This is a genomic window from Brevibacillus panacihumi W25 (genome assembly GCF_000503775.1).
Lineage (GTDB): Bacteria > Bacillota > Bacilli > Brevibacillales > Brevibacillaceae > Brevibacillus > Brevibacillus panacihumi_A.
On record NZ_KI629785.1, the window covers coordinates 343,915 to 401,585 of the forward strand.

The window sequence follows — 57,671 nt, forward strand, 5'->3', positions numbered from 1 at the left end:
TCGCTTCCGGCAGTTCCTTTATGAATGGGCCGAACAGCGTTGTGAAAAAATTGAATTTGTAAGTAGAGAAAACCCGTCAATTTTGATTCATTGACGGGTTTTTTTATGCTATGAAAACTTCTGATGAAATCGCCACACCAGCCATAGAAACAAGCTGTACCCGAAGAATGAATAAATATGCCGCCATTCACTGCTGTGGACAAACCACCCCAAGCTTTCCGAAACTTGTTCGGTGTAAGCGGCAATGATTCCAAGGATGGCAAGCCACCTCTGCCATGTATGCAAGCGCTGGAACAAGGAGAGACAGATTGCAGTGAGAAACGGCAGGACAAGCAATGTGAAGAGGATATGAATGTCAAAAACACCGGGGAAAAGCCGTACAGGAAACGAGTACAGCTGCTTTTTTACCAGAATGAGATCCAGATAGGTTCCCAGCCAGGATGCGAAAATCATCGACGGCAGATATGATTTCCGTCTAGTCTTGCCGGATCGCGCTTTGTGCCATGACCGCAAGTTCGATTTTCTCCAGTGTTTTACAGTAATCATCCATGATCTCCCCGTCTATGTTTTCTTCAACATGGAAGAAGTACGTGATGGCTTTCCAATCCTCACACCAATCCCCGGCTTCTGCCTCAGGATGATCCACATCCTTCCATGCATGCTGCAGGGGTGGGCTGAAAAGGCGGCTTGTTCCCGGCTTCAACCGACCGTTTACTGTTCGCTTTCTGTATAAGACACCGGGCATAGTCTCCTTTACGTCGTTGAACAAATGTGGCCAGTAATCTTTGCGGGAGCCGGTATGCGGATGCTCCGCCGCCCATTTCACTGCTTCTCTCAGAATGGCGGTTCGGTCAAAAAGCAGTGTGTATAGCTGCTTTCCCAATCGGATTCGTTCATATAGCGAAGCAAAATGCTGTATTGTGTGCCCGACCAGAGTAAGCTCCCTATCCCCTCTCGATAACAAGGAAAGAGAATCTGATTTAAGCGCAATACGTCCTGTAGTTTGAACTCAAGCGTTTGCAGGACTGTTTTTTGATAATACGGATTCTTGATGATCCTTTCTTCCAAATAGCTTTGCTCGTTAATGATAAGTCCCATCGCTAAAAGATAGCGGTCACCAGTCAACCAGAAGTGATTCCAGATGACCTCCATAAAGACGGATACATGAAAGAAAGGCAGTAGATGAAACAGGTTCATCTCCCTTTTCAGACTTTCCTCGTACAGCAAAAATTGCGGGTAGACGTCTTGAAAAATAAGCCAATTGCCGCGTTCCAAAAACTGAAAAAAATCGTTCTGTTCCGTGTTGGAGAGCAGCCGGGAAAGAAGCTCTCCTTTTAGGTCGGTCATATTCCAGCCGCCGTTTCTCGATACCATGTGTCCCAAAAAGGCCCAATGGATCTCCGGATGGCTTCGATAATATTCGTAGTACGCCGTTGTTCGCGTCACATTGTTTTTGTTGCGTTGCCGCGTACATTCCTTGATTTGTTGAATAAGTTGTTGATCACTTTGTGGCAATTCTGATTGATCTACAGCTCGTTTCGCTCGAAGTCTCACCTTTTTATTTAATTCTCTGCCAATCTTGAATTGCACGCCCAACTGTTTGAGCGGGTTACCCATGCCTACCCTCTCCTATCCAGAACCGTTTGTGCGCATATGCATAACGTGGATATAGGCAGATATCCTGGGATGAAGAAAGGTATGGCGAAACATGAAAGAAAGAGTGGAATCGGAAATAAACCGGATCGTTCATCTTTTGCAAGGCAACCAATCGCCAGACGGAGCTTGGCGTTTTTGTCTAGAGAGCGGGCCGCTGACTGATGCGTATATGATTATTCTATTGCGAAGCTTGCATATCGATGACGAGGAGTTTATCAGCGGTTTGGCGCAACGAATCGCCGCGCTGCAGATGGAGAACGGAATGTGGAAGCTGTTTCATGATGAAGAGGAAGGGATTCTTTCCGCAACCGTCGAAGCGTACTACGCCCTCCTCTACGCAGGACATAGCAAAAGAGACGAAGAACACATGCAGGCGGCCAGACAGCAGATCTTGGCCAAAGGCGGACTCTCGCAAACCAGCATGCTGACCAAGCTGCTGCTATCCTTGACTGGCCAAATTCCTTGGGATGCGCATGTTCCGATTCCCATTGAAGCCATGCTCCTCCCACGCTGGTCCCCTCTTCATTTCTTCGATTTTGTCGGGTACGCGCGAGTCCATATCGCTCCCATCCTGATCTTGACAGACCGCAAGTTGGTCATCCAGACGGGGAGAACCCCCGACATCTCTGAGCTGCGCATCCCCAGAACGGCTGATCACCACTCGTTCGCAGCGCGTTACTTCCAGAAACGAATCGAAGATGTCATCAGGTTTCTACCCTATACGGCGCAGATCCACCAAGAGGCGCTGAATCAAGCAAAACATTTCATGCTGAAACGGCTCGAAGCGGATGGCACCTTATACAGTTACCTGACTTCCACCGTTCTCATGATCTTCGCTTTGCTGGCACTTGGCTATCCAAAAAGTCATCCCATTATCACGCGTGCTGTTGCAGGCCTAAAAGCGATGGCTTGTCACAGAAACGGACAGATTCATATGCAGGATGCCACTTCGACAGTTTGGGATACTGCCTTGCTGACCCATGCTCTCCAAGTATCCGGAGTCTCTGCCTCCCATCCGATGGTACAAAAAGCAGGCAGATATTTGCTATCCCGGCAACATGACAAATATGGCGATTGGGTGCTGCATAACCCTGCAGCCATTCCAGGAGGATGGGGGTTCTCTGATAGCAATACGATCAATCCTGACATCGATGACACAACAGCTGCTTTGCGGGCGATCAGCCCGATGCAAAAAACGGGTATGGCCTACCAGCGAGCGTGGCAACGGGGCCTGAACTGGCTGTTGTCCATGCAAAATGACGACGGTGGTTGGCCCGCTTTTGAAAAAAACACAAACAAACAAATCTTGTCGTGGCTTCCGATCGAAGGGGCAGACGCAGTCAGCACGGACCCATCCACAACCGATCTGACGGGCAGGACCTTGTTGGAGTTTTTGGGAAACCACGCTGGATTGAACGTGCGTAATCGGAACATGCAAAAAGCAGTAAGCTGGCTTTTGCGAAATCAAGAAGAAAACGGCTCCTGGTACGGTCGTTGGGGCATTTGCTATATTTACGGGACGTGGTCGGCAGTTACCGGGATGATAGCGGTTGGTATACCAAAGGAACATCCCGCGATACAAAAAGCAGTACAGTGGTTATTGCGTATCCAAAATCACGACGGGGGTTGGGGAGAATCCTGTAACAGCGATATTGTCAAATCCTATGTTCCTTTAAGGGCAAGTACGCCTTCGCAAACTGCCTGGGCAGTCGATACCCTCATCGCCGCTTCTTCAACACCGACATCGCCGATGATGCGTGGTATACAATTTTTACTGGGGAATGACGCGGAATCGGACTGGACTCTTTCATATCCGACAGGTGCGGCGCTGCCCGGCGACTTTTACTTCCATTACCACAGTTACCGATACATTTGGCCCTTGATTGCGCTCGGACATTTTCAAAAGAAGTATGGGTAAGCTTGCGCATTTTGCCATTTTGAGAGATGTCTTATTCATATGTTGAGGCTTTGGCGGTAATTCAAATAAGGAGTGGTACTTATGCCTGATGCACCAGTATCGACGATTCATGTCCATGTCATGAAGACATTTTCGATTTCTCTTGCATCCAACCCCTCGACAGGCTATCAGTGGATGTTGTCAAATCCACCTGATCCACGCTTCCTTTCCCTGCTGGAGACTACTTATCTGCCGCCTTCTGCCCCCACTACAAGGGTGGGGCAAAGCGGCAGACAAATCTGGAAATTTCAGGCGCTGAAGCAAGGAGTGACCACCCTCTCTTTTAAATATTGTCGCCCTTGGGACGAAAGTGACTGCGCTCAATTTCATTTTTACCTGATTGCGATTCGATAGGTCCCAACATGCGAAAAGCATTGGTTAACCTCGATTCGCCTCGATGAGCAGACTTAGCATACGCCGACTTGGCGATCCAGCGCCCGATAACGGATGGCTTCTGCCACATGGGATGAGCCAATTTTCTCCGCTCCCGCCAAGTCCGCAATCGTTCTAGCCAGCTTGACGATCCGATCGTAGGCGCGCGCACTTAACCCCAAGGTTTCGAACGCCATTTGCAGCAGCTCCTGTCCCTCTTTGTCCAACATGCAATAACGGCGCAATTCTTCTCCACTCATCGCGCTATTGAATGGCGAAGTGGCGCGATGGCCAAACCTCTTGCTCTGGATCGTTCTTGCGGCTTCCACTCTGTCGCGGATCACGGCGGATGATTCTGCCACGTTACGTTGATTTAACAGATGAACAGGTACCCTCGGCACCTCCAGATGTAAATCGATTCGATCCAGGAGCGGGCCAGACAGCTTGGCTCGGTAGCGCTGAATCTGCAGGGGCGTGCAATAGCATTCCCGTTGGTCTCTGGATCCAAAGTAACCACACGGACACGGATTGCACGAGCCAATCAGCAGAAACCGCGCAGGGAAGGTAAATACCTGCTTGGAGCGCCCAATCGTCACAATTCCTGCTTCTAACGGTTGGCGAAGCACCTCCAATACATGGCGAGAGAATTCGGGCATTTCGTCCAGAAAGAGGATGCCCCCGTGAGACAGACTGCACTCTCCTGGCCGTGGTATCTGCGTACCCCCTCCAATCAGTGCTGTAGCGGTAATCGTATGATGGGGAGAGCGAAAAGGGCGCTCACGAACCAGACCGCTGGTACGCGTCAAATGCCCGGCAATACTGTAGATTTTCGTTACTTCATAGGATTCTTCGATCGTCATCTGCGGCATGATTCCAGGAAGACAATTGGCAAGCAGTGTCTTCCCGGACCCGGGTGGTCCTACCAAGATCACATTGTGAAATCCCGCCGCTGCAATCTCCAATCCCCGCTTGACGAGGTCCTGGCCGTAGACGTTACTGAAATCTGGATATTCTGTGCTTTTGTGCAGACTGATGGTCTTCATTTCCATGGCTTCGGTTCCTCGAGATACAAGCTGCTCCTGCATCCAATACTTTGCTGCATCCTGTAAATGTGCGGCTGGCAGCACCATGATGTCGACCAGACGGGCTTCTGCCTCGTTTTGTTCGGGCAAAACTACATGTGTGAATCCATTTCTTTTTGCTTCCAGGAGAATGGGCAACACACCTGACACTGGTCGCAGTGATCCATCCAAGGCAAGCTCACCCAAGATCAGGATGCGCTCTTCCCGTGGTGGAATTTGTTTGGAAGCAAGCAAGATTCCGATCGCGATCGCCAAGTCGAAGCCTGAGCCTTCCTTGCGTTGATCGGCAGGTGCCAAATTGACGGTTATGCGTTGCATCGGGTAGTCAAAGCCCGCATTTCGCATCGCGGACCGGACGCGGTCGCGAGCCTCTTTTACTGCAGAACCGCCAAGTCCGACCAGATCGAATTGCGGCAGTCCATTGGCGATGTCTGTCTCCACAGAAACCATCATGCCATCTATTCCCATTACGGTGCCGGAAAAACTGCAAGCGTACATACGTTTCCCCTCCATCGATAGCGTAGGAAAAGATAGATGGTAGGGGCAAGTTTTTTTGATACTCGGCACTAACACATCCTGATTTCGCTATTATTCACATGCAATCCCGTCATTTTATCTTTTAGTGCAGGACGAAAACCGGACAATCCTACAATTTTAAATGGGGTTATTACGACATAAAAAGCTAAAGCCTCTTGGCTATTAGTCAAGAGGCTACATTCCTAGATATTTATATCATGCAAGAGTTCTTCGCATATGTATCTTTCTTCTTCTGATAAATCACTCTCATTCAACTTTTCAGTAACGTAGGGCAGAAGCCCGCTACCTATATTAACTAAACACTCATAGGCATGATAATCAGTTTTACAATACTTAGATATTACATTATCATCGGTACGCCATTTATTGCTCTTGATTTGCGATAACCAAAATTCAAGCTGCTCTTTTACCGATTTGCTTTTTTGTCTTTGTACGATCTTGAGGAATTCTTCATCATTCACTTTCTCTTCTGGAAAAACAAGATAGAAAGTGTCTAGGCCTATTGTTTTTCTCATCAAAGTACTGTAAGTGAGATAGTCACCACTTTCGGCAGAAGAAACATAGGCAACAAAATCATCTGTTGTGTTTAAGATTTTAAAGTATCCAAATTCAGATAATCTCTTTATAACATTAATTCCTATAAAATATAGCTGATGGTCCATTAAGCTCTTGGGAATAATCGTATCTTGTTCGGGACTATAATTTAGCTCCTTTAGATTAATACAATAATATAAGCTCATTATATCGTTAAGCTGATCGGGCAAATCCTCAAAACTGAAATCGAAATCACCTTCACTAAATCTAAGGCTTATTTTTGTTTGTTCAAATGAGCGATCGTAAAAGGAATCGTTCGTTTCTATAAATTTCTTTTTGTAATTCTCATAGTACCTCTTAAGCCCCAAAATTGGATTTGAGTCTACCCCCCTTATCTTGTTAAGCTGGTATCAGAAGAACAGAGGGGGATTTTTTATGCAACGAAAACGCTATCCAATCGAGTTTAAACAACAGCTGGTTCAAGAAGCCCAAGATGCAGGAAATGCAAGCCAAGTTGCCAGACGGCATGGGATCGATGCGAAAATGTTGTATCGTTGGATACGTGATTCGAAACATGCGGATTGGAAAAACACTCCTGCCGAAGCCAAAGCGGTAACGAGTTATACTCCGAGCCCGGGAGAATTTCGTGAATTGGAAACCGAGAATGATCAACTGAAGAAACTACTTGGAGAAAAGGATTTGGAAATCGCGATCCTCCGTGATCTTGTAAAAAAGGTGAACCCAGCTTATCGGACAAAGTGGAAATAGCCGACAAGTGGATACAGCTGGGGTATACAGCCAAATTGGTGCTACGTATTGTCGGCATCCTTGAAGCAACCTACTACTATCGGAAAAATAAGGCCTCTCAAAAGCCACGGGTTTACCATGGAGGGCGGCCGATCCCTGGTTATTCATTGTCAACGGACGGACAACCTGTCAGTGACGAGCAAATTAAAGAATGGATATCGGAACTGATTGCGGATGAAGAATCTGCTTATGGCTATCGAAAGCTTACGGTCTGCCTGCGGCGAGATCACCAGTTGATCATCAACAAGAAAAAAGTGTACCGCCTGCTGAAAGAAGAAGGACTTTTACAACCACAACGAAAAAAGAATAGTCATCATCCCCGGAGGCTTGCCAATAACCGAGAGATCACCGCTCCGAATCAATTGTGGGAGATGGACGTAAAATACGGATTTATCGCCGGGGAACATCGTTTCTTTTTCCTGATGAGTCTCATTGACGTCTATGATCGAGCGATCGTAGACTATCATTTTGGTTTGTCATGCGAAGGAAAACATGCATCTCAGATTCTTCAAAGAGCTTTGTGGAAACGGCAACAATTCGACAACGAGAATCCCCCTGTTATCCGTACGGATAACGGTCCGCAGTTTATTAGTCATGTATTCGAGGAGGCCTGTCAAAGCTTCCGAACCGTTCACGAACGAATTCCTCCAAAGACGCCAAACAAAAACGCTCACATTGAGTCCTTTCACAGCGTTTTGGAGAAAGAATGTTTGCAGCGGAATGAATTTCAGAGCTATCAAGAAGCCTATGAAACCGTGACAAACTATCTGCTCTTTTACAATCAGCGCCGGATTCACGGAAGCTTGTACGATTTATCACCTGTAGAATTTGGTAAAGCTTTTACCCTGCAACGCATTACACCATTTGTTGTGAAAGTGTAGTGTGGCAAAGGATTGCAGAACGATCCCTACTTCAACCTAGCTGACAAGCAGAAAGGAAACCGTCTGGGGTCAAGTGATCTCCTTGACGCTAGACGGTTTCCTTTCTAGACTCCGACTCCAAGGTGGTTGAAGTAGGGAAGAAGGAAGAATCATATGAAAATGCGAGAATAAGGGAGAAAGACTCTAATTTTGAGGGGTTAAACCGGTACCGGTTAGCTGTTTTTTCTAATGCCTCTTTAGTATTTATGTATATGATAAAACTTCCATGTGTTACATCAGTATATATGGAAAAAACGTAGACTCCTTTATTTTCATTGTGTTTGGCAAAATAAAAGTACACACTTTGGCAACCGAAAAGTGCAGAACATTTCCGAATATGAAAAAAGCCTTGCCAGCTAACTAAACAACCCTCTACTCTTCTATTTGGTGAACAGATAGGAGAGGGATGAAAGGAATGCTGGCAATGTGTAAATGCTAATCTAATTATTGACCACCTAGTGGCGCATCGCTCATAAAAAAGTTGACCACCTGAGCACCTCTTTCCTGTATCTTGAAGTTGCTGAGACATCAAGGTATAGGAGGAAAGGAAATGCTTCAGATGGCTAATTATGAGTTTATCAGGAAACAACACATTCTGCTAGGGAAGCCGATTCGGCAGATTTCTCGCGAAACTGGCTACTCTCGGCAAGTGATACGAAAGGCTTTGAAATCAACAGAAATCCCTGTATATCAGCTTTCAAAACCGAAACCCAAACCAGTCATTGATTCCGTAAAACCCATCATCTTGGAATGGCTGCGTCAAGATGAGCAGGCCCCTCCTAAGCAGCGTCATACTGCTACCCGTATGTACCAGAGACTTGTCGATGAATACGGATTCACCGGCGGTGAATCTACGGTACGCCGTTACGTCAGGCAACTACGGGTATCTCCTCCAAAAGCGTTTGTCCCCCTCGATTTCCCGCCAGGGAGATTTGCTCAATTTGACTGGGGCGAGGTTACTGTTCTTTTACATGGAAAGCAGGTCAAGGTTCAAGTCTTTTGTATGCGTTGTACCTATAGCAGAAAGATTTTTGTCAAAACATTTTTTCATCAAAAACAAGAAGCTCTTCTTCAAGGGCATGTCGATGCCTTTGCGTTTTTCGGTGCTGTTCCTCAGATCGTTACGTATGACAATCTGACTACAGCCGTAAAGAAGGTGTTGGAAGGTAAAAACCGCGAGGAACAAGAGCGATTTGTCCAGCTGCGTGCTCACTACCTGTTCGAAAGCTATTTTTGTGATCCGGGAAAGGGGCACCAAAAAGGCCAAGTAGAAAATCTCGTAAAGTTCGCTCAAAAACAGTTCTTTACCCCAGTTCCAAATATCTCTTCACTGGAGGAATTAAATCATTTTCTTCTAGAGAAATGTATCTCTTACGAGACAACTACCGTTCCGAGATCTTCCTTAACCGTTGGAGAAGCCTTTGTGCAAGAGCAGCAAATCATGCTCTCATTGCCTCCACAACCACTGGATTGTTGCCGTGTCTTATCTGTGAAAAGCAATACTCTGTCGATGGTTCACGTTGAGAAAAATGCCTATTCTGTCCCGGTTTCACACGCATCTAGAGAGCTAACTTGTAAGGTATTTGCCGAACGGATTGAAGTGTATCATGGGAACAAATTGATTGCTGAGCATGAGAGATGCCTAGAAAGAGGCAAAGAGCTTTTGCAATACGATCACTACCTGGACTTGCTTCTTATTCGCCCAGGGGCTGTTTTGTATGCCAGACCTTTGCATCAGGCGGGATTACCTCCCATTTACCAACAGTTCTTGGAAAAGTGCCGCCATCGACCAGGGGGGATGAAGGAATTCGTTCGACTCCTGCTACTCCATCGGGAATTCGATGCTTCTCTCGTGGAAGAATCACTGGGTGAAGCTTCTCAAAAAGGGATGTTTCAGTATGATGCCGTAAGGCAATTGTTGTTTCAGCGTACGTTACCAGAACACCGTCTTCCCCAACTCTCGTTGGCTGAAGATAGTTCTGTTCCACGTATTCAAGTAAAAGCACCCGATCTTAACCAGTACAATCGTCTATTACAAAAAAGGAGTGTGGTTCATTGAGTACAACTTTCTTGCTTGAAACCTATGCCAAGCGGCTTCGATTGCCGGCTATTAAACGTGTCTATAAGGAAGTAGCTCATGATGCTACCGAACGACAAATTCCCTACGAGGAGTTCCTTCTCGCTCTTTTGGAACAGGAAGTTCAGCAAAGGGATGCAAATCAAATTGCCAGTCGGATCAAGCATGCCAAGTTCCCCACTACGAAAACACTCGATCAATATGAATTCTCTGCGATTCCGTCTCTTAATAAAACAAAGCTGTTACAGCTCGCTCGTTGTGAGTACATCGAAAAGTCAGAGAACATCATGTTTATCGGGAATTCTGGTACAGGTAAAACTCATCTCTCCATTGCCCTTGGGCAGGAGGCGTGTCATCATGGCTATTCCGTCCAGTTTTGGACAGCCGCGAAAATATGCAACGAGCTTATGGAAGCGCAGTCCCAAAAGAGAATCCTCCAGTTGGAGAAACAATGGCTGAAAACTGATTTGATCATTTTAGATGAAGTCGGATTTGTACCCTTGAATAAAACAGGAGCAGAGTTATTATTTCAATTTTGTGCAGCTCGTTATGAGAAAGGCAGCCTTATCATCACTAGCAATCTGGAATTTGCCGATTGGACACAGATTTTTAAGGATGAACAAATGACAGCAGCTCTGGTTGATCGGCTCACACATCGTGCTCATATCTTTGCCATGAATGGAGATAGCTATCGATTTAAACAAAGTATTCAGAGATCGTGATCATGAAAAAGTTACCCACCCAACGGGTGGATTGATTTTTGCCATGGTGGTCAATTTTTTGATGAGCACGGTGGTCAACTTTTTGATTGACATTCACAGCAATGGCTCAACAACACTATATCAAATACTTACGGGATGTAAAAGATCAATCCATTTCCCAGATTGCAGAACAACTTGGTGTAAGCTGGAGAACGGCAAAGAAATATGCAGACTGTTCAGACTGGAACAAAGCAGAGCCTCCTCTTCGAGGAAAATTCCCTATCATGGAAGCTTACCGTGTACAAGTGGATACCTGGCTTATGGAAGATCAAGCCCGCCCCAAAAAACAAAGACATACAGCAAAACGTATCTATGACCGCCTTGTTACCGAATTTGGCTTTGCAGGATCAGACCGTACCGTACGGTACTATGTTGCCAAACGGAAGTCAGAACTGCAAATCGAAAAATCGGAGCCTTATATTCGTTTAGAACACCCAGGGGGAGAAGCACAGGCGGACTTTGGAACATTTCAAGCGATTATCGGTGGTCAACTGGTGGAGCGGAAAATGTTGATCCTCTCCTACCCATACAGCAATGCAGCATTTGTCTTTGTTACTCCGAAGGAGAACACAGAGTGTTTCTTAGAGGGATTACGGCAGCTATTCGAAATGAGCGGTGGTGTACCCAATCGAATCTGGTTTGACAATCTTTCAGCAGCTGTTGTATCTGTAGGAACCGATGGAAACCGGAAGCTTACGGACGAATTTCAACGCTTTGCCCTCCATTACCGCTTCCAACCTGTCTTTTGCAACCCTGCACAAGGGAACGAAAAAGGACATGTTGAGAACAAAGTGGGGTATGCTCGGAGAAATTGGTGTGTTCCATTACCTGTAGCCAATGATTTGGAACAACTACAGAAAATCATGAATCAGCAAGCTCTTGAAGATTTGAGAAGACCTCATTATGCGAAGGAAGTCTTACAGCAAGACCTTTGGGAGCAAGAGAAAATCAAACTTCTGGAACTCCCTATCATACCTTATGAAGCTTTCCGTTTGGAATCCGTAAAAGCCAATGGATACGGTGAGGTTCTCATTGATCAAAAAACAGTAAAGATCCCTTCTATTCGTTCTCACGAACGAGTATGGGTGAAGTATTGGTGGGACAAGGTAGATGTACTTAATGATAGCTACGAAGTGCTGATTACACTACCAAGAGGATATATGGATGAATCGGTTCCGGTTGATCTACAAACTCTGTTACAACCACTTTATAGTAAGCCAAAAGCTCTCGACTACAGTTCTGTTCTTGCTTTCCTCCTCAGTCAAACAAAGGGTTTTCTGCAATCTGTTGAAGGGAAAAGCCGCAAAACAAGAATTGGCTGGATCATTCGGATGCTAAAAACATACCAGATCGAGGAGATTGAAAGATGCCTTACGCAAGAAGATCAAGATGATGTGAGTCGATTGGAGCATGTTCTGTACCGTTTACGTCATCCTGAAATCATCCCAGCACCTATGAAAGACAGTCGCACCCCATCTGTTTTCGTTGGATATCAGCCAGATCTAACGAGATATGATCAACTTCAACGGACAGAGGTGCGAAAATGAAGGAAGAATTACGTCAACTTTGCAAGCAGATGAGATTAGCCCATGTCATGAATGTCTATGAGCAAGTTCCATTTGAACACCCGACTCAATTTCTTCATGCGGTACTATCTTCGGAACGAAGTTCCCGTGAGCAGGGAAAAATCCGACGATTGTTGCAGAAGGCCAGATTTACACAGATAAAGACCTTTGAAGGGTACTCTTTCGAGTCGGTTTCATTACCTGATAGCGTCACGATTGAGGAGCTAAAGAGAGCATCATTTGTAGAACGCAAGGAAAATGCTATATTGCTTGGTCCCGTAGGGACAGGAAAGACACATCTGGCAACTGCAATGGGTGTGGAGACGTGTAAACAGGGTAAAAAAGTGAGGTTTTATCGAGTGGCAGAGTTGGTTTCCATTTTGCAAACCAAGTTTCACGCTGGCAACCTTCGAGAGCGTAAAAAGTTATGTGTAAATGGTTAAACTTTCCATTAAGGAGATGATCATTTATGCAAGACAAAAGAGATCTTACGATCAAAGAATTAGCAAAGGATTGCCGCACCATCGAGGACGTCCATGTGATGCTGAAGGACCTGTTTCGTGACACGATCCAGCAGTTGTTTGAAGCCGAAATGGATGATCACTTAGGCTACAACAAGCATAGTTCCGACGGTGACCATACAGGAAATAGTCGAAATGGCTACAGCAAAAAGACAGTGAAAACGAAGTTTGGTAACACAGAACTTCGTGTGCCTCGCGATCGCAACGGCGAATTTGAACCTCATATTGTGAAAAAACACGAGACTACCGCAAATGGTTTAGAAGAGCAAATCATTGCTCTCTATGCGAAAGGAATGTCTACGCGAGACATCGAGGAACACATGAAGGATTTATATGGGATTGAAGTGTCAGCGGCGATGGTCAGTAAAGTAACGGATAAGATCATGCCAATGGTGGCGGAATGGCAATGTAGGCCTCTTGACCGCGTTTATCCCATTGTATTCCTTGACGCTATTCATTTTAAAGTTCGCCAGGATAATCGGATCATCAATAAAGCAGCATACAGCGTTCTAGGCATTACAGTATCAGGACATAAGGACATTTTGGGTATCTGGATTGGCGAGCACGAGAGTGCTAGCTTTTGGCTAAATGTGTGTACGGAGTTGAAAAGTCGCGGGGTAGAAGATATCCTGATCGCGTGTAAGGACGGACTCTCAGGATTTTCAGAGGCAATTAATGCTGCGTTCCCGAGAACCCAGATTCAACTATGCGTCATCCACCAGATACGTAATTCAATGAAATATGTTCCCTTCAAAGAAGAGAAGCTAGTCTTGGCAGACTTAAAGAAAGTCTATCAAGCTCTTACATTAGAAGAAGCCGAGGTGGCTTTCGCTACGTTTAAAGAGAGATGGGAGAAAAAATATCCCATTATCATTCGCTCCTGGGAAAATAACTGGATTGAGTTGACCGCCTATTTTAACTATCCTGCTGAAATTCGTAAGATGATCTATACCACAAATATTATTGAGGGATACCACCGTCAACTCCGCAAAGTAACCAAAACGAAAACTGCCTATCCAACCGACGACGCCCTACGGAAGATCATCTATCTTGCAACGATTGAGGCTTCGAAGAAGTGGACTATGCCAGTCAGGAGTTGGAAAGAATGTATATCGCAGCTTGCTATCCATTTTGGAGACAGATTGCAAGCGGAACTGTCCGCCTGATCCATCGGTTGAGCCGGCTTGACATGGAGCCTCTGCGGGCATGAGATCTTGCGATTGGGCGATCCCTGTAAAAACATGCATCGCATGGCAAACGAGCCTATCATGCCCGCCCCTCCATGTAAAGCCTTCGATGTGACTTTTTATTTCTTAAAAACCCATTTACACAAAATAATTTACAATCCCCAACCTTCCACGATTTCAGAAGGAATTACTGGACACTGATGTATTGATTTTAGATGAGTTAGGCTTTGTTCCGTTTCACAAGGACGGTGCTGATCTGCTTTTTCATCTTATCTCAGAATGTTATGAACGGATCAGTATAATCGTTACCTCCAATTTGGAGTTTAGCCAATGGAATACGGTTTTCGGAGATAACCGCCTCACCGCTGCCTTGATCGACCGTCTTGTACATCACGCTCATATCGTAGCTTTCACAGGAGAGAGCTATCGCCTTCGGCATGCTCTTTCCCACCGTTAAAATTATGAAAATTTAGCCTGGCAAGGCTATGCACAAAATGGTTTCCGAACTCTGCATTTTTTGCTTGCCAAATACAATTTTCATCCGTATTTGCAAACTTATTGATGGTTTCAGTACAATGTTGAAACAACAAATCCTCAATTTTCTTAGAATCAACTACTACACCTGTACTTCCTTGCAAATCATTTAGCTCGTTTAAATCCCCTTCTTTTGTATACATAAAGAAGCCATGCCCATCAAATTTCCGTTTCCCGTTAAGTAACTTTCCCACATGAATGTCATAAAGACTCATCGGATCACTCACTTTCAGTGTTAATGATAATGACAGTATAATACATGAACTCATAGGCTGGAAAAGGCATCGTAAATACACGAAAATGATCAGCGCTCCGGTCCGCCTGGCAAAGTGATCCTTCCAAAGTTAGCTCACCGAGGGGCAAGATGCGAGCCTACCATTTGCTTGAAGCTAATCATGGAACACGAATTGATTACTTCATCTCGACGCATAAACAAAAACCTCCTGATCAATGATCAAGAGGCTGAAGTTCTACAAACCAGCATAAAGAGAAATGTATAAATCAATTTCCTTTTTAAGCCAATTGCCGTAATCTGGTACTTTGTAAATCTGCCATTCCTCTAGTTTGTTCGGATTTTGTACACCAACCAAAGCATCATTCGGGTATTTTGGATCGAAATAAATGACGATATCCTTTCTAGGAAATTCATTCACTCCTTCATCGGGGATAAAAGGTGTCTGGACAAGCCGAATATAAATAAACGCATTTTCACTTGTTCCTTCTTCCTGTCCTTCTTGAAGAAAGTGTAATTCAGATTTGTTTTTTACTCCTAAGTCTTCTCCGCTTTTTCTGTAAGCCAGCGTATATAAATCTCTCGCACTCACAACAATCCCCATGCTATCGGATGGTTTTGTGAAAGAAAAAATGTCATGTTCTCTTTGTACAACAAGTTTTTCAACAGTAATGATTTGTTCTTCCTCAATCTGCCCCTGCTGGGTTTCGGCAACAGTCGCAGCTTCAATTGGTGTAATTGTGGTCCCTGACCATCCAAATGTTGTGGCTATAGCAAGTGGAAATATGAATGCTATTTTTTTCAAGAGAAAGCATCCTCCAGTAAATTTTTTTAATGCCTCTTCTCATTAGACTTTACATAAGGAAAAAGGTAAACATATCCTATTACCGACTTCCTTGGCAATATCCGTCTCCAAAGTGACGTCATGTCTTCGATCCCCATAACTGTACCGGAAATCCGTTGGTAAACATACGTTCCTGCACGCTTTTAACGTAGAGAAGGATTGATCTAAGTGGCAAGATTTTTGCTTTCTGCTATTCGTTTCTTTGTTGTTTTTGTTCAAGCATTCGGACAAGCGTGTCCAGCTTTTGATTTCTTTCCTGATCCATTTGTTTTTTTGCGTTCATATACGCCAGCGCTTTAACAAGGAAATAGATCACGAAAATAAAAAGAGATAATGGAAGCAAAAAAAAGATCAACTGCCAAAGCAAGGTGCCCCATTCTAAGGTAACCCTACCGAATTCCAACATATTGATTCCTCCGTTTTCGTTCGATTCATGCAAAAACCCACTGAACTTATTGTGTATTCAGTGGGTCATTGGTTGGTCTTCAGGTTATTTTACTGTCACTCTGATTTCTACTTCTTCACCTTTGTATTTGGCCGTGATGACGGCCTTTCCTTTTTTCTTGCCTGTGACAACGCCGTCCTTCACTTTCGCGACCGAGGACTTGGAAGTGCTCCATTTCACATCGGAGCCAGATACTTTTTTGCCATTGTAGGTAACTTTGATGGTTTCCGTTTTCCCTACTTTGATGGAGATGCTGTCGTCATCGACTGACAGTTTGTCTTTGGAATCTGATACGGTGATCTCAATTTTGACCTTCTCATTTTTGTACTCCGCTGTTATCGTTGCTGTACCGGCTCCCTTTGCTGTCACAACACCGTTTTTAACGGTAGCGACAGACGACTTGGACGTACTCCAATCGGCTTTGGACCCGGTCAACTTCGAACCGTCGTATTTCAGACTGATAGTTTCGGTATCTCCCTTATCCATGCTAATCTTGGTTTTGGTCGCGACTAGCTTATCTTTCGACTCTTCATTTACCGTGACTTGAATCTTTACGGTTTCACCTTTGTATTCGGCGGTAATTGTCGCGGTTCCTTTGCCCTTGGCCGTCAACACTCCATTGGATACTGTAACGACGGACGACTTGGAGGTACTCCAATCCGCTTTGGAGCCGGTCAACTTTGAACCGTCGTATTTCAAGTTAATGGTTGCTGTATCTCCCTTAACCATTGTCACTTTGGTTTCAGCGGCTTCCAGCTTGTTCTTCGTATCTTCATTTACGGTGACTTGAATCTTTACGGTTTCACCTTTGTACTTGGCGGTAATCGTCGCAGTTCCTTTGCCCTTGGCCGTCAACACTCCATTGGAGACCGTAACGACGGACGATTTGGAGGTACTCCAGTCCGCTTTGGAGCCGGTCAACTTGGAACCGTCGTATTTCAAGTTAATGGTTGCCGTATCTCCCTTAACCATTGTCACTTTGGTTTCAGCAGCTACCAGCTTATCCTTCGTGTCTTCATTTACCGTGACCTGAATCTTTACGGTTTCACCTTTGTACTTGGCGGTAATCGTCGCATTTCCTTTGCCCTTGGCCGTCAACACTCCATTGGATACCGTTACTACGGACGACTTGGAGGTACTCCAATCCGCTTTGGAGCCGGTCAACTTGGAACCGTCGTATTTCAAGTTAATGGTTGCCGTATCTCCCTTAACCATTGTCACTTTGGTTTCAGCAGCTACCAGCTTATCCTTCGTGTCTTCATTTACCGTGACCTGAATCTTTACGGTTTCACCTTTGTACTTGGCGGTAATCGTCGCATTTCCTTTGCCCTTGGCCGTCAACACTCCATTGGATACCGTTACTACGGACGACTTGGAGGTACTCCAATCCGCTTTGGAGCCGGTCAACTTGGAACCGTCGTATTTCAAGTTAATGGTTGCCGTATCTCCCTTGACCATCGTTACTTTGGTTTCAGCAGCTACCAGCTTTTCCTTCGTATCTTCATTTACCGTGACCTGAATCTTTACGGTTTCACCTTTGTACTTGGCGGTAATCGTCGCAGTTCCTTTGCCCTTGGCCGTCAACACTCCATTGGATACCGTTACTACGGACGACTTGGAGGTACTCCAATCCGCTTTGGAGCCGGTCAACTTGGAACCGTCGTATTTCAAGGTAATGGTTGCCGTATCTCCCTTGACCATCGTTACTTTGGTTTCAGCAGCTACCAGCTCACCCTTCTCTTCTTTGACGGTTACGTCAATTGTAACGGTTTTTCCGCTGTACTTAGCTGTTATGGTTGCTTTGCCTTCACCTTTTGCCGTAATCGTCCCATTTTTCACTGTTGCCACGGATGATTTGGACGTTTTCCACGTTGCATTGGAAGCTGATATGGAAGATCCGCCATAAGTGAGCGTTACCTTCTTCGTATCTCCTTTTTCCATACTTGCTTTGCTAATGCTTGCCTTTAACGTACTCGACGCTTTTACGGCTGCAATTCGATCCAATTCTTGGGCTTGGGCCGTTGCAGGAATCGAAAAATGAAGACTAGTGACTAAGACTGCAGTCATGATAAAACTTGACACGAGCTTTCCTGTTTTACGCAGCATGATAATCCTCCTATGTATCCTCTTACCTTGTTTGACGTATCGAATTGGAAAATGTCACGCAAGAATGCAAAAAATAACACGATTTTTTTGAAATTTATTTGAAAAATTCCTCTTGACAAAACAAAAAACTCGTTCTAATTTCCCCTTACAAACAAAAAAATGCCTTCCAGACTGGCTGGAAGGCGAAAGTTGTTGCTTGGAGGAGTTTCATCGCGTCGAGTACAATACATCATACGTCGAACGTGTGCGCCTTGCTGTAGACGTATCCCCATTCCCCATTAGATCTGGCGCCCGTTTTTCCACGCCATTCCACACCTCTTCCCATTAAAAAGCGCACTCGATATGGTCGATCTTCGTCTCCACCCCGTCCATTTTTCCTGCCGGACACGTAATGGCGATGACATCGAAGCGAAAGGCCGGAAAAGGAACCGTTTGTCGCTGCAAATAAGCCAGGGCGAGCTCACGCAGCTTCTGTCGCTTTTTCCAGGTGATGGATTCATGGGCAGTCCCGTATGTATCCGCAGTGCGTGTACGCACTTCAACAAAAACAAGTGTCCGTCCTTCCAAGGCAACGACATCAATCTCGCCGTGCCGGGTCCGCACGTTTCGTTCCCGAATGACATACCCTTTTTCTTGTAAAAACTGACAGGCCAAATCTTCGCCTTGTTGTCCGAGGACGCGTCTGCGCATGCTCATCGCTTGTTATTTCCTCCCCTTGTCCAGGCGATAGACGAATGCAAGCACCTCCGCCACTACCTGATAAAGCTCCGGTGGAATTTGCTGATTCAAGTCGAGCTTGCCCAACACCTCTACCAGCGATGGGTCCTCCTGTACCGGTATCTGGTGATCCTGGGCTACCTTCAGGATATTTTCTGCCACGTAACCCGATCCCTTGGCCACGACTTTAGGAGCCTCCATCGTCCCAGCCTGGTACTTGAGCGCTACTGCTTGTTTGCGCTTGTTCTGATTGGGTGGCGTCTCCTGATTCATACGCGCAGGTCCACCCCTTTGTAGTCGCTCATCATGGCGCTCTTTGCTGCTGAAGCCTTCTGATTCTGCTTGGGAATCACCTGCACGCGCATGGAGGAAAGCTGATACCCTACCTCGTGGAGTTGATCCGTGAAGCCACCCTTCATCGCATGTGCCAACGCTTCAATACCCGGTGTATCGTTAAAAATCTGCAAGCTGATGATTTTATTGACGATATTGACATCGATCATCGTAGTTCCCAAGGCTTGCAGATCGAGATGGAAAAAGAGGCGGCAGTTTTCGGCATCCAGCTGTCCTGCTCCTTTTTTCTTTGATTCGATCTGTACGTAAGCTGTTTCGTCCCCTTGCTCCGTTCGCAGCGGAATTTGCATGACGATCTGTGACAAGGAGTGATTCGCAGGTTGCGTTAGCATAAGCTGTTGCCCCGTAACGTGCTGCAGCAATTGATCGGCTGCCTCGCGTAAAGCTGTAGGGATCGCCTGTGCATGGTTCTGCGTCAGCTGCAAAAGCATGGCCTTGACGCTCTCCATCTGCTTATGCGCCCCTGCCTCCCAAGAGCTGCCCGAGATCATTTGTCCCATCAGTTCTCGCTCGTGCGAGATGCCCAATTGCTGAAACAGTTGCAGAATCGGGTGATTTCTGGCGGTGGACGGCTGACTCTGCGCTAGCGCTTCCTGTGATTGGTTGCCAGCATCCAAAACGACCTGCTGTGGGGCGGTTTTCAGATCAGCTGCCGTTACTGGCGTGCCTTGTCCCGGCTGGGGGATCACACTTCCAAATGAGGGTGCTGTCGTCGTCGTTGTCGGAGCGGCCCCCTTGCCCTCTAGCGGAGATGCTGCCGTCTGCTGTGATTGGGGAGCAGTACTCGCCTGACGAGCGTCGGTGAGGAACTCACGTGCAACAGACCCATTCCCCTGATCTCCCGCAAGCATCTGGTTGGGAGCGATTGGAGACGAAGGCTGGCTGGATGAGGACACTTGCGCAGTTGCAGCCGCTTGTGGTCCTGATGCAGTCGTCACAGGCTGCTGAATCATTGCTTGCGGGTTTTGTCCTGCCGCGGTTTGGCGGTTCCCGGAAGATTGCGAAGAGGCAGACTGCTCATCGGCCTCCATTCCAACGCCCAGCAGTACAGGCATTGCCGCCAGCTTGTCCTGCAATTGACCTACCAGCTGGCGAGCGTCTCCTATCAGGGGTGGCATCGCTTGTCCGGGCGTTTGCCCTCCTGGCCCTCCTGGTGTCGGATTCCCCGGTATGGCGGAGCCAGTCGTACGAGGCGACTCTCCATTCGCCTCGAGAAAACGGGCTGCCTGCTGCATAAAGTTCTGCATGACTTGACTTACAGGACGCTCGGAGAAAAAAGCCTTCAATCCTGCAACCGTCTCCGCTGTCAGCGGCAGATTCCGCTTTAAGGCGGTCATGAATGCCTGGATCGTCGCGTTATCCATCCCCAGCTTCTGTGCCACTCCCATAAAAGCCTGCACCGTTTCTTTGCTGACAGGCTGATTTGCGTTCAGCAATGCCTGGACAATGGCGCGGCTCTCCTTTGATTCCGGCAAGCCGAGTGAGCGCATCAGACCTTCTAGACTGGCTCCTCCTTTGGCATTGCCTTCCAATGGGGTATCCAACACCTTCAAGGTCACAACATCGGAGGAGGGCTGTACCTGGAGCCAGGCTTTCTGACCGGGTTCCAAATTCGCCTCCATTTTTGCTTGTACCTGAATAGGCCCGATCTGGACCAACGACATTTGATTCGGGTAATGCTTGATGACCGTGCCTTTGAAAACCTGGCCTGGGACAAGCTCAATTGGCTTGGCCGCAGATACAGGCGCACGCTGTGTCATCGATTGCAGCAACTGCGAGGGGGAAAACATCTTCAATCTCCTCCTTCACGACTGTGAAACAAATGACGTTACGCTTGCGCCTTGACACCTGTAAACGTCATTCGGTGGATTGGCGTAGGTCCGTAACGCTGAATCGCAGCCAGGTGTTCGGCTGTTCCGTACCCTGCGTTTTTGTCAAACCCGTATTCCGGATATTGGCTTGCATACTCTGTCATCATGCTGTCTCTCGTGACTTTCGCTACGATGGAAGCCGCTGCGATCGAGACGCTTTTGGCATCTCCGCCAATGATGGGAAGTTGCTCGCAAGCCAGTCCCGACAGCCGAACAGCGTCCAGCAGACAGACATCCGGGGCAAGCCCTGCATTTTCGATAGCTAGATGCATCGCTTCTTTGGTTGCTTCCAGAATGTTGATCGCATCAATGCGCGCAGCATCCACGATTCCAATACCGACTGCCAGCGCATCCCGCATGATCACTTCATAAAAGGCCTCACGCGTCGCTGCCAGAACTTTTTTGGAGTCATTCAGTCCCGGCAAATAAAAATCAACTGGCAGGCAGACAGCACTGGCTACGACTGGACCTGCCAAGGGGCCGCGTCCTACCTCATCGATGCCAAATACATGGACATGCCCTTTATCCCGCATGGCTTGCTCGTATTGCGTCATTTCTGTCCACATGGCAGCCAGCTTCTCCCGGCGCGCCACAGCAGCCTCAATTTGACGGACGAGATCCTGCACGCCTTTGCGCGGGTCGGCTTTCATCCATTCTAGAAAATCTTTCGGTACTTCGTCCAATTTTTCGATTTTTTCCCGTATTTCCTTTATCGACAGTTCCGCCAGTTCCATTCACACATTTCTCCCCTATGTAAAAAACCGCCTACCGTTCACGATAGGCAGTTTCCTCGTATCTGCATCACTCATTCGGGAAAGGTGATCGGTTTTCCAATCGGTTCGTCCATTTCCCAATCGATAGGCCGTTCGAGCGTTACTCGCCCCAGCTTGCCAGAACGCAGCTCGCGCAAGAAAATTTCTCCAGCCTTGTCGTAATCGATCTCTCCCCCGGAGATGAGACAGCCGCGCTTTTTGCCAATTTCCTCCAGCATAGCAACCTTGTCTGCCGGAAGCGCCTTTAGTTTGAAGCGCTCCACGAGGCGTTCCGGATAGTAATGCATCATATAGGCAATCACGAACAGCGCTATTTCCGTAAAGTCGATCAACTCGTCCTTGATCGCGCCACTTGCGGCCAGGCGAAGCCCCACCATCTGATCTTCGAATTTTGGCCACAAAATCCCCGGCGTATCCAACAGCTCCAGCGTATCGCCCATCTTTACCCACTGCTGCGCTTTGGTTACGGCAGGACGATCCCCTGTTTGCGCGACGGCGCGCTTTGACAAACGATTGATCAGAGAGGATTTTCCGACATTGGGGATTCCCAGGATCATGATTCGGATCGCACGTGCCTGCATGCCTTTTTCCGCACGTTTTGCCAGCATATCCGAAGCCAGCTCACGACACAGATCCGGCAGCTTGTTCACGCCTTTTCCGCTTAAAGCGTCAATCGGCAAGGTCCGGATGCCGAGACCACGAAAATAACCCATCCAATCCTCTGTGGCTTTTTCATCTGCCAGATCGGCTTTGTTCAACAGGATCAACCGCGGTTTTTCACTGACAATCTCATCAATCATGGGATTGCGACTGGACAGCGGGAGACGCGCATCCAGCAATTCGATCACGACGTCGATCAGTGCAAGTTTTTCCGTTACTTGACGGCGCGCTTTTGCCATATGTCCAGGAAACCATTGGATGGTCATGATGTATCACCTACCTTGAATACCCTGATTTTTATCGAGTAAACCGAGTTTGACTAATCGGCCAGAAGGTAAATTCCGCACGTCCAACTACGGTACTGACCTCGATCGGACCGATTACCCGGCTATCCTCACTGTTCAATCGGTTGTCACCCATGACAAACAGATGTCCTTGTGGTACCTCAACAGGCGGAAAATCATACGTAAAATGAAGCTCCCCCTGCTCTTTTGCCCGCTCTTCTTTTCGTTCGAGGTACGGTTCTTCGACAACCTTGCCGTTTACCAGCAGCTGATCGTCTTTCACCTCGACACGATCGCCGGCCACAGCGATCACCCGTTTGATGTAATCCCGGGTTGCATCTGCATGAAACACGACAATCTCACCCGGCTTCGGGTCTCGCATAAAATAGATCGCCTTGTTCACAACAAGCTTTTCATGATTATGTAAAGTAGTTTCCATCGATTCTCCCTGCACGATAAACGGTGCGAACAGGAAGGTGCGAATCAGCAGGGCGAGGAGTACCGCAATGACAAGCGCCTTGATCCATTCCCATGATTCACGTTTTTTGGCCTGGCTACCACCAGCTTCTTCTTGCATGTTTACCCCTCCTCACGAAAGGCATGTCTGGGCTATAAACTTTCATTCGGCATCGCGGCAGCGAGTGAAATCTTTCTGAAAGTAGAAAAAAAGGCCTGGCTAGCAGGCCAGTGCCTTTTTCTATGGGTGAACAAACGCTTATCGACGAATTTCCTTAATGCGAGCTGCTTTACCCACACGGTCACGCAGGTAGTACAGTTTCGCACGGCGTACTTTACCATGACGCACGATCTCGATCTTGTCGATTTTCGGCGTATGCACCGGGAACGTACGCTCAACGCCTACGCCGTAAGAAATCTTACGAACAGTAAATGTCTCGCTGATACCAGTACCACGACGGCGAATAACAACACCTTCGAACAACTGGATACGTTCGCGCTGACCCTCGATAACTTTTACGTGTACACGTACGGTGTCACCAGGTCGGAACGCAGGAATGTCCTGTTTCAATTGCTCTTTTTCCAATTCACGGATCACTTGGTTCATTTGAATTCCCTCCTTCCGATCAGACGTTCTTACTCGCCTATTCACATCGATCAGTTCAAAAAACTGAGTTACGAGTAGCGGACCGCCTTAGTCAGCGGGCAAAATTGCCACAAGAAATATAGTACCATATGGAAGTGCATTGCACAAGGCGATTCTCACGGTTTGTCCGCCATTTTTTTTTCTTCCTTGATCTCTTGCAGCCATTTTTTCATCTCTGGCGTCAATTCCAGCTTGTCCAAGAGATCTGGCCTGCGTTCATACGTGCGCCGCAGCGATTCCCGCAAACGCCACTTGTCGATATTGGCGTGGTGGCCGGACAAGAGAATATCCGGCACCTTCCAGCCGCGAAATTCCGCCGGCCTGGTGTAGTGCGGATACTCGAGCAAGCCAGTGGAAAAAGAGTCTTCCACCGCAGAGGTCTGATTCCCCAGCGCGCCTGGCTGCAGGCGTACCACGCTGTCTGCAATCACCATCGCGCCCAGCTCTCCGCCAGTCAACACGTAGTCACCAATCGAGATCTCATCGGTCACCAGATGCTCGCGAATTCGTTCATCGTAGCCTTCGTAATGGCCGCAGATCAGGATCAAATGCTCTTCTTTGGCGAGTTCCTCCGCCAGCTTTTGATTGTATGGCACGCCCTGCGGACACAGGAGGATCACACGGGGCTTGCTGTCCGTAGTCACAGCTTCTACAGCACGAAAGAGCGGCTCCGGCTTCAACACCATGCCACCGCCGCCGCCATAAGGCGTATCGTCCACGGTTCCGTGTTTGCTTTCCGAGTAATCGCGGAAGTTGATCACTTCAAACTGGACGATGCCTTTTTCCTGCGCCTTGCCCAGAATGCTGCTCGACAAAACGCCGGGAAACATCTCCGGAAACAGTGTGAGGATATCAATACGCAAGATGATCCCTCCTCACAGCAAGCCTTCCATCAGATGACAGACGACACGCTTGTTCGCAATATCGACTTCCTTGATGCAATCATCGATATAAGGCAGCAGGACCTCTCCACGATTGCCTTTGACCACCCAGACGTCATTGGCCCCTGTCTGGAGGACTTCATTGATGGCTCCGAGCTCTTCTCCCTCATCCGTGACCACTTCACAGCCGATCAGTTCGTGAATGTAGAACTCATCCTCTTCCAGCTCCATCAGGTCGGATTCCGGCACCTTCAATTCGCCGCCCTTGTACTTCTCGATGTCATTAATGTGGCCGTATCCCTGAAAGCTGATGATCTCGAAATCCTTATGGGCACGCCGCGAAGCTACTTTGAGCTTCAATGGCTGGTCAAGCAAAGAATGAAACAGATACAGCTCGCTTCCTTTGCGAAAGCGTTCATCAGGAAAATCGCTGGTTGAGATCACACGCACTTCTCCGCGCAAACCATGCGTGTTCACCAGCTTCCCGACTGTAAAAAAACGCTCCTGGGTCAAATGATACCCTCCTTTATAGGTAGCTGAGTAAGTCCATCAGGTCCGTTGCCGGATTTCATGCACTCGCCCGTCTTTTATCAGGATTTCCGTTCCAGCCATGATTTCATCCCATACATCCCCTACTTGGATGTTGACGGGACTTTGCACGGTCTGATAATCCAGTTCACTGCCAATTGGCAATTTTTCTGCTTGCAGGAGCTGATACTGCAGATTCTCCAGCTTCTCCTGCCGCTGTCGTTCCTCGCGGGCGATTTTTTCTTGCGCCAGCGAATAGCGTTCCGCCGATTTTTTCTTCGCATCGGCAAGAATTTTCTTCGCCTGAAATTGCCATCGCTGCCATTCGTCCTTTTGCTGCTGAATCTGCCTTTGGTACTGATCCACCAAAACAGCCCTAGCCGCCTCTGTCATGATGATTTTCACCTGGACAGAGCGATAAATCGTAAGCATGCTTGCCACTTCCTTTCGACGCAAGAAAGATCGATCCGCGTTTTATCGAAAAAAAAGACTGGGAAGCTCCCAGCCTTTTCTCAGACAATCTCAACCGTGACGCGCTTGTCCGTATCGACGGAAGCAGCCATCACGACGGTGCGCAGGGCCTTGGCGATACGTCCCTGTTTGCCGATAATTTTCCCCATATCATCAGGATGTACCGACAACTCATATACGAGCGTACGCTCCTTGTCCACTGCATTCACACGAACCTCATGCGGATGATCGACGAGAGCCTTTGCGATCGTTTCGACCAGTGCTTTCATCATCAGACCTCCAGATGATCGGCTTATTTGCCGTATTTGGTTTCGTGTACTTTTGCCATTACGCCTTCTTTGGAGAGCAGGTTGCGAACTGTGTCAGTCGGAGCTGCACCGTTCAGGATCCATTGTACCGCTTTTTCGGTATCAATGTTCACTACTGCCGGTTGTGCAACCGGGTTGTAGTACCCAATCTCTTCAATGAAACGGCCATCGCGAGGGGAACGAGAATCAGCTACTACCACACGGTAGAAAGGAGCTCTCTTGGAACCCATGCGTTTCAGACGGATTTTTACTGCCATGTTGTTTCACCTCCTGTATGGATCAACGCAACGCTCGATTGCGTTGGTGCTGCTTTATCTGAACCATCGCGCCTCTGGCCTTTGTCAGCGGCGCGAAGAGATCATGCAAGTTATTTGAATGGGGGCTTGAAGTTGAACGGGAAGTTCATGCCTCCTGGATTGCCGCCTTTGCCTTTGCCCATGAACGGAAGGCCCATGCCGCCTTTTTTCTTGGACTTCTTCATCATTTTCTCAGCGGTGCCGGAGAACTGCTTCATCATTTTCTTCATATCGTCGAACTGCTTGATGAACCGGTTCACTTCCTGAATGCTGGTGCCGCTGCCTGCCGCAATGCGCTTGCGTCGGCTTGCGTTGAGCAGATCAGGATTGGCTCGCTCCGCTTTGGTCATGGATTTGGCAATCGCTTCTACGCGGGCAATCTGCTTTTCGTCCACGTTCATTTTGCCCTTCATCTTGTTCATTCCAGGCAGCATGCCGAGAATGTCCTCAAAAGGTCCCATATTGCGAAGCTGCTGCATGGAATCAAGGAACATGTCAAAGGTGAACTCACCTTGACGCATCTGACGCTCCATGTCGCGCGCCTTCTCTTCATCGACGTTGGCTTGCGCCTTTTCGATCAGGCTCAGCACGTCGCCCATTCCGAGAATCCGGGATGCCATGCGATCCGGGTGGAACGCTTCGAGCGCGTCCATTTTCTCGCCCATCGCAGCGAACTTGATCGGCTTGCCTGTGACAGCCTTGACGGAGAGTGCCGCACCACCGCGCGTGTCGCCATCCAGCTTGGTCAGGACTACACCTGTCAGCTCCAGCTGGCTGTTGAAGCTTTCTGCCACATTGACCGCATCTTGACCGGTCATGGCATCGACGACGAGCAAAATCTCATCGGGCTTGGCTACCTCGCGAACCTGTTTCAGCTCTTCCATCAGCGCTTCATCGATGTGCAGGCGACCTGCCGTATCGATCAGGACCACGTCGAGGTTGTTCGCTTTGGCATGCTCAATGGCTTGCCGTGCAATCTCTACGGGACTAACCTGATCACCGAGTGCGAAGACGGGGATGTTCAGTTGTTCACCCAAAACCTGCAATTGCTTGATTGCCGCCGGACGATAAATATCGCCTGCTACCATCAATGGCTTGCGGTTTTGTTTAGTCAAATACTTGGCGAGTTTTCCTGTCGTGGTCGTCTTACCCGCCCCTTGCAAGCCTGCCATCATGATGACAGTCGGAGGACGATGGGACATCGTCAGTTGGGCAACGTTGCCGCCCATCAGCTCGACCAGCTCTTCGTTGACGATCTTGATGACCATCTGGCCAGGCGTCAGGCTTTTCATGACTTCCTGCCCGACTGCGCGTTCCTTGACGCGAGCCACGAAGTCTTTTACTACTTTAAAGTTAACGTCTGCTTCCAGCAGGGCCAGGCGAACTTCACGCATCGCTTCATTGACGATCGTCTCGTCAATCTTGCCTCTGCCTCGCAGCTTGTCAAACGCGTTCTGCAGCCGATTGGCCAAGCTCTCAAACGCCATGCGAGCCCTCCTAATCCATCTCTGACAGTTGGTGGAGCAAAGTGTTCAGTTCCTCTCTCGCCGCCTCGTCCGCCAACCCCTGGACCAGCTCATTCATGCGGTTCAGCACGTTCATGCGCTGTTCATGCTTCCAAGCGAGTCGCAGCTTTTCATCGTATTCGAAAAGTTGCTTTTCAGCCCGCTTGATATGGTCATAAACGGCTTGACGGCTCACCTCATGCATTTCGGCAATTTCGCCGAGCGACAAATCATCCAGATAGTACAATTCCAGATATTCGCGCTGCTTTCCTTTCAGCAAGGGAGCGTAAAAGTCAAACAAGAGATTGACTTGATTGGTCTTCTCGAGCATCGTAACCAATCCTTTGCTATGAGGTACTCGACTCCAATCTGTAAAGACATTTTCTTTACAGCACGTAGTTTATAGTACCCAATTCCCAACCTAGTGTCAAGCATTTTTATTGACATATGAATTTCGCTTCATCGAATCAGACCATTCATGCTATCCCTGAGGGTTTTCCGCTTCGGTCTCCTGTTGAATCAGCCCGGCAAACAAGGCGTGGACGAACTGCTCCGGATCAAACGGCTGCAGGTCATCCATTTTCTCGCCGAGGCCTACGTACTTCACCGGAATGTTTAACTCATTGCGAATGGCGATGACGATGCCGCCTTTTGCCGTGCCGTCCAGCTTGGTCAGCACAATTCCGGTCACGCCAGCCGATTCGCCAAACGTCTTCGCCTGGGAAAGGGCATTTTGTCCCGTGGTCGCATCCAGCACAAGCAGTACTTCATGCGGCGCTCCGGGAAGCTCGCGGGCGAGCACACGGTGCACCTTCGCCAGCTCCTCCATCAGGTTGACCTTGTTTTGCAGGCGGCCTGCCGTATCACACAGCAAAACGTCGACATTGCGCGACTTCGCTGCCTGTACCGCGTCGTAGATCACGGCGGCGGGATCAGAGCCTTGCTGTTGCTTGATCACTTCCACACCGACGCGATCTCCCCAGACTTCCAGCTGTTCAATGGCTGCCGCACGGAAGGTGTCGCCTGCTGCCAGCAGCACTTTTTTTCCTTGCTGTTTGAACATATGCGCCATTTTCCCGATGGTGGTCGTTTTTCCGACGCCGTTTACCCCTACGAACAAAATGACGTTCAGGCGCCCGTCCTCGATGCGCAGCGCTGTGTCTGCTGCTTCATCGTTTTTCAGCAGAGCCACCAGTTTTTCCGAGAGAATCGGCTGCAGGTCAATGGCATTCTCGATTTTGTGTTTGCGGACTTCGCCGCGAAGCTCGTCGATCAACTCCATCACCGTATTGACGCCGACATCGGAGGTGATCAGGATTTCTTCCAGTTCGTCAAAAAAGTCATCATCAATCTTTTTATAGCGGCGGACGAGGTCCTCTACCTTTTCTACCAGCAAATCTCTGGTTTTGGCGAGTCCATCGGTAAACTTCTGGGTTACCTCTTCCGACTTCTGCACAATCGCATCGCGAAGGCGTTTGAAAAAGCTCATCTTCATCTTCCTTTGACTGGTAATTTCGTGCAGGGCTTACGAAGCGGACTCGATGAACTTGCTGCTCTCCTCCAGTTTAACGGAAACCAGCTTGGAGACGCCACCCTCCTGCATCGTAATGCCGTACAGCACATCCGCACTCTCCATCGTTCCTTTGCGGTGGGTCACGCAGATAAACTGTGTCTGGCTGCTGAATTGGTGCATGTACTCGGCAAAACGGTTGACGTTGGCTTCGTCCAAAGCGGCTTCTACCTCGTCCAATACACAGAAAGGAACGGGCTTGACACGCAGAATCGCAAATAGCAATGCCATGGCAGTCAGGGCACGCTCCCCACCCGACAGCAGGGCCAGGTTTTGCAGCTTTTTCCCTGGCGGCTGGGCGACGATATCAATCCCGGTCTCCAGCAAATTCTCCGGGTTGGAGAGCACAAGATCAGCCCGTCCTCCCCCGAACAATGCAACGAAAACATCGCGGAACTGCTCCTGGATGGCATCGAAGGTCTCCTTGAAACGTCTGGACATCTCCGTATCCATTTCCAAAATGACCTGATACAGCATTTCCTTGGCTTCATTCAAATCCGCTTCCTGCGTGCTTAAGAACTGCTGACGCTCATACAAGCGCTCGTACTCTTCAATCGCGCCCAGATTCACCGTACCCAGAGCCGCAATCTCTTTTTTCAGTCGGTTCACGATTTGCGTCTCGTCAGCGATCTCACCGCGAGGCGGATACTTCATCTTCGCCAGATCGTAGCTCATTTCGTATTCTTCGGAGAGTTTGTTCAACAGGTGATCCAATTCTACCTCGCTGCGGTTTACCTTGACTTCTTCCTGATGCAGCTTGTCCTCCAGGGACTTAACCGCTTTGCGGATCTCTTTGACTTCCTGCTCCAACTGCTCCTGCCTGTGGAATAGAGTGGCCCGCTCATTGCGCCGCTCCTGAATCAGTCCAGATACCCGTTCTTTATCCTGGCGAAGCTCGGCGATGGTCTCATCCAGCTTGCTTCCCGAGGATTCATTGGTCTGCTCCAACTCATCCAGCGAGGCAAGCGTGGCATTCTGCTCGTCCCATTCTTTTTGCAGGGAGATTTTCTGTTCCAGCAACCGTTCTGTCTGCTCCTGACGAGATTGGTATTCCTGTCTCACCTGAGCATCCAATACCTTCAGGCTGGTAATCTTCTGGTTGATCTCTTCTTTTGATTCGAGCTGCTCCTGGCGCTTGGCTTCCGCTGCGGCAATCTGCTCCGTGAGTTCTTTTTCCTCTGCCACAAGCTTCGCCAGCTTTTCCTCCGTCGCCTTCTGCTTGACTAGCGCTTCTTCGGACTCGCGCAGATAGCCGTCGATTTCCTGCTCGACCAGCTTGGCCCGCTCTCCGATGGATTTCCCTTCGGACTCCACTTGCTGCAGCAGTCCTTTGACTTCCTGCTCCTTCAAGCGCAGCGCTTCACCCTGGCTGCGAAGCGTCTCTTGCTCCTGCTCTCTTAGCTGCTGTTGCTGTGCCAGTTGTTCCATAAGGGTAGTATGCCCAGAAATTGCCTGATCGATCTGTCCCATTTGCGCTTCCAGCTCTTCCGCCTGGCGGTTTCGGCCGAGAAGATTGGTCGTGTTCTTTTTCAGCGCTCCACCCGTCATGGAACCGCCGGCGTTGACGATATCCCCTTCAAGCGTAACGACCCGGTAGCGATAGCCCAAGGTGCGTGCGACTTGGTTCGCCTGCTCCAGCGTTTGTGTGACGATGACATTGCCCAGCAGAGATTCAAAAATCGGACGATACGTCGCTTCAAAGCTCACCAGCTCGCTCGCGATGCCGACGACCCCGGCTTCTTTCTCCAGGCGGCGCTTGTCCTCTGCCTGAATGCTGCGAGAACGAATGACATCAAGCGGAAGGAAGGTAGCCCGTCCGGCATTGTGTTGCTTCAGGTACGCGATCGCTGCACGTCCCGCCGCTTCATTTTCCACGACGACGTTCTGCAGTGCGCCGCCCAGTGCCACTTCCACTGCCGTTTCCACCTGCTGCGGCACAACAACCAGTTCAGCTACTGCTCCATGAATCCCGGAAAAGCCGCGTTCACGCGCTTTCAGGATTTCTTTGACACCTTGCTGAAAACCTGCGAACTCCGACTGCATCTCGCGCAGCAAATCCAGACGCGATTTGGCGGATTCCCGCTTCTGCTCCAACTGGCGCAGCTCTTTGCGAGCCTGCTCGGATGCAGACTGTCCCTCGCGTACTTGGTCCATGAGATCCTTATATTTTTCCAGCGTATCGTGGATCGCCTGATCGATCTCACGGAGCTGCTCTTGCAGTTCATTGCGCTTTTCTTGCCGCTGCTGTTCTTCTTGCTCCAGCCGTTCCTTTTCGACGCGTTGCCGGTCCATGCGGGCTTGGCTGGTCTGCACAAGCTGCTGCTGATGGCGAATGTCGTTGCGCAGGTTCGCCATTTCATTGAGCTTTTCGAAATAATCGCTTTTCAGCCTCTCCACATCGTCTGTCAGGGATTGGACCATAGCGTAAAACTGGTCCTCCGCCTCCTTCAGTGCGGAACGGGCGTTACTCATTTTCTGCTTGGCTTCCTCCGCACGCTTGGTTTCTTCGGCGAGTTCCGTCTCCAAGGCATGTTGTTTTTCCGTGATCCGGTGCATATGCTCCATCGTCTGCTGGCGGTTGGCACTCAGATTGCGCATCCGCTCGCGCAGAACCTCGCGCTGTCCCTCGACCTTCTCCGCCTCTTCACTGACGGTCAACAGCACTTGCTGCAGCTCTTCAATCGATTGATCGATCTGCGACACATGAAAACGGGCTTGCTCCAGGTCTGCTTCCTGCTTTGAGGCTTGAGACGTTTGGCCGACAAGCTGTTCTTGTAGTTCCTGTACACGAGCCGAAGCCTCTTCCCATTTTTGGTGGGCTGCCTCAATCTGCTGGACGTAGAGCGCTACCTCGTGTTCGACCAGTTCGCTATGCAATTCCTGATATGTGCGGGCTGTCCTGGCCTGCTCCTGCAACGGACCGATCTGCTCCGTAATTTCACTTACGATATCGTGGATACGGACAAGGTTCTGCTCCGTGTCCGCCAGTTTTTTCTCAGCCTCGCGCTTGCGGGTTTTGTATTTGACAATCCCTGCCGCCTCTTCAAAGATCCCTCTGCGGTCCTCGGATTTGGTGCTGAGAATCTCCTCAATCTTTCCTTGTCCAATGATCGAGTACGCTTCTTTTCCCAATCCCGTATCCATGAACAGTTCCATGATGTCCTTCAAGCGGCAGGCACGATTGTTTATGTAATATTCACTTTCCCCGGAACGGTAGACCCGGCGCGTCACGGACACTTCCGAATACTCCACATCGAGCGAACGGTCTGTATTGTCCAAGGTTAAGGTAACTTCTGCAAAATTGACCGGCTTTCGTGTATCGCTGCCGGCAAAGATGATATCTTCCATTTTCGCCCCGCGCAGGGATTTGGCGCTTTGTTCGCCAAGCACCCAGCGAATCGAATCGGATACATTGCTTTTCCCGCTCCCATTCGGGCCTACAACAGCCGTTACTCCGGGAACGAATTCCAGCTCTGTCCGATCGGCAAAGGATTTGAACCCTGCCAGTTCCAGGCGTTTCAAATACATACGGATGGTCCTCCTTCTATCGCAAAAAAGCTGGTCCCTTCTCACTGGCACGATCCTTCTCGTGCAGAAGGGGTCAGGGTTTCTTTCGTGAGCTTAGAGCCGCATCCCTAAAAGAAAGCCCCTGTATGTACAGGAGCTTCTTTCACGAAGAGAGCATTCTCTATCAGTTTAACATAGAGGGAGACAACACGCAGTAGTTTCCCAGCCGTTTGCCGTGAATTATTCGGGCGTGAAGCAAAAAACCGTACTCCCTCTGTCCAGAGATCATACGACTTTTTGCTTCCCTATTTCGCGCCCAGCTTGATCAAAGCGCGAGCCGCGGCTTGCTGTTCGGCTTCCTTTTTGGATCGGCCTGTTCCAACGCCCAACGAACGGCTATTCAGCAGAACCTCCGAGACAAATTCGCGGTTGTGAGCCGGACCTTTCTCTTCGACGATTCGGTACTGAATATCTCCCAGATTGTCTTGTTGTACAAATTCCTGCAATTGGCTTTTGAAGTCTGTAACCTGGGCGAACTCCCCTTTATCCACACGGGGATACACGTATTTTTCCATAAAGGCGAAAACAGCGTCCAATCCTTGATCCAGATACAGGGCTCCGACAAAGGCCTCAAACACGTCCGCCAACAGGGCTGGACGCTGTCTTCCTCCTGTAAGCTCTTCCCCTTTTCCCAGCAGAACGAGATCACCAAACTGGAGCAGTTCGGCAAACTTGACCAATGACGGTTCACAGACAATCGCTGCACGGAGTTTCGTCATTTCCCCTTCGCTCATCTTGGGGAATGTCTTGTAAAGAAACTGGGAAACAGTCAATTCCAGTACGGCATCGCCTAAAAACTCCAGCCGTTCATTATCCTGTATCCGTTTGCCACGTTGCTCGTTCACGTAGGAAGAATGGGTGAATGCCTGCCGCAAAACGCTCTCATCATGAAAACGAACGCCTAGTTTTTCCTGCAGCCGTGCAAAATTCATCACCCTCACCACCAATTCAGGAGACTTCCTACTTTTTCGCTCAGTAGGACTCATTTAGGCCTCGTATCTTTTTAAGATAATGGTTGCATTGTGCCCGCCAAATCCGAATGTATTCGTCAGAGCGACTTGAACTTCGGACTTGCGTGCCTGGTTGGGAACATAATCGAGATCACATTCAGGATCAGGGTTCTCCAGGTTAATGGTTGGCGGCAAAATCTGATCGCGCAACGCGAATGCTGAAGCGATTGTCTCAATCCCGCCGGTCGCACCCAGCAGATGGCCTGTCATCGATTTGGTCGAGCTGACGGCCAGCTTGTAGGCATGTTCACCGAAAACGGACTTGATGGCTTGTGTCTCGGCGACATCCCCTGCGTCTGTGGAGGTTCCGTGCGCGTTGATGTAATCGACCTCTTCTGGTGCGATCCCGGCATCTTGCAAGGCGTTCGTCATGCAACGAGCGGCTCCTTCGCCTCCCGGAGACGGTGCGGTAATATGAAACGCGTCTGCGCTCATGCCGTATCCAATCACTTCTGCGAGAATCGTGGCTCCGCGCTTTTTCGCGAATTCCAGCTCCTCGAGAATGACAACGCCCGCACCCTCACCCATGACAAAACCATCCCGGTCCTTGTCAAAAGGACGACTTGCTTTTTCTGGCTCTTCATTGCGCGTGGACATGGCTTTCGCGGAGCAGAAACCGGCAAATGCCATCGGACGGATCGTCGCCTCAGCACCACCTGCAATCATCGCATCCGCTTGACCAAGCTGGATCAGTCGGAACGCATCGCCGATCGCATTGGTCCCTGTAGCACAAGCCGTGATCGCACTTGAGGTAGGTCCCTTCGCCCCGTATTGGATCGATACCGCTCCAGATGCCATGTTGGCGATCAACATCGGAATGAAGAAAGGACTCACTCTGCGCGGGCCTTTATCCAACAGTACCTTGTGCTGATCTTCCCACGTGGACAAGCCGCCAATCCCCGATCCGATGTATACACCCACTCGTTCCGCATTTTCGGCCGTAATTTCCAGCTTGGCGTCTTCCACAGCCATCTTGGCAGCAGCGAGTCCAAACTGAACGAATCGGTCTGTACGTCGAATCTCTTTTTTATCCATATACTGTTCTGGATCAAAATCTGTCACTTCACCCGCGATCTTGGTCGGGTAATCAGTCGTATCGAAGGAGGTTACAGGCTTGATTCCCGATTTGCCCTCGATCAGATTGTTCCAGAATGTTTCCTTGTCATTCCCCACCGGAGAAATGACGCCAACGCCGGTAATCACCACTCTGCGCTTCATTACGATCACCTCTATGAAAGTCAGCCCTTGGGCTATCTCTTCTGATTATCTATTTTCAACATGTCTGCACAAGACCCGCAGACAAAATAAATCGTTCATGAAACAGCGTCAATGAAGGAGAAGTCCCGCATGCAAACGGGACTTCCAACTGATGGATCTACTTGTGAGATTCTATGTATTTAACAACCTCACCAACAGTAGTGATCTTTTCAGCATCTTCGTCAGAAATCTCCAAATCGAACTCGTCTTCCAATTCCATTACGAGTTCTACTACATCCAGGGAGTCAGCGCCCAGATCTTCTTTGAAAGAAGCTTCCAAAGTAATTTTGGACTCATCTACACCCAGACGATCGACGATGATTTTCTTCACGCGCTCCAATGTATCTGCCATTAACCTTCACCCCCTCTCCCGTATTATAGTGGATGAGCATGTAAAAAACCAGTTTTGAGAAAGCTGGATTACATATACATGCCGCCGTCTACATGCAAGGTTTGACCTGTCATGTAATTGGCTGCGTCAGAAGCCAGGAATACCACGACATTCGCAATATCATCCGTCTGTCCGAGACGTCCCAGAGGGATTTGGCCGATAAGACCAGCCTTTACATCTTCTGGCAAGACAGCTGTCATCTCGGTGTCGATAAAGCCAGGAGCAACCGCGTTGACGGTGATGCCACGTGTCGCAAGTTCTTTCGCTGCCGTCTTGGTCAAGCCGATGACACCGGCCTTCGCTGCTACATAGTTGGCTTGGCCCGGGTTGCCCAATACTCCGACGACGGACGTGATATTAATAATCTTGCCGGAGCGCTGCTTCATCATCGGACGGGTAGCGGCCTTCAGGCAATTGAAAACACCTTTGAGATTGGTGTCGATCACCGCATCCCACTCTTCCTCTTTCATGCGCATGAGCAGGTTGTCACGCGTGATTCCTGCGTTGTTGACGAGAATGTCGAGACTGCCGAAGTGCTCCAATGCCGTCTTGAACATCTCATTGACTTCTTCGCTGTCGGATACGTTGGCACGGATCATGATCGCATCACGTCCCAAAGCTTTTACCTGAGCAACAGTTTCACTCGCCGCCCCTTCGCTCCCCGCGTAGTTGACGACGATGTTGGCGCCGGCTTCAGCCAGCTTCAGAGCGATCGCCCGGCCAATCCCGCGAGATGCCCCTGTCACCAATGCCGTTTTTCCTGTTAGCATACCTTCCCTCCGTTCAATAGCTCTGTCAAGGATTCTCCATCTTGAACCGATAGAATTGTCGTCTCAGCAGGAGCGATTTTCTTGATCAGCCCTGAGAGAACTTTTCCTGGTCCGATCTCGACAAAAGTCGTAACCCCCTGCTCCACCATCCATTGCACGGAATCTTCCCAAAGCACAGGAGCCGAGACTTGCTTGACCAGACTGTCTACAATCACAGCCGCCTCAGATACTGGGCGCGCTGTTACGTTTGCCACAACTGGCACCTTCGCGTCCGCGACCGTAACCCCAGCCAGAACGCCATGCAGTTTGTCAGCCGCAGGACTCATCAGGCTCGAGTGGAAGGGACCGCTCACATTGAGAGGCAACACCCGTTTGGCCCCTGCTGCCTTCGCCTTTTCCCCAGCTTGCTTGACGCCTTCGGCAGAGCCGGAGATGACGATTTGTCCAGGGGAGTTGAGGTTTGCCAATTGTACAGGATGCCCCGCTGCCGTCACTTCCTCACAGACAGCATGCAGCTCGGCGCGGTCCAGGTTTAATACCGCAGCCATCGCGCCTTCTCCAGCTGGTACTGCTTCCTCCATAAACTGCCCGCGGGCGCGAACGGTTTTTACCGCATCTGCAAAAGAGAGCGCGCCTGCTGCGACCAATGCCGAATACTCACCCAAGCTGTGTCCAGCCACAAAATCCGGTGTAAAATCGGGGCGCTGCTCCCGAAACGCAGCCAGTACCGCGATGCTCGCTGTCAAGATTGCAGGCTGTGTATTGGCTGTCAATTTCAGTTCTTCTTCTGGTCCTTGAAAGCAAAGCTCGGACAAGGAAAAACCAAGCGCTTCATCCGCCTGCTGGAAAATGGAGCGGGCCGCTTCTGACTGTTCTGACAGAGCCTGCCCCATCCCCACAAACTGCGATCCCTGTCCAGGGAACACGAACGCTACTTTTCCCATTACTCGTCGCTCCCTTCTGCCGGGGTTGTGCACCATTTCAAGAGAGTCGCTCCCCAAGTCAAGCCTCCGCCAAACCCGACGAGGATGAGATTGTCGCCTTCTTTTACTCGGCCTTCTGCAATCGCTTCATCCAGCGCTACCGGGATGGACGCGGAGGACATGTTGCCGTAGCGGTCGAGGTTGATCGCTACTTTTTCTTCCGACAACCCAAATCGCTGAACAGCGGAATCAATAATGCGCTTGTTCGCCTGATGAGGCACCAGCAGGTCGATATCATCCCGTGCTACTCCCGCTTTCGAGAGAACGGCTTCCGTCGCGGAGTTCATCACGCGAACCGCAAATTTGAATACTTCGCCGCCAGCCATCGAGAGGTAGTGAAGATTGTTCTCCACGGATTCATTCGAAGCAGGGATGCGAGACCCGCCAGCCGGCAGGCAGAGCAAGGAACCGCCGGAACCATCTGCTCCCAGCTCGAACGATTGGAAGCCATAGCCGTCTTTTACCTGACCGAGAACGGCTGCTCCAGCTCCATCGCCAAACAGGACGCAGGTATTGCGATCTTTATAGTTCGTAATTTTCGAGAGTGTTTCGACACCGACGACGAGTACGTATTTGTACAAGCCATTGGCGATAAATTGAGTAGCTGTGGTAATGCCGTACAAAAATCCAGTACACGCCGCAGACAGGTCCATCGCCGCTGCCTTGGTCGCACCCAGTTTGTCTTGCAGCAGGCAGGCAGTGGACGGGAAGCTCATATCCGGAGTGACTGTCGCCACGATGATCATATCCAGCTGTTCTGCGCTGATGTTTGCCTTTTCCAAAGCGCGTTTGGCCGCCTCATAGGCCAAGTCGGAGGATGCTTGCTCGGGAGAACAGATCCGCCGCTCGCGAATTCCGGTACGCGATACGATCCATTCGTCCGAGGTATCCACCATTTTCTCCAAATCAAAGTTGGACAACACCCGCTCCGGGGTATACGAACCAGTACCCAATATGCCAACAGAACGCAAACCCTTCATCTGCCTCACTCACTTTCTTCCGTGCTTGATTTTAGTGCTTGCTGAATCACGACGTTTACATCCTTTTGGACATAACGCGCCGCAACCAAGATCGCGTTTTTGATCGCTTTTTCGCCCGAAGAACCATGCGCTTTGATCACAGGACTTCCCAATCCGAGCAACGGCGCGCCGCCGTACTCTGCGTAATCCATTCTCTTTTTAAATCGGAGCAATCCCGGCTTGAGAATGGCCGCCCCTATTTTATTAATCAGGCTGGAAGTAAACTCCTGCTTCAATTCGGAAAAGATTGTGGTGGCTGCACCTTCCAGCGACTTGAGCAGCACATTGCCGACAAAGCCGTCGCAGACCAGGACGTCGCAAGCCCCATCCATGACGTCCCTTGCCTCCACATTGCCGACAAAATGCAAGTCCGCTGCTTTCAGAAGAGGATAGACGTGTTTGGTCAAATCATTGCCTTTTCCCTCTTCTGTACCCACGTTCAGCAAACCGACAGTCGGGCGCTCAAAGCCGAGCACTTTTTCTGCATACAAGCTGCCCATGACCGCATATTGCAGCAGGTGAGAGGGTTTGGCATCCATATTGGCACCTACGTCCAATGTCAGCGTCACCCTTCCTTTGCGGTTGGGGATATATGCAGCGAGTGCCGGGCGTTCAATGCCCTCCATCCGCTTGGCATACAATAATCCCGCCGTCATCAGTGCACCGGTGTTTCCGGCCGAGATGGCGGCATCTACTTTCTTTTCGCTCGCGAGGTTCATGGCGACGACCATCGAAGCATCCTTTTTTCTGCGAACGGCTCGCACCGGTTCTTCATCCGCACCGATTACCTCTGAAGCATGGACGATCTCCAGGTTAGCCGGCAGCTGATCCGGCACATGACTTCGAATCGCCTGCTCATCTCCAACCAGGACCACGGTGATGTCCGGGTTTTCTTTCGTGACGGCCAAGGCCCCCAAAACATTGCTGAGAGGTGCCAGGTCTCCGCCCATTGCATCTAGTGCAATTCGCAATCGTGTCCCCTCCTCTTCTGTCCTACCATGCTGAAGTGACATCCGTCATCCCCACTACGCGGAACGTGGCAGTGAATACCAGTTCCCCTTGAACTTTCGTCTCGACCCTTACCTTGCATTCGTCACCGTCGCGGCTCCGTACAGTCGCCTTGGCCACCAGTTTTTCTCCCAGCCTGGCAGGCCGAACGAAACGGATTCTGGCGGTAGCCGTCAGCGCAACATCTGCATTGATCACCGCAACGGCGAGAGAGTTGGCTTGGGCAAATATGTAATGTCCGCGCGCTATCTGCGTTTTGGCGAAAACATGCTCTTCCTTGATTTCCAGGACGGAGATCGCCTGGGCATCCAATTGCAGGTCGATCACTTCCCCGATCACCTCATCGATCCCCAGGGATTTTACCGGGTCCAGATGTTGTTCAGCAACGGATTTAATCCGCTCCCTCAGCTCGGGAATGCCCAATTCCAAACGGTCTAACCGTATTGTTTGAATACTGACGTGAAAAAACTCCGCCAAATCCTCATCGGTGGCGAAGGGATTGTCTTGTAGATACTGAACCAGTTTCGTCTGGCGATCTTTCTTCGGCAAGCGGGCGATGCTCGACACCCCCCCAATTATAATGGAGCTCTCATGATTACGAGCAGTTTTTATTACCAGGTACTAAGTCAGTATAAGGGAGAAAAAGTGGATTGACAAGAAGCGATCATGAAAATGGGTCCAAACAACGCAAAAAACACCTCGCAGAACGATAGATGTAACGGCAATTGTACACCATACCGCTACCGACTGTTTTCAACAACCTGACAGGTTACAGAAGAGAACCTTGTTTCATAGATAACTCTAGGTAAAAGTAACTATTTCCCAAATTGTAACTCTTTTGTAATCTATTAATCTTTAGATAAAGTAAAATGTAATTTGTATCCAAAAAATGCACAAGGAGGATATTTATGAAAAGCATTTCTAAATTAGCAGTTTTATCAGCTACTCTATCTATTACTTTGTTAACAGCTAATGCTTCCGCAAACAGTATTTCCGGAACTGGTGAAGATTATGAGATTGTTGCGAAAGGTTCGTCTGTTCATGTTAAAGGAAACTCAGGATTTGTATCTGCATTTACTGAGGGAGAAGGCTCAGACCTGAATAGGGTCCGTGTGGAGTCAATAATTTACGTAAACGGTCAAAAACAAAGCCCAACATTAGTAGGAAGTGGAACTAGCTATGCCAGCGTTGATTACGATGCCAATCCTACTAGATTAACCTCCCTCAGAATCTCTTCAACTCACTTTGCTTACAATAAAGTCAACGAGTATAAGAGAAGTACTTCAAGTGACCAATGGCCATAATCAAATGGAGGAGGAACATTACTATGAAAAGAAATCATATCGTTGGTTTCAGTCTTGCCTTGCTTGTAGCCTGCGGAACTTTGTTTGCTGCGAATCAACTTAGTGCGAATGAGCCTAACTTGGAAATAAAAGTATACGCTCAAAATACGCTCCAGGTTTTGGGGATTGATGCAGATACGGATTCGATAACATCTTCGCATTCAGTTAAAGATAGTGTTACCTTCACTGATAAAGACGGCAAAGAATGGGTTTATATAGATTTTACCGATAGAACAAAATTCATTGAAGACATGGAAAACTACTATGATGAGGAATTTGTAGGAACCTTTATTGACGTGCAGGCCGACATCATGAGGAAACATTCACAAGTTGGGGATTATATTCCCGTTATTCTGTTAGATAAAGAATTACAGGAAGGCACTTTCACTTTTACCAGGGATAATGGAGAAACATTGTCCTTCCCAACCTATTATGATTCCAGAAAAGGGTGGACATACGAAGAACCAGCGCTATTTGAATCAGCTCAATAACGATCTAAGGAGCCATGTAATTCGGCTCCTTTTTTCTTCGAGGAATATAAAAAAACGAGGTGATTGCTCACCTCGCTTTTAGCAGCAAAACGTAATTATTTCGCTACTTTCACGCCTTTGTAGTGACCGCAGCTTGGGCAAACGCGGTGCGCGAGTTTGTACTCACTGCAATTGTCGCATTTTACCATGCCTGGAATCTCTAATTTGAAGTGCGTACGACGCATTCTTTTACGGGTTTTGGAAGTTCTCCGTTGAGGTACTGCCATCTTCCTTACACCTCCTTCAACTGACAAATGCTAAGATGCTCTATTGGGTGGATCGTATAAGCCAAAAGCTTATGCTATCCTTCAAAAATGAGAAAATCCAATCAGGTGATCGGTATCCCATCTTGAAAACGATGAAGGGAAAACGCTTAGTTGTTGTCCTTGAACAAATCAGCCAACCCTGCCAAACGCGGATCGATCCGTTCGTTTTTGCAGCTGCAGGGTGCTTCGTTGCGGTTTACTCCACACGTCGGACACAATCCTTTGCAATCCTCCTCACACAGTGGGAAGGTAGGCATCGCCAGCAGAAAATCCTCCTGCAGCAGCGTGTCCAACTCGATTTGATCGCCTTCGAGCGGATGAATATCGCTCTCTTCGTCCTCCTCGATCTGCGGGTCGTCTGCCAAAGCAAACGTTTCGGAAAAAGGAATAGAGGCATGCTGTGTAAAAGGAGTCAGGCAACGGGCACAGACAAAATCGATGTCCGCTTTCATTTCGCCTTTTACATAATAGAGGTTGCCCAGCTTTACGGCATCGCCCTCAACTGTTACGGGGGTCAAACCACGTATCTCATGATGGCGATTCTTCAGCTCTGCCGCATCCAGCGTTACCTGAAACGGCAATGGCTCGCCCTTTCGGTGATCCAATTCAGTTATCTTGATATTCATCTCTTCTTTCACCTCAAGCACAACAAGGATGATTATAGACCTTGCCCCAATGCTTTGTCAACCATTTTCCCTTGACAGCCAGCAAATCAGCTAGGTTTGTTTCGGTTTTAATTCGTTTAAAAAAGCAACGGCATCGTCGATGGTCTTGACTGGCACAATCTGCATGGAAGTGCCGATTCGCTCTGCTGTTTTGACGGCGTCTTTGTAGTTGGAGTTCGGATCGTTCGGATCATCCGGTGCAAAAAAGATCTCTGCCCCAGCCGCGTCTGCCGCCACGATCTTGTGATTGATACCGCCTATCTTCCCGACTGATCCATCCAATGCGATCGTTCCAGTACCTGCGATTTGAAAGCCCTTGGTCAGATCCACTTCGGTATTGAGCTGGTCGTAGATCTCCAGCGCCATCATCAATCCAGCAGATGGACCTCCGATTCCTTGTGCTGCAATCGTTACCTTTTTGGGGATTTCGATCAATTGCTTGCTGTCGGTCCGGATTCCGACCCCGACTGACTGTGAGTTGGGCAGTGGCTTTAAAGGTAACATCGTTTTGGCAACTTGTCCATCACGAGTGTACGTAATTTCGACCTCGTCCCCCGCCTTTTTACCAGCAAGCTGCTGCAGAAGGTCTTTGGCTTCGGGTGTTTTGACTCCGTTTACTTCGATGATGACATCTCCGATTTTTAGCGCCTCTTTCGCTGGCATTCCCTCCAGCGTCCCCATCACCCAAACACCTTGATTCTCCACATGCACATCGTAGCCGGCAAGGCGAAAAGCAACTGCCTCCGCCAATTTTTGCGAATTGTCCATCACCGCTTGCTCCCGGCGAATGAAATCCTCGTTGTTTTCTCCCTGGCTTACCACCAATTGCTTGGGCATCAGCTCCGCGTCCTGTGAGACTTGGGCATACAGATACCATGCTAGGCTCGCCTCGCCCATGCGCACTGTCGTAAGCATAAAGGAGCCTGTTTCATCCTTTTTGCCGTCTTCTACTTCGATGATGGGTCCAAGAGAGATGGCGGAGCCAGGCCGGGTGATATAATAGTTCGTCGGCACGAAGAAAGAAAGACCCAGCAAAATCACCATCAATATGATAAGCCCATTGATCCCTCTTGCCTTTCTTCTGCGGGATGCCTGGGATACGCTACCCATACGACGTTCTTCCATTATTCCTCTTCCTCCCAGTTCGCGATCATTTCCTCGATTTGTTGAACGAACTCTTTGGCTGCATGTTCGCCCCGGTCTATAATTTCTTCTACGCCGCCGTATGCAATACTACTATAGTGTCCAACATCCGGACAGATTACGAGGTCGGCCGCCAGGATCCGGTTGCGAAAAATCTCCCGTTCCATGACATCGATGGTCTGTACGATCACGTCAAAGATGGAGCCCATCTTCATCTCCGTGTCCAATTGTGCCACGTCCACCGCAATCACGATGTCTGCCCCCATCTCGCGCAAAACAGACACCGGGACACGGTCGATTACCCCTCCATCCACCAGCAGCCGTCCGTTGACCCTCTCCGGCACGAAAATGCCCGGTATCGAGATGCTGGCCCGAACCGCTTGATCAATCGGTCCGTCGCGAAACACGACGCGATCCCCTGTCTCGATATCAGTAGCCACAATGGCAAGAGGAATATCCAATTCCTCGATTCTTTTGCCGTGAGTCAATAGCTGAATCAATTGCTTGATCTTATCCCCAATGATAAATCCCATACCAGGCACGGTGAGATCCACCAGGTGTTTGCGCTTTAAATTTTTGGCGAGCTTGCCCATCATATGAGGCTCGATGCCATTGGCGTAGACTGCTGCGATCAAGCTTCCCATGCTGCTGCCTGCGAGCATGTCGACTTTGATGCCATGCGCATCGAGAACCTTCAACACACCAATATGGGCGTAACCCCGGGCTCCTCCCGATCCCAATGCCAGGCCTACTATCGGCTTTCTTTTTGCCGCCACGCTCCATCCCCCCTGTAACCAACATATGTGGGGAGCCACCGATCTTTCTCTTTCTCGTCTGATCACGCAAGCCTGCGCATAGTTTTCATGTCCGTTACGTAGACATGTACTACTGTTGCTTGTTCAGGAGGATTCCATGTCACGTCACTCTCCCGTACTAACCCTGTTACTTGCCTTCTCGACTATTGCCCTGGTCTTGATGTTGGTGGCTCATTCCCAAATCTCATTCGAAGCTGCGGTCCGCGGCCTGAAAATCTGGTGGGAAGTCGTCTTCCCTTCTACCTTGCCGTTTATCGTTCTTTCGGAGATCTTGATGGGTCTTGGTGTCGTTCACTTCTTCGGCGTCCTTCTGGAGCCTTTGATGCGCCCGTTGTTCAACGTGCCCGGCACAGGCGGTTTTGTGCTGGCAATGGGCTTCTCCTCCGGTTATCCGGTCGCCGCCAAGCTGACCACCAGCCTGCGCGAACAAGGCAGCCTGACAAAAGCGGAAGGCGAACGTCTCGTCTCCTTTACCACTACCGGAGATCCTTTATTTGTAATGGGCGCAGTCGCCATTGGATTTTTTCATAGTGAGCAGATGGGAATCATTCTGTCGCTGACTCACTATCTATCCGCCATTCTCTTGGGGATTCTGTTCCGCATGTATGCGCCTACAGCTTCGATCAGCAAGCCGCTCGATAAAACCACGAGTTCTCTGCCCTATCGAGCGCTTCAGGCGATGCACCGGGCACGTCTGCGTGATCGTCGTCCCTTCGGCAAACTCATGGGCGATGCCGTCCAATCTGCATTGAACACCCTGTTTATGATTGGTGGGTTCATCATTGTCTTTTCGGTTCTCATTCAGTTGTTCCAGGCTATTGAATTGACCGCATTCATTACCAGACTTCTTGCGATCATACTCGGCCCCTTCGGTGTGCCGCCCTCATTGTCTCAAGCGATCGTGTCCGGTCTGTTCGAGGTCACACTCGGAGCACAGGCAGCAAGCGATGCTCCAGCCGCTGTTCCGATCGTATGGAAAGCTGCGATCGCCAGTGCCGTTCTCTCCTGGGGAGGCTTGAGCGTCCACGCACAGGTGGCAAGCATCCTCAGCGCGACCGACATCCGCGTCATGCCGTATCTGATCGCCCGCTCCCTGCACGCGTTGCTGGCTGCGATCCTCACGGTAATCCTCTGGAAACCGCTGACCTCCATGGCCTGGCTGCAGGAAAAAAGCGTGCCGGTTTTCTTGCCCAATCAATCGGAGCTGACACTGTCCAACTGGTGGGATGCTTTGGTCTACTCCGGTCTGCTGATGTTGATCGGCGGAGGACTCCTGGTGCTGGGGTCCCTCGTGGCCGGCTATCTGCAGACGCTTAAAACCCGCTGAGAACGGTTATTGACCCAATTTTTCTTTCAGGGCTTTTTCCACAACTGGCGGCACCAGGTCGCTGACACTAGCCTTGTAGCTTGCCACTTCCTTGACGATACTGGAGCTGAGGTAGGAGTACTTGTTATTCGTCATCATGAAAAAGGTTTCTACCTCTTCATCCAGTTTTTTATTAATAGAGGCAACCTGCATCTCGTACTCAAAATCAGAAACGGCACGCAAGCCGCGAACAATGACACGGGCTCCGCGCTTTTGCATGTACTCGATCAGCAACCCCTCGAAGGAATCGATCTCGACATTCTCCATCCCTGCCGTCGCCTGCCGAAGCAGCTCTACGCGCTCCTCGACGCTGAACAGGGATTTTTTCTTGGAATTGATCAGGACTGCTACGATCACCTTGTCAAAAATTCTCGCGCTGCGCGCAATGATGTCCAGATGTCCATACGTAACGGGATCAAAGCTTCCCGAGCAAACTGCGATAACCATGACCAACTACGCCTCCCTTATGTAGCCGATTCTTCGGCCTCCGTATCCTTCTCTGGCTCGTATACGTACAAGGTGACAGCCGTGTCTCCATAGATAGCTGCACGATATTGGATGCAATCGCCCACCTCTTGCGGCAACGTGATCCCCACGTCATGCTCCGCCACGATCCAGGCACTGTCAGCAAGCAGATGCAATTCTTGCAGCAGCTCGATTTCTGCCGCAATCTTTTGATGTGCATAGGGCGGGTCGAGAAACACCAGATCAAAGGCTAATTCACGCTTGGCCAAAGCCCTCAGCGCACGGCTGGCGTCTATTTTGTACAATTCGGCCTGATTTTCCAATCGGCACGATGCCAGATTTTGTTGTACAACCGAATAAGCCTTTGCATCCCTTTCTACAAAGACCGCACGCTCAGCTCCTCTGCTCAAAGCCTCGATCCCGAGTCCTCCCGTGCCCGCATACAAATCCAATGCCCAGCCCCCATCGAAGTAGGGACCGATCATGTTGAATATGGATTCTTTTACCTTGTCTGTTGTCGGACGCGTCCCTTTTCCAGGAACTGCCGCCAGTCTTCGTCCTCTGTGTTCGCCTGCGATAACGCGCATATTTTCCACCTGTCAACGATTTATGTATTCTGTCTCAAGAATGATTTCATACTATCACATCAGCACTGGGCCCGTAAAATTTTCAGATGCGCAAAAAATGCTTTCCTGATGTATAGCTGTTGCAAGAAATGGAAAGGAATATGGATAGCGACGCATTATTGTCGCTGACAACCGCGGAGAAGACTTACGTTTCCCCATAAGCTCTTCCTCCGGTTTCTCCTCTCCCATAATTGAAAGGTGTTCACTTTTGCGCACGTTGTGTCTGATAGGAGCATGCCGTGCCGCCTCTGCCCTGTATGGGGCAGAAGTTGAACGCCTGCCTCATCGTCATTTAGCGATGAGGTATTTTTTTGCTATTTAGTCGACATACTACATACAGCGTAGAAAGGGAGGATTCGCACATGGCAGAAAAACAACCGTCCAAGCAAAAGCTCGAAGCTTCCAAAGCCCAATCCGAGGCAGATCGCACGGGGGCCGGGGTGGAGCGCGCACGCGAGATGCAGTCTGCGGCCGACCAGTCGGACATCATAAAGCACGGACAATAAAAAAATGTAGAGGCCAGCCAGCGTCACTTCAAACGCGGCTGGCTTTTTGTTTGCGTCCTTCATTTCCCTCCCGATTCTGTCTGTTTTCTGCGGATACTAGCGGTATATACGCTTCATCAGGAGGGATTAGATGCACACGGTATGGAAGGGCTCGATCAGCTTCGGGCTGGTGAATATCCCGATTCGGATGTTTACGGCGACCGAAGAACGCGACATCCGTTTTCGCCAGCTGCACAAGGAATGCCATACTCCAATCAAGTACGCTAAAATGTGTCCGCACTGCAATACGGAAGTAGAAGCTGCAGATATCGTCAGAGGCTTCGAATACGAAAAAGGGCATTTTGTCATCGTCGAAGATTCAGATCTCGAAGCCATCACGCCGGAAACACGCCGCGCGATCGAGATTCTGGACTTTGTGGATCTGAAGGAGATCGATCCCGTATACTTCGATAAAAGCTACTTCCTCTCCCCGCAGGAGACAGGCGAAAAGGCGTATTCACTGCTTCGAGCTGCTATGGAGCAAACGGGCAAGATCGCGGTTGCCCAGGTTACCATGCGAAACCGGCAAAGCCTGGCGGTGATCCGTCTATACGAACACTGCATCATGCTGGAGACGATCTATTATCCGGATGAGGTTCGATCCGTGGGCCAGGTCCCCGCTTTGCCTGAAGCAAATGTGGAGCTGGCCGAAAATGAGTTGAAAATGGCGAGCGAACTGATCAATAACATGACGACTCCATTCGATCCTGCTAAGTATACGGATGAATACCGCAGCCAATTGCAAGCTATGATCGAGAAGAAGCTGGAGGGCAAAGAAATCGCCACTTCTCCGGCAGCACCTCGTGCGAACGTCATCGATTTGATGCAAGCGCTGAAAGAAAGTCTGGCAGCGACGGGTGGAGAGGCTGCCGCACCAGTCAAAATGGCGCCAGACCCAACTCCAGAAAAGCCAAAGACAAAACCGAAAAAAGCAGGGACACGTCGAACTGCCCCGGCAGCCCCTGCGAATCCACCTGCTGCTGCGACGGGAACCACTTCGGGCACCACCAAAACCTTGCGCCGCAAAAAGAAAGCAGACTAGGTTTCCCTTTATACAGGCACAAAAAAGCCCGAGACTCTATTCTCGGGCCCTTTCATGTTCCGGTTCAATATGGATGTGTACATCGTAAATCTTATGATCACGTCTCATCCGGTCTTCAATTTCTTCGGTAATCGTATGGCTTTCGACCACGTTCAGCTCAGGATCGACGTGGACCACGACATCTACCAGCACGCTGCTTCCGTGGTACCGGGCCTTAATATCGCTGATTCTTTCCACTCCATTGATGTCGGCGATGGTAGAGCGCAAATCTTCCAGCTTGGACTCCTCGAAGCCATCTGTCAAGCGGTGGACAGTCTCTCGGAAGATTTCCCACCCCGTTTTGATGATGAGGACTCCGACGACGACTGCTGCCAAAGGGTCCAGCCATTGCAATTGAAATTGTGCGCCGGCAATCCCGATGAACGTACCGATACTCACCAGGGCATCGGAGCGATTGTCCTGCGCTGCAGCCCTCAACGCCTGGCTGTTAATTTTCTGTGCTAGTTTCAGGTTGTAGCGGTATACCCCAAACATGATCACAGAGGTAGCCAAGGCTGTGTAGCCTGCAATCATCCCGGGAGCGACAGGATCGGGGTTGAACATCGAGGGAATCGCTCCTGTAATCACATCTATCCCTACGTACAGCATAATAAAGGAAGCGACAAGTGCAGCGATCGTCTCTGCCCGAAAATGCCCGTACGGATGATCCCGATCGCGCGGTTTGCGGGAAATGCGCAACCCGATCAGGACTGCTACGGAGGCAACGACGTCCGTCGTATTGTTCAAACCATCCGCCATCAGGGCAGCGGAGCCAGTCAAGATCGCAACGCCTATTTTTAATATAGAACAGAACACGTACGCAAAAATACTAATCCACGCCCCGCGTTCTCCTTGCTTTAAATTTGTATACACATCCACCCGTCATCACCTCTGGCATACTCCAACCTACTTGTGGCAAGAGCCACGTTTTCTGTAGCGACCTTCATCGTAACAGACTGGAATCATGTGGGTCTACAGAAACAGTTTTAGTCCCCTTCATGAGTATAGGGAGCAGGAAAATATGTTGCATGACAGCAATCTTTTGGCGTGAGTATCACTTTCCAGTGGCACCCTTATAGGTTACCCGTTTTTTCCCTTTGAAAAAAAGAAAATCCTTCCGACGATGTACGGGAAGGATTTTTTCTGGCTTTATCTGCCGCTCGATGAAGATATGCTTTGCAATGGAAGCCCTTCTTTATAATAGAGAGAAGGAGATAGCAAAACAAAAAAGATGTGTGTGTGGGGAAAACCGCGTTCTGCAAGAATGTGGTGGATCATCGAAGCGATCGCATCATGCTTCTCCTGATCCCTTGCAAACATGTAAATTTCAACCGATAACGGGCTGTTGGTTATGGCTTCTACCTGGAGTGATTCCAGCTTCACTTTTTCTGGCGCTACTTCAGCAAGTCGCGCGAATTCTTCGCTGATGACGGGAGAAATACCGTGCAGAAAATCGGATTCAAACCCTTTAAATCGAATAAAAGGCAAGATAATTCCTTCTTTCCCAAAGCGGATTAATAAGGCAAACAAAGGCGTTACAAGTCGAGGGGCCATAGCAGAGAATGATTTCCGACGAAACGAAGGTGTGGTGGACGTACCACGAATGTCAGAATTCACTCAACCTGCTATAGCCCATTCGAAACGAAGAACATGTAGACACCTTGTCATTTCTTATTTGTAGTATACCCTCCTTAATTATACATAATCAACCAAAAAGTAAGGAAAAGTGTGCTCCTTTTGAAATCAGGCATGACCAATATAGGTTAGAAACCCCTGGTTGTCAAATAAAAGAGCTTTCGTCGAGTGTCGCTTACTTTCTTACCCGTGCCTGATTCAAATTCTCGTTTTAGTTCATATTAACATGTAGATATTCGTCGATAGCTCCAGCAACTATGAACGGGGACCAGCTAGATGATTGAAATGAAAAATGTAAACAAATATACTCCGATGGCTTCCATGCCCTTAAAGATATTAATCTTACCTTTCGCAAGGGTGAAATTACCGTCTTGATCGGGCCAAGCGGCTGCGGGAAATCTACAACCATGAAATTAATTAATCGTCTTATCACACCGACAAACGGTACGATTCTTATTAATGAAGAGAATATCGGAAGCATCGATCCGGTCAAGCTGAGACGGAATATCGGTTATGTCATTCAAAGCATCGGGTTGTTCCCGCACATGACGATCGGCCGAAATGTAGCCGTCGTGCCCCATCTGAAGAAATGGGAGAAAGACCGGATAAGTAAGCGGGTCGACGAACTGATGGAGATGGTCGGCCTGTCGCCAGAAACGTATCGCGATCGTTATCCTTCGGAGCTGAGCGGTGGCCAGCAGCAACGTATCGGCGTTATCCGCGCACTGGCGGCCGACCCGGACATCATCTTAATGGATGAACCGTTCAGTGCACTGGATCCGATCAGCCGCGAGCAGCTTCAGGACGACGTCATCCGGCTTCAGCAGGAATTGCACAAAACAATTGTTTTCGTTACGCATGATATGGATGAAGCACTGAAGATTGCCGACCGGATCGTGATTATGAGGGCAGGCTCGGTTGTTCAGAGCGATACACCTGAGCGTATCCTGCGCTACCCGGCCGATGATTTTGTCCGCTCCTTTATCGGCCAACAGAGGCTGGTTCCGGAAAACACGTACGATGTGCCGACCGTCGACGAGGTTATGGTCCGTCAACCGGTCACTGTCTATCCGAACCGGGGGCTTGCGGAATCGATCGCGATCATGGAGCGTCGCCGCGTCGATACCTTGTTCGTCACAGACCACAAAAGAAATTTGAAGGGCATCGTCTCGATTTTCAACGTCCTTGATCAATACGGTGAAGAGAACATGACTGTGGGCGATGTGATGAAACCGGTGCTGCACAGAATCTCCTCCGGTACCCCGCTTCCGCAGGCTGTCGAATTGCTAAATTGGCATCAACTGTCCAACCTTGCCGTCGTGGACGACAAGAATAGATTGATCGGGCTGATTACAAGGGGCAGCGTCGTCCGCCATCTGGCCGAAGTTTACCCGACAATAACCGAAAGCGTCGACGCTGAACAGGGGGATAACGAATGACCGATATATGGAGCTTCCTTCAGTTGCGCATGCCGGATTTATTGACCGCGCTGCGCGAGCATCTCGTCATTTCGTTTTCCTCCATCTTGCTTGGCAGTCTCATCGCAATACCCCTCGGCATCGCGCTCGTGTATAACCGTATCCGATGGCTCAATACGATAATCTTTTTCATCGCAAATCTGATGCAGACGGTGCCCAGCCTTGCACTGCTTGCCGTTCTTATACCACTGCTCGGCATCGGTATCAAGCCGGCCATACTTGCCCTTTTGCTATATTCAATCATGCCGATACTACGCAATACGTACGATGGCTTCCAAGCCGTGGACCGCCATGTGCTTGAATCGGCAAGAGGCATGGGGTACAGTACCATGCAACGCATATTGACCATTCAACTCCCCTTGTCACTGCCGTATATCATGTCCGGCATTCGGATTACGACGGTCTATATCATTAGTTGGGCAACGCTGGCGGCACTGATCGGAGCCGGTGGCATCGGTCAGCTTATCATCTCGGGTATGGGTGTCAATAAGCCCGAGCTTGTATTCTCCGGAGCGTTAGGAGCCGTCATCCTGGCTTTCATCGTTGACTGGTTGCTTGGTCAACTGGAGAAATGGCTCCCCGGCAAATTCGGCCGGATGGGAGGTGCGGAAGTATGAAACTTTTGCAAAACGGGAAAGTCGCAATTGTTGCTATATGCCTGCTGAGCCTAGTCATCGCGCTATCCGGCTGCGGTAAGAACGAAAGAATCGTCATTGGGGCCCAGACCTTCACTGAAGCGAAAATACTCGCAGAGATGTACCGCGCGCTTATCGAGGAACACTCTGATGCCGATGCAGTAGTTATTCCGGATCTCGCATCAAGCCCGCTCGTTGTTTCTGCCATGAAGCGAGGCGATCTCGACGTCGCTACCCTGTACAGCGGTGAAATTTTCAACAATCACTTTCCGATCGAAGACACAAGGGATCGCGAAGCCGTGCTGCAGCAAGCCAAAGAAGGGTTCGACCGGTACTTTGGCTTCAAATGGTTCGATCCGCTCGGTTTCGAGAACACCTATGCCTTCTCGGTTCGCAAGGAGGTCGCAGACCAGAGAGGCTATACGAAAATATCAGATGTGGCACCGGATGCTGACAGCATGCGTCTTGGCGTCGATACGACATGGCTGGAGCGCCCTACCGACGGCTATCCAGCCTTTACCAAGCATTACGGCTTTACGTTCGGCTCGACCTTCCCGATGGAGCTTGCACTCGTATACTCTGCTGTCGCGAACAAGCAAGTAGACATCGTGCTCGCTTATTCGACTGACTCCCGTTTGAAAGCCTACAATCTCATCACGCTTGAAGACGACAAGCATTTCTTCCCGCCTTTTGACGCATCGACGGTTATGCGCAAGGATACGAAAAATACCCGGAGGTCGAAGCCGCGCTCTCCGTGTTGATCGGAACACTGGACGTTGACACGATGATTGATTTGAACTATCAGGTGGATATCGAGAAGAAGAGTGAGCGAGAGGTAGCACTGGCTTATTTAAAAAAAGTCGGCCTTTTGAAGGAGTGAAAAGTACATGAATCAGCCCCCATTAACGTTCGCTGATTTTATCGGATACATCTCGCGCAATCAGGCGATGCTGTGGGAGTATTTCTTCCAACACATCGTCATGGTGCTCATTGGTGTCGGACTTGCCATTGTCGTAGGGATACCGCTTGGCATTCTGTGCAGTCGGAGCAAGGCATTCGCCCGCATCATTCTCGCTTTGACGAATCTGCTGCAGGTAATCCCGAGCCTGGCCATGCTGGTCTTGCTGATGCTTTGGCTGGGCCTTGGTTCGACCACTGTCACGGTCGGTTTGTTCCTCTATTCGCTTAATCCGGTCGTCCGCAACACATATGTCGGCCTGACACAGGTCCATCCCAGCTATGTGGAGGCCGGCCGGGGAGTCGGCATGAGCAGCATCCAGATGCTGTTCCAAGTCCGTCTTCCCCTTTCCATCACCTATATCGTATCGGGGATTCGGATCGCCGCCGTGATTGCCGTAGGCGTTGCTGCCATCGCCCCACTCGTCGGAGGCGAAGGACTTGGCAGGGAAATTTACGCAGGCATCAACAACCAGAACTCGTTGCGCATTTATGCGGGCGCTATACCAGCCGCCCTGCTCGCCATTATTGCCGACATATTGCTCGGTGCCCTGCAGCGAAAAATGAACCTGGAGAACCGCCGGTCGCGAAAGAGCGATGTCGTGCCGCCCGTGCCGAAGACGCAAGGGTAAAAGTCTAGCGACTAGAAACCCATCTGTGAGACAAACTACATGTAGTCTACATTTTCTAATACAAGGAGAAATCTGCGATGACGAACAAAAACAAACAGCGAGTGGATAATAAACAATTGGAAGTTATTGGTACTCACGCAGCAGGGGCATCCGATTTATTTGAAACCAGAAAGGCTTCGGAGGGAGAGACTGTCGATCCTCCCAAGCATCCCGGAGGCGCGGGCTCATCCGGAACTTATTGAAACAGTCATTTGGTAAGCGAGGAAATGTAGTCTTCCCTTTAATGGCGCTTGGATCCGATTCACTTTGCAAATCATTCCCTTACCGAATAGCTATTTGGGTAGCTCCAGAACACATTGGTCAGCAGGGACGTCTACAAATCCTTGTATGCTTGGTTGTCTTAGTGAATGTCCATCTATCCAATCGGCATATTGTATCTTTGCAGTGATTTCTGGTTGAAGCCACAGTGTATCAGCAGTTCGCGGTGGTTTATTAACAAATGGCATATTTTGTTGTACGAGTGGTCTAATCCGTTCCGTTAGCTTTCGCCAGTCACTTTGCGTCAGTCTTCCTGTCCCTGCATGCCCGATATACCAGAAGCAACCACTGTTATCGAAGAGACCTAGAAGTATTGAATTCACTATGTTATTTCTGAGAGTAACCCCGCCAACTACAGCAATGATATCTCGATAAAATTTTTTCTTCCTCCAACGCGGATCTTTTCCGTTAATCAAGTAAGTGCTCGACAGGTCTTTCATGATCACTCCTTCCATTCCTTGGGTTTTAATGACTTGGTACAAGCTTTTCGCGTTATCAAAATTCTCGACGAGTTGAACATGGTTATTCGGAATGATGATTGTGTTAAGTAGTTCCTGCCGCTCCTTTAACGAGTAAGAAGTTACCCATTGCTTATTCACATACAATACGTCAAAGACCATGTATGTAATCGGGACTGCTTTTTGAATCTGAGGCACTTTTTCCATTCGTCGAATTCCGTCTCTTCGCATGACTTCGTAGAAAGAGGGTTTTCCATCCGATCCGAGAGCGATCACTTCACCATCCAATATCACCGAATCTGCGTTACAGTAGGTGTACACATCGGTGATTTCCGGATAATGGAGAGTCCGCTCATTTTTTCTTCGGTTAAAGAGCCTACTTTCGTGACCATCGAAGTAGGTAAGAATACGGACACCATCCCACTTTACTTGGCTTACCCATCCGGGACCATCAGGAAATGCGTCAGTGCTTATCGGTTCAAATGGAACAACCAGGTTTAAGTCCATGTATGCCCGTCCTTTTTTGGATCTATTTTAGTCAAATTTCCTCTGAACAGTTTTATATTGCTAATCAGTTGTTTTTTCATACCTACGTATGTGTCCCAAATTTTTTCCTTCCCGTCTTGTGCAAGTATCGGTTGACGGTTTGCATCTGCAGATAGCTCGTAACGAGCGCGATGGCAAGCAGAACCATCACAATTACTGCCACATATTGCGATACAACCATCGACTGCTCAAAACACCATTTCCCGACCAATACCGTCAGGAGACACCCTAAAATCGACAGGTTGGAGGTCCATTCCATTGTCCCGTAAAATTGGGAATAGCGGGTTCCAGGGGGAAAATCACTCTTTATATTGCCAGTTCGTCTACGTTCTATCCTTGCTCTGATCCATAGAAAAAGCAGAAGCGGAACTTGGATGATGAGAACCACACTGGTAAAGCTGTAACCGACGAACCTCTCTACATCTTCCACTTGCGGAAAAGAGAGCAGGGCTGTAATGATCAGAAATAGACCTAGAGACGGAATAAACGGTTTATGTTGGGTTCCTCCTGCGAAGCTGCCGATCCCCGTCAATAAGGCGAGAAAGGCAACAATGACCTTGATTGCAAAGGAAGGAAACCATATGCTGAGTAGAAAAATGTCAACCCGATCCAGAAAGTCCGTCACATGGATTTGTTGGACAAGTGCCAGGACGGGGTAATTTAGACGGCTTGCAATGATATGCCCCATTACCGTAAGGAGGGCAAGCATGACAAGACTCGTGGTAAATCCTACGATCATGACCCCGTGCTTGATTCCTGCAAAAAATAACCGAGGCTGAATGAACACCGGAAGAAAAGCACCAAAAAACAGAACGTCTCCGAACATCCCCATAGTCATGTAATTGCCGAAGAAGATTCCTTTTAGCGAAGTGCTCAGAATGGGGTCAAGGCGCTGTGCATCGTACTCGTTGATGAGAAGACAGAGCATCAGAAACGACGAGATTACATTCATAGGAAAAAAGATCTCATTGACACGGGCCGTTACCTCTAAAGTAGAATAGGACATCATTAGCAGGACAAAAACCAGCAGAATGACTTCCAACGGTGTCTGCGGCAATAGGCTTGCCTGTATGAAATAGGACAAACCCTTCACGTCGATGACCAAGATCATCCATATATACAGCAGCAAGATCAGGTTGATGAACCCACCTACCCATTTTCCGCATACCAGGAAAAGAATCTCGAAAAGGTTTTTCCCTGGAAAAGCATGGCCCAATTCAAATAAGACATAGGCGATGAGGACGGCATAAATGATAGGGATGATCTGGAAGGACCAAGCATCTACTCTGGATACACGAACGACCGACTGGTAGAGACCAATCATGCCGCCTGTCATCAATACCCCGCCTACCAGCCAAGCAACTTGTCGATGGTTGATCACGTGCCTTTGAAGCATTCTGCCCACCTCCTCCTAACTCTGTTTCACCCACATCATCATTTGAGGTGAGAAATAATCATTGATGTAATTGACCGGCATCAGTTGAACGTTTGGAAACAAGGAAGCAATCAGGATCAGGAGCGTCAGCAAATAGATCAAGCCAACGATCCTTCGCTGAGATGGGTCCCACCGTTTTTTTTTCTGGTGATACCGGAAAAACATGATGAGCAGAGCACATCCAAATACAATTTGAAAGAGCTTATCCATCATAATCCCTCTTTCATCAAGCTGTTTGTGGTTTGTCCGATATTGGTGACCTGGACTTTGCTGTGGATCTGAAAGGTGATATGAGGAAGCTCTTTCTCCCATCTCTTCTTATATTTTTGCTCCCATAATTTCGGGTATCTCTTAGCAAAGGTTAGCCCCAAACCAGTCGGATCTACCCGATGCTTTTTACTCTCATTCAAAATAAAGTCCACTTTTTTCGTGATCTTTTCTGCAAGCCTTCGTTCCACCTCGTTGAAGGTGCTTTTGTCATTGAAATCAAGCGGCGACAAGGTTTCAGGTATAAAAACCGAAGCGTATAGTTGAATATCGAAATGGATCCGTCCTTGTCTTATCATCGGCTTTACTACTGCATGACCCTTGAGAACCATCGCGCTGATAGGACCACTGTCATCCATTTCGATAACAAAGGAAAAAGGATTGAAGTAACTTTGAAACCACCGGATTCCGGCAACCTCAGAACGTTTATAGATTTTGATCAGCTTGTCACCTCGAAAGACAGCAATCCCCGTTCCTTCGATCTCTTTCGAATCACCTTTAGGCTGCGTATTTACCGGATCGAATACTGGCAAGAACGTATCGATCCCGGGAGTAATGTTCATCTGAGCCATGTCCTTGATCGAAACCGGAATCGTAACTGCTTTTATCAGCTCTCGAATTGCTTCGCCGGAAAAACGTTCAAAATGAGGGTGTGCATTCAGCAGATCGATCGCTTTTCCCTTCGTCATCACCACATAGGAAGTCAGACGGTTCTCTGGATATCTTGAAATGATGTCGAACGGTTTGCTAAACCCGGATCTTGCTACTTCGCTCCCGATGACGACGACTCGATAGTGAGCGAAATACAGGATGCGCGACATCCGAGTTTGCAGAATGGCCCTGGCTTCATGCAAGGTTTTCCCTACAGCAGAGTCTACATAGAAGCTTTCATTTCCGCTTGTTCCCCCTCCACCGCCGGAAAGAGAGCCCATACTACTGACTAGCGGAATTTGTACACCAAGGCGATACTTGCCATCCTCTTCCTTATCCACCGACATCGCGA

Annotated in this window: 62 protein-coding genes and 3 pseudogenes (2 of these 65 only partly in view); 21 read left to right on the forward strand and 44 right to left on the reverse strand. The window is 49.2% G+C overall.

What is annotated here, in order from left to right; genetic code table 11:
* Positions 1-62, forward strand: partial view of a winged helix-turn-helix transcriptional regulator gene (locus tag T458_RS42555; RefSeq protein WP_023557182.1) — the final stretch only. Its footprint begins 397 nt before the window's first position; the window shows 62 of its 459 coding nt (coding positions 398-459); its start codon lies off the left edge, out of view; its stop codon occupies positions 60-62.
* A 46-nt stretch (positions 63-108) separates the two neighbouring features.
* Here T458_RS42555 and T458_RS56490 read toward each other — a convergent pair whose 3' ends face one another.
* Complete coding sequence (locus T458_RS56490; RefSeq protein ID WP_252989836.1) at positions 109-513, reverse strand: CBO0543 family protein; 405 nt, start codon at positions 511-513, stop codon at positions 109-111.
* Positions 476-1,617: pseudogene (locus T458_RS42565) on the reverse strand (DUF2515 domain-containing protein). Before T458_RS42565 ends, T458_RS56490 begins: the two are co-directional and overlap by 38 nt.
* Before the next feature lie 91 nt (positions 1,618-1,708).
* On the opposite strand from T458_RS42565, the gene shc reads away from it, so the two are divergent.
* Together shc and T458_RS42575 are read left to right on the forward strand one after the other, a co-directional pair.
* Positions 1,709-3,574, forward strand: coding sequence for a squalene--hopene cyclase (shc, locus tag T458_RS42570; protein ID WP_023557184.1), 1,866 nt, complete (start codon positions 1,709-1,711; stop codon positions 3,572-3,574).
* Positions 3,575-3,655: 81 nt separating this feature from the next.
* On the forward strand, positions 3,656-3,967 hold the full coding sequence (locus T458_RS42575) for a protease inhibitor I42 family protein (protein WP_023557185.1): 312 nt from the start codon (positions 3,656-3,658) through the stop codon (positions 3,965-3,967).
* Between the two features lie 53 nt (positions 3,968-4,020).
* On the opposite strand, the gene T458_RS42580 is transcribed toward T458_RS42575, so the two are convergent.
* Both T458_RS42580 and T458_RS42585 read right to left on the reverse strand, forming a co-directional pair.
* Complete coding sequence (locus tag T458_RS42580; protein ID WP_023557186.1) at positions 4,021-5,565, reverse strand: YifB family Mg chelatase-like AAA ATPase; 1,545 nt, start codon at positions 5,563-5,565, stop codon at positions 4,021-4,023.
* Positions 5,566-5,786: 221 nt separating this feature from the next.
* Complete coding sequence (locus tag T458_RS42585; protein WP_023557187.1) at positions 5,787-6,506, reverse strand: hypothetical protein; 720 nt, start codon at positions 6,504-6,506, stop codon at positions 5,787-5,789.
* A 67-nt stretch (positions 6,507-6,573) separates the two neighbouring features.
* Between T458_RS42585 and T458_RS42590 the strand changes: the two genes are divergently transcribed.
* From T458_RS42590 to T458_RS56500, 8 genes and pseudogenes are all read left to right on the forward strand, one after another.
* Positions 6,574-6,906, forward strand: coding sequence for a transposase (locus tag T458_RS42590; RefSeq protein ID WP_023555126.1), 333 nt, complete (start codon positions 6,574-6,576; stop codon positions 6,904-6,906).
* A complete protein-coding gene (locus T458_RS42595; protein WP_023555125.1) occupies positions 6,897-7,826 on the forward strand; it encodes an IS3 family transposase in 930 nt (309 codons plus the stop codon). The genes T458_RS42590 and T458_RS42595 overlap by 10 nt, the downstream gene beginning before the upstream one ends.
* Positions 7,827-8,415: 589 nt before the next feature.
* Positions 8,416-9,924 carry an IS21 family transposase gene (gene istA / locus T458_RS56495; RefSeq protein WP_023557188.1) on the forward strand — a complete coding sequence of 503 codons (1,509 nt, stop codon included), beginning with the start codon at positions 8,416-8,418 and terminating at the stop codon, positions 9,922-9,924.
* Between the two features lie 11 nt (positions 9,925-9,935).
* Positions 9,936-10,664 (forward strand): IS21-like element helper ATPase IstB, encoded by a 729-nt coding sequence (gene istB / locus T458_RS42605; RefSeq protein ID WP_354702690.1) that lies wholly within the window; start codon positions 9,936-9,938, stop codon positions 10,662-10,664.
* 86 nt (positions 10,665-10,750) lie between these two features.
* Complete coding sequence (istA, locus tag T458_RS42610) at positions 10,751-12,250, forward strand: IS21 family transposase (RefSeq protein WP_144083859.1); 1,500 nt, start codon at positions 10,751-10,753, stop codon at positions 12,248-12,250.
* Entirely contained in the window at positions 12,247-12,711 is a 465-nt protein-coding gene (locus tag T458_RS42615) for an ATP-binding protein (RefSeq protein WP_023557191.1), read from the forward strand. The genes istA (T458_RS42610) and T458_RS42615 overlap by 4 nt, the downstream gene beginning before the upstream one ends.
* A gap of 26 nt (positions 12,712-12,737) precedes the next feature.
* Positions 12,738-13,955 carry an IS256 family transposase gene (locus T458_RS42620; RefSeq protein WP_023555140.1) on the forward strand — a complete coding sequence of 406 codons (1,218 nt, stop codon included), beginning with the start codon at positions 12,738-12,740 and terminating at the stop codon, positions 13,953-13,955.
* A gap of 220 nt (positions 13,956-14,175) precedes the next feature.
* Positions 14,176-14,433 (forward strand): annotated as a pseudogene (locus tag T458_RS56500) (ATP-binding protein); the annotation flags it as partial.
* Here T458_RS56500 and T458_RS56945 read toward each other — a convergent pair.
* From T458_RS56945 to fapR, 28 genes are all read right to left on the reverse strand, one after another.
* Positions 14,387-14,725, reverse strand: a complete 339-nt coding sequence (locus T458_RS56945; protein WP_023557192.1) for a hypothetical protein — start codon at positions 14,723-14,725, stop codon at positions 14,387-14,389. The pseudogene T458_RS56500 and the gene T458_RS56945 overlap by 47 nt on opposite strands.
* 255 nt (positions 14,726-14,980) lie before the next feature.
* On the reverse strand, positions 14,981-15,547 hold the full coding sequence (locus tag T458_RS42630) for a hypothetical protein (RefSeq protein ID WP_023557193.1): 567 nt from the start codon (positions 15,545-15,547) through the stop codon (positions 14,981-14,983).
* A gap of 229 nt (positions 15,548-15,776) precedes the next feature.
* The gene (locus T458_RS42635) at positions 15,777-15,992 is read right to left on the reverse strand and encodes a DUF4083 family protein (protein WP_023557194.1); all 216 of its coding nucleotides are present in this window, start codon (positions 15,990-15,992) and stop codon (positions 15,777-15,779) included.
* Between the two features lie 84 nt (positions 15,993-16,076).
* Entirely contained in the window at positions 16,077-18,137 is a 2,061-nt protein-coding gene (locus T458_RS57610; RefSeq protein ID WP_023557195.1) for an Ig-like domain-containing protein, read from the reverse strand.
* 324 nt (positions 18,138-18,461) lie between these two features.
* A complete protein-coding gene (locus tag T458_RS42645) occupies positions 18,462-18,833 on the reverse strand; it encodes a YraN family protein (protein WP_023557196.1) in 372 nt (123 codons plus the stop codon).
* A 6-nt stretch (positions 18,834-18,839) separates the two neighbouring features.
* Positions 18,840-19,127 carry an EscU/YscU/HrcU family type III secretion system export apparatus switch protein gene (locus T458_RS42650; RefSeq protein WP_023557197.1) on the reverse strand — a complete coding sequence of 96 codons (288 nt, stop codon included), beginning with the start codon at positions 19,125-19,127 and terminating at the stop codon, positions 18,840-18,842.
* Entirely contained in the window at positions 19,124-20,998 is a 1,875-nt protein-coding gene (locus tag T458_RS42655; protein ID WP_023557198.1) for a hypothetical protein, read from the reverse strand. Before T458_RS42655 ends, T458_RS42650 begins: the two co-directional genes overlap by 4 nt.
* Before the next feature lie 38 nt (positions 20,999-21,036).
* Positions 21,037-21,813, reverse strand: coding sequence for a ribonuclease HII (locus tag T458_RS42660; protein WP_023557199.1), 777 nt, complete (start codon positions 21,811-21,813; stop codon positions 21,037-21,039).
* A 71-nt stretch (positions 21,814-21,884) separates the two neighbouring features.
* Entirely contained in the window at positions 21,885-22,778 is an 894-nt protein-coding gene (gene ylqF / locus T458_RS42665; RefSeq protein WP_023557200.1) for a ribosome biogenesis GTPase YlqF, read from the reverse strand.
* A 31-nt stretch (positions 22,779-22,809) separates the two neighbouring features.
* Positions 22,810-23,373 (reverse strand): signal peptidase I, encoded by a 564-nt coding sequence (gene lepB, locus T458_RS42670; RefSeq protein ID WP_023557201.1) that lies wholly within the window; start codon positions 23,371-23,373, stop codon positions 22,810-22,812.
* A gap of 138 nt (positions 23,374-23,511) precedes the next feature.
* Positions 23,512-23,859 carry a 50S ribosomal protein L19 gene (gene rplS, locus T458_RS42675; protein ID WP_023557202.1) on the reverse strand — a complete coding sequence of 116 codons (348 nt, stop codon included), beginning with the start codon at positions 23,857-23,859 and terminating at the stop codon, positions 23,512-23,514.
* Between the two features lie 155 nt (positions 23,860-24,014).
* Complete coding sequence (trmD, locus tag T458_RS42680) at positions 24,015-24,761, reverse strand: tRNA (guanosine(37)-N1)-methyltransferase TrmD (protein ID WP_023557203.1); 747 nt, start codon at positions 24,759-24,761, stop codon at positions 24,015-24,017.
* Positions 24,762-24,773: 12 nt separating this feature from the next.
* A complete protein-coding gene (gene rimM / locus T458_RS42685) occupies positions 24,774-25,292 on the reverse strand; it encodes a ribosome maturation factor RimM (RefSeq protein WP_023557204.1) in 519 nt (172 codons plus the stop codon).
* Positions 25,293-25,328: 36 nt separating this feature from the next.
* Positions 25,329-25,739 (reverse strand): YlqD family protein, encoded by a 411-nt coding sequence (locus tag T458_RS42690; protein WP_023557205.1) that lies wholly within the window; start codon positions 25,737-25,739, stop codon positions 25,329-25,331.
* Positions 25,740-25,819: 80 nt separating this feature from the next.
* Positions 25,820-26,047 carry a KH domain-containing protein gene (locus T458_RS42695; RefSeq protein ID WP_023557206.1) on the reverse strand — a complete coding sequence of 76 codons (228 nt, stop codon included), beginning with the start codon at positions 26,045-26,047 and terminating at the stop codon, positions 25,820-25,822.
* A gap of 23 nt (positions 26,048-26,070) precedes the next feature.
* Positions 26,071-26,343, reverse strand: coding sequence for a 30S ribosomal protein S16 (rpsP, locus tag T458_RS42700; protein ID WP_023557207.1), 273 nt, complete (start codon positions 26,341-26,343; stop codon positions 26,071-26,073).
* Between the two features lie 110 nt (positions 26,344-26,453).
* Complete coding sequence (ffh, locus tag T458_RS42705; protein WP_023557208.1) at positions 26,454-27,869, reverse strand: signal recognition particle protein; 1,416 nt, start codon at positions 27,867-27,869, stop codon at positions 26,454-26,456.
* Between the two features lie 10 nt (positions 27,870-27,879).
* Positions 27,880-28,218, reverse strand: coding sequence for a putative DNA-binding protein (locus T458_RS42710; protein ID WP_023557209.1), 339 nt, complete (start codon positions 28,216-28,218; stop codon positions 27,880-27,882).
* Positions 28,219-28,368: 150 nt separating this feature from the next.
* The gene (gene ftsY, locus T458_RS42715; RefSeq protein WP_023557210.1) at positions 28,369-29,376 is read right to left on the reverse strand and encodes a signal recognition particle-docking protein FtsY; all 1,008 of its coding nucleotides are present in this window, start codon (positions 29,374-29,376) and stop codon (positions 28,369-28,371) included.
* 36 nt (positions 29,377-29,412) lie between these two features.
* Positions 29,413-32,985 carry a chromosome segregation protein SMC gene (smc, locus tag T458_RS42720; RefSeq protein ID WP_023557211.1) on the reverse strand — a complete coding sequence of 1,191 codons (3,573 nt, stop codon included), beginning with the start codon at positions 32,983-32,985 and terminating at the stop codon, positions 29,413-29,415.
* 284 nt (positions 32,986-33,269) lie between these two features.
* Complete coding sequence (rnc, locus tag T458_RS42725) at positions 33,270-33,956, reverse strand: ribonuclease III (RefSeq protein ID WP_031305844.1); 687 nt, start codon at positions 33,954-33,956, stop codon at positions 33,270-33,272.
* 54 nt (positions 33,957-34,010) lie between these two features.
* Entirely contained in the window at positions 34,011-35,252 is a 1,242-nt protein-coding gene (fabF, locus tag T458_RS42730; protein ID WP_023557213.1) for a beta-ketoacyl-ACP synthase II, read from the reverse strand.
* Positions 35,253-35,409: 157 nt separating this feature from the next.
* Positions 35,410-35,643 carry an acyl carrier protein gene (acpP, locus tag T458_RS42735; protein WP_023557214.1) on the reverse strand — a complete coding sequence of 78 codons (234 nt, stop codon included), beginning with the start codon at positions 35,641-35,643 and terminating at the stop codon, positions 35,410-35,412.
* Between the two features lie 68 nt (positions 35,644-35,711).
* On the reverse strand, positions 35,712-36,452 hold the full coding sequence (gene fabG / locus T458_RS42740; RefSeq protein ID WP_023557215.1) for a 3-oxoacyl-[acyl-carrier-protein] reductase: 741 nt from the start codon (positions 36,450-36,452) through the stop codon (positions 35,712-35,714).
* The gene (gene fabD / locus T458_RS42745) at positions 36,446-37,396 is read right to left on the reverse strand and encodes an ACP S-malonyltransferase (RefSeq protein ID WP_023557216.1); all 951 of its coding nucleotides are present in this window, start codon (positions 37,394-37,396) and stop codon (positions 36,446-36,448) included. Before fabD ends, fabG begins: the two co-directional genes overlap by 7 nt.
* Positions 37,396-38,415 carry a beta-ketoacyl-ACP synthase III gene (locus T458_RS42750; RefSeq protein ID WP_031305845.1) on the reverse strand — a complete coding sequence of 340 codons (1,020 nt, stop codon included), beginning with the start codon at positions 38,413-38,415 and terminating at the stop codon, positions 37,396-37,398. The genes fabD and T458_RS42750 overlap by 1 nt, the downstream gene beginning before the upstream one ends.
* Positions 38,416-38,420: 5 nt before the next feature.
* A complete protein-coding gene (gene plsX, locus T458_RS42755; RefSeq protein WP_023557218.1) occupies positions 38,421-39,425 on the reverse strand; it encodes a phosphate acyltransferase PlsX in 1,005 nt (334 codons plus the stop codon).
* Positions 39,426-39,447: 22 nt separating this feature from the next.
* Positions 39,448-40,029, reverse strand: a complete 582-nt coding sequence (fapR, locus tag T458_RS42760) for a transcription factor FapR (protein WP_023557219.1) — start codon at positions 40,027-40,029, stop codon at positions 39,448-39,450.
* A 341-nt stretch (positions 40,030-40,370) separates the two neighbouring features.
* Here fapR and T458_RS42765 point away from each other — a divergent pair, with 341 nt between their 5' ends.
* A complete protein-coding gene (locus T458_RS42765; protein WP_023557220.1) occupies positions 40,371-40,766 on the forward strand; it encodes a hypothetical protein in 396 nt (131 codons plus the stop codon).
* Positions 40,767-40,789: 23 nt separating this feature from the next.
* Positions 40,790-41,296: a hypothetical protein gene (locus tag T458_RS42770; protein WP_023557221.1), complete on the forward strand. Its 507-nt coding sequence runs from the start codon at positions 40,790-40,792 to the stop codon at positions 41,294-41,296.
* A gap of 95 nt (positions 41,297-41,391) precedes the next feature.
* On the opposite strand, the gene rpmF is transcribed toward T458_RS42770, so the two are convergent.
* From rpmF to T458_RS42785, 4 genes are all read right to left on the reverse strand, one after another.
* A complete protein-coding gene (gene rpmF / locus T458_RS56510; RefSeq protein WP_084567985.1) occupies positions 41,392-41,562 on the reverse strand; it encodes a 50S ribosomal protein L32 in 171 nt (56 codons plus the stop codon).
* 146 nt (positions 41,563-41,708) lie between these two features.
* Complete coding sequence (locus T458_RS42775; protein WP_023557222.1) at positions 41,709-42,227, reverse strand: YceD family protein; 519 nt, start codon at positions 42,225-42,227, stop codon at positions 41,709-41,711.
* Between the two features lie 90 nt (positions 42,228-42,317).
* On the reverse strand, positions 42,318-43,391 hold the full coding sequence (locus tag T458_RS42780) for a SepM family pheromone-processing serine protease (RefSeq protein ID WP_023557223.1): 1,074 nt from the start codon (positions 43,389-43,391) through the stop codon (positions 42,318-42,320).
* The gene (locus T458_RS42785) at positions 43,391-44,185 is read right to left on the reverse strand and encodes a patatin-like phospholipase family protein (protein WP_023557224.1); all 795 of its coding nucleotides are present in this window, start codon (positions 44,183-44,185) and stop codon (positions 43,391-43,393) included. The genes T458_RS42780 and T458_RS42785 overlap by 1 nt, the downstream gene beginning before the upstream one ends.
* Before the next feature lie 136 nt (positions 44,186-44,321).
* Between T458_RS42785 and ylbJ the strand changes: the two genes are divergently transcribed.
* Positions 44,322-45,551 carry a sporulation integral membrane protein YlbJ gene (gene ylbJ / locus T458_RS42790; RefSeq protein WP_023557225.1) on the forward strand — a complete coding sequence of 410 codons (1,230 nt, stop codon included), beginning with the start codon at positions 44,322-44,324 and terminating at the stop codon, positions 45,549-45,551.
* A gap of 6 nt (positions 45,552-45,557) precedes the next feature.
* Here the strand turns inward: ylbJ and coaD are convergent, their stop codons facing one another.
* Positions 45,558-46,037: a pantetheine-phosphate adenylyltransferase gene (gene coaD, locus T458_RS42795; RefSeq protein WP_023557226.1), complete on the reverse strand. Its 480-nt coding sequence runs from the start codon at positions 46,035-46,037 to the stop codon at positions 45,558-45,560.
* Positions 46,038-46,054: 17 nt separating this feature from the next.
* Positions 46,055-46,642, reverse strand: coding sequence for a 16S rRNA (guanine(966)-N(2))-methyltransferase RsmD (rsmD, locus tag T458_RS42800; protein WP_023557227.1), 588 nt, complete (start codon positions 46,640-46,642; stop codon positions 46,055-46,057).
* 401 nt (positions 46,643-47,043) lie between these two features.
* Here rsmD and T458_RS57225 point away from each other — a divergent pair, with 401 nt between their 5' ends.
* Both T458_RS57225 and T458_RS42805 read left to right on the forward strand, forming a co-directional pair.
* On the forward strand, positions 47,044-47,187 hold the full coding sequence (locus T458_RS57225; RefSeq protein WP_023557228.1) for a hypothetical protein: 144 nt from the start codon (positions 47,044-47,046) through the stop codon (positions 47,185-47,187).
* A gap of 130 nt (positions 47,188-47,317) precedes the next feature.
* The gene (locus T458_RS42805; RefSeq protein ID WP_023557229.1) at positions 47,318-48,268 is read left to right on the forward strand and encodes a non-homologous end joining protein Ku; all 951 of its coding nucleotides are present in this window, start codon (positions 47,318-47,320) and stop codon (positions 48,266-48,268) included.
* Positions 48,269-48,304: 36 nt separating this feature from the next.
* On the opposite strand, the gene T458_RS42810 is transcribed toward T458_RS42805, so the two are convergent.
* The gene (locus T458_RS42810) at positions 48,305-49,186 is read right to left on the reverse strand and encodes a cation diffusion facilitator family transporter (protein WP_023557230.1); all 882 of its coding nucleotides are present in this window, start codon (positions 49,184-49,186) and stop codon (positions 48,305-48,307) included.
* A gap of 270 nt (positions 49,187-49,456) precedes the next feature.
* A complete protein-coding gene (locus T458_RS42815; RefSeq protein WP_023557231.1) occupies positions 49,457-49,795 on the reverse strand; it encodes a DUF1904 family protein in 339 nt (112 codons plus the stop codon).
* Positions 49,796-50,277: 482 nt separating this feature from the next.
* Here T458_RS42815 and T458_RS42820 point away from each other — a divergent pair, with 482 nt between their 5' ends.
* The 5 genes and pseudogenes from T458_RS42820 (at position 50,278) to T458_RS57230 (ending at position 53,886) form a co-directional block, all read left to right on the forward strand.
* Complete coding sequence (locus T458_RS42820) at positions 50,278-51,381, forward strand: ABC transporter ATP-binding protein (protein ID WP_290367280.1); 1,104 nt, start codon at positions 50,278-50,280, stop codon at positions 51,379-51,381.
* Positions 51,378-52,037: an ABC transporter permease gene (locus T458_RS42825; RefSeq protein ID WP_023557232.1), complete on the forward strand. Its 660-nt coding sequence runs from the start codon at positions 51,378-51,380 to the stop codon at positions 52,035-52,037. The genes T458_RS42820 and T458_RS42825 overlap by 4 nt, the downstream gene beginning before the upstream one ends.
* Positions 52,038-52,174: 137 nt before the next feature.
* Positions 52,175-52,935 (forward strand): annotated as a pseudogene (locus tag T458_RS42830) (glycine betaine ABC transporter substrate-binding protein).
* A gap of 7 nt (positions 52,936-52,942) precedes the next feature.
* A complete protein-coding gene (locus T458_RS42835) occupies positions 52,943-53,644 on the forward strand; it encodes an ABC transporter permease (protein ID WP_023557233.1) in 702 nt (233 codons plus the stop codon).
* Between the two features lie 77 nt (positions 53,645-53,721).
* Positions 53,722-53,886 carry a hypothetical protein gene (locus T458_RS57230; RefSeq protein ID WP_023557234.1) on the forward strand — a complete coding sequence of 55 codons (165 nt, stop codon included), beginning with the start codon at positions 53,722-53,724 and terminating at the stop codon, positions 53,884-53,886.
* A 90-nt stretch (positions 53,887-53,976) separates the two neighbouring features.
* Here the strand turns inward: T458_RS57230 and T458_RS42840 are convergent, their stop codons facing one another.
* From T458_RS42840 to T458_RS42855, 4 genes are all read right to left on the reverse strand, one after another.
* Positions 53,977-54,927 carry an ATP-dependent DNA ligase gene (locus tag T458_RS42840; RefSeq protein WP_023557235.1) on the reverse strand — a complete coding sequence of 317 codons (951 nt, stop codon included), beginning with the start codon at positions 54,925-54,927 and terminating at the stop codon, positions 53,977-53,979.
* Positions 54,928-55,009: 82 nt separating this feature from the next.
* The gene (locus T458_RS42845) at positions 55,010-56,362 is read right to left on the reverse strand and encodes a GerAB/ArcD/ProY family transporter (RefSeq protein ID WP_023557236.1); all 1,353 of its coding nucleotides are present in this window, start codon (positions 56,360-56,362) and stop codon (positions 55,010-55,012) included.
* A 15-nt stretch (positions 56,363-56,377) separates the two neighbouring features.
* On the reverse strand, positions 56,378-56,611 hold the full coding sequence (locus T458_RS42850) for a hypothetical protein (RefSeq protein WP_023557237.1): 234 nt from the start codon (positions 56,609-56,611) through the stop codon (positions 56,378-56,380).
* Positions 56,611-57,671: the 3' portion of a Ger(x)C family spore germination protein gene (locus T458_RS42855; protein WP_023557238.1), read on the reverse strand. 118 nt of this gene lie beyond the right edge of the window; the window shows 1,061 of its 1,179 coding nt (coding positions 119-1,179); the start codon falls outside the window, past its right edge; its stop codon occupies positions 56,611-56,613. Before T458_RS42855 ends, T458_RS42850 begins: the two co-directional genes overlap by 1 nt.

Coding starts and splice junctions, on each gene's coding strand:
- shc (WP_023557184.1), top strand. CDS start 1,709: ATGAAAGAAAGAGTGGAATCGGAAATAAACCGGATCGTTCATCTTTTG.
- T458_RS42575 (WP_023557185.1), top strand. CDS start 3,656: ATGCCTGATGCACCAGTATCGACGATTCATGTCCATGTCATGAAGACA.
- T458_RS42580 (WP_023557186.1), bottom strand. CDS start 5,565: ATGTACGCTTGCAGTTTTTCCGGCACCGTAATGGGAATAGATGGCATG.
- T458_RS42590 (WP_023555126.1), top strand. CDS start 6,574: ATGCAACGAAAACGCTATCCAATCGAGTTTAAACAACAGCTGGTTCAA.
- istA (WP_023557188.1), top strand. CDS start 8,416: ATGCTTCAGATGGCTAATTATGAGTTTATCAGGAAACAACACATTCTG.
- T458_RS42615 (WP_023557191.1), top strand. CDS start 12,247: ATGAAGGAAGAATTACGTCAACTTTGCAAGCAGATGAGATTAGCCCAT.
- T458_RS42620 (WP_023555140.1), top strand. CDS start 12,738: ATGCAAGACAAAAGAGATCTTACGATCAAAGAATTAGCAAAGGATTGC.
- T458_RS56945 (WP_023557192.1), bottom strand. CDS start 14,725: ATGAGTCTTTATGACATTCATGTGGGAAAGTTACTTAACGGGAAACGG.
- T458_RS42635 (WP_023557194.1), bottom strand. CDS start 15,992: ATGTTGGAATTCGGTAGGGTTACCTTAGAATGGGGCACCTTGCTTTGG.
- T458_RS57610 (WP_023557195.1), bottom strand. CDS start 18,137: ATGCTGCGTAAAACAGGAAAGCTCGTGTCAAGTTTTATCATGACTGCA.
- T458_RS42645 (WP_023557196.1), bottom strand. CDS start 18,833: ATGAGCATGCGCAGACGCGTCCTCGGACAACAAGGCGAAGATTTGGCC.
- T458_RS42650 (WP_023557197.1), bottom strand. CDS start 19,127: ATGAATCAGGAGACGCCACCCAATCAGAACAAGCGCAAACAAGCAGTA.
- T458_RS42655 (WP_023557198.1), bottom strand. CDS start 20,998: ATGTTTTCCCCCTCGCAGTTGCTGCAATCGATGACACAGCGTGCGCCT.
- T458_RS42660 (WP_023557199.1), bottom strand. CDS start 21,813: ATGGAACTGGCGGAACTGTCGATAAAGGAAATACGGGAAAAAATCGAA.
- ylqF (WP_023557200.1), bottom strand. CDS start 22,778: ATGACCATCCAATGGTTTCCTGGACATATGGCAAAAGCGCGCCGTCAA.
- lepB (WP_023557201.1), bottom strand. CDS start 23,373: ATGCAAGAAGAAGCTGGTGGTAGCCAGGCCAAAAAACGTGAATCATGG.
- rplS (WP_023557202.1), bottom strand. CDS start 23,859: ATGAACCAAGTGATCCGTGAATTGGAAAAAGAGCAATTGAAACAGGAC.
- T458_RS42690 (WP_023557205.1), bottom strand. CDS start 25,739: ATGCTTACGATTTATCGCTCTGTCCAGGTGAAAATCATCATGACAGAG.
- T458_RS42695 (WP_023557206.1), bottom strand. CDS start 26,047: ATGAAAGCACTGGTCGAAACGATCGCAAAGGCTCTCGTCGATCATCCG.
- rpsP (WP_023557207.1), bottom strand. CDS start 26,343: ATGGCAGTAAAAATCCGTCTGAAACGCATGGGTTCCAAGAGAGCTCCT.
- ffh (WP_023557208.1), bottom strand. CDS start 27,869: ATGGCGTTTGAGAGCTTGGCCAATCGGCTGCAGAACGCGTTTGACAAG.
- T458_RS42710 (WP_023557209.1), bottom strand. CDS start 28,218: ATGCTCGAGAAGACCAATCAAGTCAATCTCTTGTTTGACTTTTACGCT.
- ftsY (WP_023557210.1), bottom strand. CDS start 29,376: ATGAGCTTTTTCAAACGCCTTCGCGATGCGATTGTGCAGAAGTCGGAA.
- smc (WP_023557211.1), bottom strand. CDS start 32,985: ATGTATTTGAAACGCCTGGAACTGGCAGGGTTCAAATCCTTTGCCGAT.
- rnc (WP_031305844.1), bottom strand. CDS start 33,956: ATGAATTTTGCACGGCTGCAGGAAAAACTAGGCGTTCGTTTTCATGAT.
- fabF (WP_023557213.1), bottom strand. CDS start 35,252: ATGAAGCGCAGAGTGGTGATTACCGGCGTTGGCGTCATTTCTCCGGTG.
- acpP (WP_023557214.1), bottom strand. CDS start 35,643: ATGGCAGATACATTGGAGCGCGTGAAGAAAATCATCGTCGATCGTCTG.
- fabG (WP_023557215.1), bottom strand. CDS start 36,452: ATGCTAACAGGAAAAACGGCATTGGTGACAGGGGCATCTCGCGGGATT.
- fabD (WP_023557216.1), bottom strand. CDS start 37,396: ATGGGAAAAGTAGCGTTCGTGTTCCCTGGACAGGGATCGCAGTTTGTG.
- T458_RS42750 (WP_031305845.1), bottom strand. CDS start 38,415: ATGAAGGGTTTGCGTTCTGTTGGCATATTGGGTACTGGTTCGTATACC.
- T458_RS42765 (WP_023557220.1), top strand. CDS start 40,371: ATGAAAAGCATTTCTAAATTAGCAGTTTTATCAGCTACTCTATCTATT.
- T458_RS42770 (WP_023557221.1), top strand. CDS start 40,790: ATGAAAAGAAATCATATCGTTGGTTTCAGTCTTGCCTTGCTTGTAGCC.
- rpmF (WP_084567985.1), bottom strand. CDS start 41,562: ATGGCAGTACCTCAACGGAGAACTTCCAAAACCCGTAAAAGAATGCGT.
- T458_RS42775 (WP_023557222.1), bottom strand. CDS start 42,227: ATGAATATCAAGATAACTGAATTGGATCACCGAAAGGGCGAGCCATTG.
- T458_RS42780 (WP_023557223.1), bottom strand. CDS start 43,391: ATGGAAGAACGTCGTATGGGTAGCGTATCCCAGGCATCCCGCAGAAGA.
- ylbJ (WP_023557225.1), top strand. CDS start 44,322: ATGTCACGTCACTCTCCCGTACTAACCCTGTTACTTGCCTTCTCGACT.
- coaD (WP_023557226.1), bottom strand. CDS start 46,037: ATGGTTATCGCAGTTTGCTCGGGAAGCTTTGATCCCGTTACGTATGGA.
- rsmD (WP_023557227.1), bottom strand. CDS start 46,642: ATGCGCGTTATCGCAGGCGAACACAGAGGACGAAGACTGGCGGCAGTT.
- T458_RS57225 (WP_023557228.1), top strand. CDS start 47,044: ATGGCAGAAAAACAACCGTCCAAGCAAAAGCTCGAAGCTTCCAAAGCC.
- T458_RS42805 (WP_023557229.1), top strand. CDS start 47,318: ATGCACACGGTATGGAAGGGCTCGATCAGCTTCGGGCTGGTGAATATC.
- T458_RS42825 (WP_023557232.1), top strand. CDS start 51,378: ATGACCGATATATGGAGCTTCCTTCAGTTGCGCATGCCGGATTTATTG.
- T458_RS42835 (WP_023557233.1), top strand. CDS start 52,943: ATGAATCAGCCCCCATTAACGTTCGCTGATTTTATCGGATACATCTCG.
- T458_RS57230 (WP_023557234.1), top strand. CDS start 53,722: ATGACGAACAAAAACAAACAGCGAGTGGATAATAAACAATTGGAAGTT.
- T458_RS42840 (WP_023557235.1), bottom strand. CDS start 54,927: ATGGACTTAAACCTGGTTGTTCCATTTGAACCGATAAGCACTGACGCA.
- T458_RS42845 (WP_023557236.1), bottom strand. CDS start 56,362: ATGCTTCAAAGGCACGTGATCAACCATCGACAAGTTGCTTGGCTGGTA.
- T458_RS42850 (WP_023557237.1), bottom strand. CDS start 56,611: ATGGATAAGCTCTTTCAAATTGTATTTGGATGTGCTCTGCTCATCATG.